We start from the raw sequence: 57,671 nt of genomic DNA on the forward strand, positions 1-57,671 counted from the left end.
TAATACTGATGTTAAAACCGTTTAAAGTGGGGGATTATATTGTAGAAGACAGCCATGGCAACGAAGGAACGGTAACAGAGATTTCGATTTTCTACACCAAGTTAAAGAGTGTTGACAATAAGATTATCGTAATTCCAAATGGAATCTTAGCCAACAGCAGCCTTACCAATGTAACCTACAGTGAGAAACGCAGGATTGACCTGGAAGTAGGGGTGTCCTATTCGGCGGATTTAAAGAAGACGAAGGCTGTGATAGAGCAGTTGCTTCTTTCCGAAGAACGCCGGCTTAAGGACGAGGCGGTGCAGGTCTTTGTATCGGAATTGGGAGACAGCAGTGTTACCATTGGTGCAAGAGTGTGGGTGCCGACTGATTTATACTGGGATATCCGCTGGGCACTGACTGAGGAGATGAAAAATGCCCTGGATGAAAATGGAATCGAAATTCCGTTCCCGCAGCTTGATGTCAACGTAAAGAATCCGGTATAAAATCGGGCAAAAAGTGAAAAAGTTTGACAAATATTGGAAAATATGCTACTGTTAGCCATGTAGTCGTGCACAATTTTGTGCAACTTTTTAGATTTATTGTGTATTAGGAGGAAAAAGAAATGCAGGGAACTGTAAAATGGTTTAACGCAAAGAAGGGTTATGGATTTATCTCAGATGCAGAAGGAAATGATGTATTCGTTCATTTCTCCGCATTAAATATGGATGGATTCAAAGAGCTTAAAGATGGAGAAGCAGTTGAATTTGAGGTAGTAGAAGGAGAAAAAGGACCTCAGGCAGCTAACGTAGTTCGCTTAGGTTAATTCGTATAGAGTTGAATATGAAATAAGCGCAGAGCAGGAAGATGGATATCCGTCTTCCTGTTTTTAGGTTTATCAGGTGTAAATGTAAAAAAAATGTGTTATACTGATAAAGACTGTGAGTCAGATTATGAGAACATGGAGGATAAAACATTTGAATTTAGCAGCGTTAACAGCATATGAATTAATCAAAGAAGAAAATCTGACAGACATCCATGCAAAGGGATATCTGCTTCGACATAAAAAGAGTGGAGCTAAAATCAGCCTTATTTCCAATGATGATGAAAATAAGGTCTTTTATATTGGATTCCGTACTCCGGTAGAGGACAGCACCGGCGTACCACATATCATTGAGCATACGGTATTGTGCGGTTCAGACAAGTTCCCGGTGAAAGACCCGTTTGTGGAACTGGTGAAGGGCTCTCTAAATACATTCTTAAATGCCATGACTTACCCGGACAAGACCGTTTATCCGGTGGCAAGCTGCAATGATAAAGATTTTACTAATCTGATGGATGTATACTTAGACGCTGTGTTTCATCCGAATATCTATAAGAAAGAAGAAATCTTCAGGCAGGAAGGCTGGCACTATGAATTAGAGGATAAAGATGCACCGGTTACCATCAACGGAGTGGTATACAATGAGATGAAGGGCGCATTTTCTTCTCCGGAAGGTGTCTTAGACCGTGTAGTATTAAATTCCCTGTTCCCAGATACCACATACAGCAATGAGTCCGGCGGTGACCCGGAAGTAATTCCGGAGCTTACTTATGAGCAGTACCTTGATTTCCACCGGAAATTCTATCATCCATGTAATTCTTATATTTACCTTTATGGAAATATGGATATGGACGAAAAACTGGAATTTCTCGATAAAGAATATTTAAGCCATTATGATAAAATCGAAGTAGATTCCGCAATTCAGCTGCAGGCTCCTTTTGAAAAGCCGGTAACCATCAGCAAGCCATATTCCATTGCATCTTCCGAAAGTTTAGAGGATAATGCATATCTTTCCTATAATGTGGCGATCGGAACGAATCTTGAGAGTGAACTGACTCTGGCATTTGATGTGTTGGATTATGCACTATTAAGTGCACCGGGAGCACCGTTGAAGCAGGCACTTATTGATGCAGGAATCGGAAAAGATATCATGGGCGGATTTGATAACAGCACCTTACAGCCAATTTTTTCTGTGGTGGCAAAGAATGCCAATAAAGAAGACGAAGAGAAGTTTGTAGGAATTATCGAAGATACTTTAAAGAAAATCGTCAAAGACGGTCTCAATAGAAAATCCCTGTTAGCAGGAATCAACAGTGAGGAATTCAAATTCCGTGAAGCAGATTACGGTAATTTCCCGAAGGGATTAATTTATGGATTATCCTGTATGGACAGCTGGCTTTATGATGATGACGAACCATTCTTATATCTTAAAATATTAGACGTATTTGCAGCATTAAAGGAAAAGATTGAAACAGGATATTTTGAAGAACTGATTCAGAAATATCTTTTGGATAACAGCCATAAATCCTATGTATCCATTGAACCGGAAAAAGGCTTAAATGCCAGTCTGGAAAAAGAATTAGAAGAGAAACTGGCAGCTTATAAGAGGGACTTATCAGAAGAAGAGATTGATAAGTTAGTAGAGGATACAAAGCATTTAAAACAGTATCAGGAAGAGCCGTCACCAAAGGAAGACCTGCTGAAGATTCCGATGTTAAAACGGCAGGACATGAAGCGTGAAGCACAGCCGCTGGTATATGAAAAGGTAAGCTGCAATGGCATCGAAACCATTCATACCAACATTTATTCCAATGGTATTCATTATCTGAATCTGATGTTTGATATCGGTGATATTACAGAAGAAGAACTGCCATACCTTGGGGTGTTAAAAGCTGTACTTGGTTATATGGATACGGAGCATTATAACTATGCAGACTTAGCAAATGAGATTGATCTTAAGACCGGCGGTATCTCATCCCAGATTAATATTTATGCGGATACCAAGAAAAAAGACAGTTTCCATGCAAAATACGAAGTACGTTCCAAGATTCTTTATCAGAATTTAGAAGAGGGGCTTAGACTTCTTTCTGAGATTCTGATGGGCACACAGATTACAGATGAAAAACGTCTCTATGAGATTTTAGCGCGTATCAAATCGAGACTGCAGATGTCCTTAAGCTCTGCCGGACATTCCGTATCTGCCATGCGGGCAATGTCTTATTTCTCACCAGTAGCCCGATTCAATGACCTGGTTGGCGGAATTGCACTGTACCGGACGATTGCAGAATTAGAAGAACACTTTGACGAGAAGAAGCAGTTCTTAATGGATAAATTAAGAAGCCTTACAGAGAAAATCTTTGTAAAGAACAGACTGTTGATTTCCCTGACGGCAGACGCAGAAGGATATCAGCTGTTAGAAGAAAAATTCCCGCAGTTCTTAACTGTTTTACCGGATGGAGCAAAAGAGGGAGAAGCAGTTACCTTCCATTGTGAGAAAAAGAATGAAGGTTTCTTAGATGCTTCCAAAGTACAGTATGTATCCAGAGCCGGAAATTATTTATCGAAAGGATATTCCTATACCGGAGCACTTCGTATCTTAAAAGTAATTTTAAGCTATGATTACCTTTGGATTAATGTCCGGGTAAAGGGTGGTGCATATGGCTGCATGAGCGGATTTATGCGGAATGGAGATGCATATTTCACTTCTTACCGTGACCCGAACCTTAAGAGCACCAATGAGATTTACGAAGGTATCCCGGCATATTTAAGAGCTTTTGATGCAGATGAACGTGATATGACAAAATATATCATCGGAACGGTAAGTGATATGGATACCCCGTTGAATCCGGCTGCCAAGGGCATGCGTTCCGTAAGTGCTTATCTTACCAATATTTCTTATGAGGAATTACAGCGTGAGAGAAATGAAGTTTTAGATGCACAGCCGGAAAATATCAAAAATCTCGCAGTGCTTATTGAAGCAGTACTCGCACAGGATGCCTTGTGTGTCATCGGTGCAGAGGAAAATGTAGAAGCAGAAAAAGATATGTTCTTAGAAGTAAAGAATCTTTATTAAAAGCTGTGGGTAATAGTCCCGCAGCATACATAAGAAGGAGTAAGTATGACGGAAAATTTTAAATCAGGCTTTGTAACACTGATTGGACGGCCGAATGTAGGAAAGTCCACCTTGATGAATCATCTGATTGGACAGAAGATTGCAATTACATCCAATAAACCGCAGACTACCAGAAACCGTATCCAGACTATTTATACGGATGAAAACAGAGGACAGATTATTTTTGTGGATACACCTGGTATCCATAAGGCAAAGAATAAGCTGGGCGAATTTATGGTAAATGTGGCAGAACACACATTGAATGAAGTGGATGTCATTTTATGGCTGGTGGAACCGAGTGATTTTATCGGCGCAGGAGAGCAGCATATTATCGAGAAATTAAAGACCGTAAAGACACCGGTTATTCTGGTTATCAATAAATTAGATACCTTGGATAACAAGGATAAGATGCTTGAGTACATTGATACTTATCGTAAAGTCTATGACTTTGCGGAAATCGTACCGGCATCTGCACTGCGTGGAGAAAATACGGATGTTATCATTGATTTGATTTTTAAATATCTGCCATATGGTCCGATGTTCTATGATGAGGATACCATTACCGACCAGCCGGAGCGTCAGATTGTAGCAGAGCTGATTCGTGAAAAAGCCTTACATGCTTTAAATGAAGAAATTCCTCATGGAATTGCCGTTTCTATTGACCAGATGAAGAAACGCAAAGGTAAGAAAATGTTTGATATTGATGCCACGATTATCTGTGAGCGGGATTCCCACAAGGGAATTATTATCGGCAAGCAGGGAGCCATGTTAAAGAAGATTGGTACCAATGCCAGATATGAAATTGAACACCTCTTAGATACCAAGGTTAATTTGAAACTTTGGGTAAAAGTGAAAAAAGACTGGCGTGACAGCGATTATATGATTAAGAACTTCGGATACCGGGAAGAGGAATTCTAAATATTGACAGTATTATCTTAAGTGCTTCTGGAAAACCTAATTTCATACAAGTATGAAGAAAGGGCAGGAAGGAAGCATATGGTAAGAGCAAGCTGGAATCATTTTACTTTGACCGGAAGTGTAGATGATTATCTTAAGTTTAAGGAACAGGAAAAAGAAGAACAGGATGGATTGGGCAGCCTGAAAGAGAAAGTAAGAGGTGAACAGGACCGTGGGCACAAACGTGATGGTTACGGGTATGGTGCTTACCGCAATGCCAATCAGTGAATATGACAAACGAATTACGATACTGACCCTGGAGAGGGGAAAGATTACGGCGTTTGCCAGAGGTGCAAGAAGACCGAACAGTACACTGCTGGCAGCCTGCAATCCCTTTTCTTTCGGACAGTTTGAAGTCTATGAGGGCCGTACCTCCTACAATGTGGTGCGGGCAGAAATTAAAAATTATTTTACCGAACTCACCACAGACTTGAATGATACATACTATGGATTTTATTTTCTTGAGATGGCAGAATATTATGCCCAGGAAAACAGTGATGACCGGGAAATGCTAAAGCTGCTTTACCAGTCCTTAAAAGCACTTGGAAAGAAGAATTTTGATAACCGGCTGGTCCGTGTGATTTATGAATTGAAAATGATGGTGCTAAATGGAGTATATCCGAATCTTTTTTCCTGCCAGAAATGTGGAAAAAAGGAACCGATGCAGTTTTTCAGTGTGCAGCGCGCCGGGCTTCTTTGTGATTCCTGCAGCGAAACCGAGCATGGCAGACGGTTAGATGCATCTACCATTTATACGATGCAGTATATTATTACCACGGAATCAGCAAAGCTTTTTCATTTTGCAGTATCAGAAAAAGTGTTGTTTGAACTGATTCGGACGGTGAAGGAATTTCGGGAAAAATATGCACCCCATACATTTAAATCAGAGCAATTTTTAGAAGGGCTTTTCTGATTTATGGGAGAAGCCGGGCATTTTGCCTGAGGTAACGCTTGAAATACCAAACCGAAAATAGTATAATTGTTGAGATTATGAGATACAGGGATTTGGAGGTTCGTATGAAGAAGAAGATAAGTGCACTCCTTGTAATGCTGTTAGCCTGTGGAATATTTGGCGGCTGCGGTGCTACAAAAGATGCAGATACCACAACACTCTTTCCGGAGAAAAAGGGTGGAATCACAGAAGTTGCAGTAGGCGACTTTGACAAAGATAATTATGATGAGAATGAGCTGGAACAGTATGTAAAGGATTCCATCAAAGAATATGAAGACAATGATGGCGCCGGGACAGTAAAATTAAAAAATCTTTCCGTAAAAGACGGAGTCGCAAAGCTTGGTATGCATTACAGTGACAGCACAGCATATTCTGCATTTGTGGGAGATACCGTATTTACCGGAACGGTGGTACAGGCAATTGCTGCCGGATATGATTTTAATACAGATTTCGTAGCGGTAACAGATGGAGCTGCCGGAGATGCAGCGGACAGCAAAGATGTCATGAAAAATGATGACTATCATGTTATCGTATTAAGCAAAGGTGTAGACGTTACGGTAGATGGAACACTGCAGTATGTTTCTTCCGGAGTAACCGTCAAGGATAAGAACACTGCAACCGTGGATGAAATTCCTGCTGGTGAGACAGCAGAAGCAAGATATATTATTTATAAATAGAATGCGAGGAAGAATTTTATGGAAAAATCAATGGAAAAAATTGTAGCTTTAGCAAAGGCAAGAGGTTTTGTATATCCGGGTTCCGAGATTTACGGTGGACTGGCAAATACATGGGATTACGGTAACCTTGGTGTAGAATTAAAGAATAATGTGAAACGTGCCTGGTGGCAGAAATTCGTACAGGAAAATCCATACAACGTTGGTGTAGACTGTGCCATTCTTATGAACCCGCAGACATGGGTAGCTTCCGGACATTTAGGCGGATTTTCAGACCCTCTGATGGACTGTAAAGAGTGTCATGAACGTTTCCGTGCAGATAAGATTATTGAAGATTATGCAGAAGAGCATGGCATTACATTAGAGACTTCTGTAGATGGCTGGAGTCAGGAAGAAATGATGAACTTCATCAAAGATAACAGTGTTCCATGTCCATCCTGTGGAAAACATAACTTTACAGATATCCGTCAGTTCAACCTGATGTTCAAGACCTTCCAGGGTGTAACTGAAGATGCAAAGAATACGGTATACTTAAGACCGGAAACAGCACAGGGTATTTTTGTTAACTTCAAAAACGTGCAGAGAACATCCCGTAAGAAAGTGCCTTTCGGCATCGCACAGATTGGAAAATCTTTCCGTAACGAGATTACTCCTGGTAACTTTACTTTCCGTACCAGAGAGTTTGAACAGATGGAGCTGGAGTTCTTCTGTGAGCCGGGTACCGACCTTGAGTGGTTCCAGTACTGGAGAACCTTCTGCCATAACTGGCTGTTAAGCTTGGCATGAAAGATGAAGAATTACGTCTTCGTGACCATGATCCTGCAGAGCTTGCATTTTACAGTAAAGCAACTACCGACTTTGAATTCTTATTCCCGTTCGGATGGGGCGAACTGTGGGGAATTGCAGACCGTACCGACTATGACCTGACACAGCATCAGAATACATCCGGTCAGGATATGTCTTACTTTGATGATACCAAGAATGAAAAATACATTCCATACGTTATTGAGCCATCTCTTGGAGCAGACCGTGTGGTACTTGCATTCCTTTGTGCAGCATATGACGAAGAGAACATCGGAACAGAAGAGAAACCGGATATGAGAACCGTTCTTCATTTCCATCCGGCACTTGCACCGGTTAAGATTGGTGTGCTTCCACTTTCCAAGAAATTAAATGAGGGCGCAGAAAAAGTATTTACACAGCTTTCCAAAAAATACAACTGTGAATTTGATGACAGAGGAAATATCGGTAAGCGCTATCGTCGTCAGGATGAAATCGGAACTCCATTCTGTGTAACTTACGATTTTGAATCTGAAACAGACGGAGCAGTTACGGTACGTGACCGTGATACCATGGAGCAGGAGCGTATCAAAATCGAAGATTTGGATACATATTTTGCAGAAAAATTCACTTTCTAAATCAAACACTTTATTTTTTACATGACTGAATGGTCTGATTTCGAAAAAATGGTTGCGAAACTATAAAATTATGATAAAATGAATATGTGCGCTTGTGGACAAGTGGCACGCATAATGGGTGACATTGTGGATATCAATTGTTGTTGATAACAGACGATGTTCGCATATCAATAAACCAAAGTAAATTTATTAGGAGGAATTCAAAATGGCAAACAAATGGGTTTACATGTTCAGTGAAGGAAACATGTCCATGCGTAATCTCCTTGGTGGAAAAGGTGCTAACCTTGCCGAGATGACTGATATCGGTCTTCCAGTACCACAGGGATTCACAATCACAACAGAGGCTTGTACTCAGTATTATGAGGATGGCCGCAAGATTAACGACGAAATCATGGCACAGGCTATGGAAGGCGTTAAGAAAATGGAAGAGATTAACGGAAAGAAATTCGGAGACCTCAAGAATCCATTACTTGTTTCTGTTCGTTCCGGTGCCAGAGCATCTATGCCAGGTATGATGGACACCATCTTAAACCTTGGACTGAATGACGAAGTAGTTGCAGCAATGATCGCTGGAAACCCAGATCCTAAATTCGAGCGTTTCGTATATGACTCTTACAGACGTTTTATCCAGATGTTCTCTGACGTTGTTATGGAAGTTGGTAAGAAATATTTCGAGCAGCTCATCGATAAGATGAAAGCAGACAGAGGAGTTAAGTTCGACGTTGAACTTACAGCCGCTGACTTAAAAGAATTAGCAGAGCAGTTCAAAGCTGAGTACAAGAACCAGTTAGGAACCGATTTCCCATCTGATCCTGTAGAACAGTTAAAATTAGCTATCGAAGCTGTATTCCGTTCATGGGATAACCCACGTGCAAACGTATATCGTCGTGATAACGATATCCCATATTCATGGGGAACAGCTGTTAACGTAATGCCTATGGTATTCGGTAACTTAAATGATGAGTCTGGTACAGGTGTTGCATTCACCCGTGATCCTGCTACAGGCGAGAAGAAATTAATGGGTGAGTTCTTAATCAATGCTCAGGGTGAGGACGTAGTTGCTGGTGTTCGTACACCTATGCCAATCGCTCAGATGGAGCAGGAATTCCCAGAAGCATATGCTGAGTTCATCAAGGTTTGTGAGACTCTTGAGAATCACTACCATGACATGCAGGATATGGAGTTTACAGTAGAGAACAAGAAGTTATACATGCTTCAGTGCCGTAATGGTAAGAGAACTGCTCCAGCAGCTCTTAAGATTGCATGTGACCTTGTTGATGAAGGACATAAGACAGAAGAAGAAGCAGTAGCTATGATCGATCCTCGTAACTTAGATACACTTCTTCATCCACAGTTTGATGCAGCAGCATTAAAAGCAGCTACACCAATCGGAAAAGGTTTAGGAGCTTCTCCTGGAGCAGCTTGTGGTAAGATCGTATTTACAGCAGAAGATGCAGAAGCTTGGAACGCTCGCGGAGAGAAAGTTGTACTTGTTCGTCTTGAGACATCTCCGGAAGACATCACAGGTATGAAAGCTTCCCAGGGTATTTTAACTGTTCGTGGTGGTATGACATCTCACGCAGCTGTAGTTGCCCGTGGTATGGGTACATGCTGTGTATCCGGATGTGGCGATATCGCTATGGACGAAGAGAATAAGAAATTCACTCTTGCTGGAAAAGAATTCCATGAGGGAGATTTCATCTCTATCGATGGTACAACAGGTAACATCTACGATGGCGAAATCAAGACAGTTGACGCTACCATCGCTGGTGAGTTCGGCCGTGTTATGGCTTGGGCTGACAAATATAGAAAACTTAAAGTTCGTACTAATGCAGATACTCCTGCAGATGCTAAGAAAGCTCGTGAGCTTGGAGCAGAAGGTATCGGACTTTGCCGTACAGAGCATATGTTCTTCGAAGAAGACAGAATTGCAGCATTCCGTGAGATGATCTGTTCTGACACTGTAGAAGAAAGAGAAGCAGCTCTTGAGAAGATTCTTCCATATCAGCAGGGAGACTTCAAAGCTCTTTATGAAGCACTGGAAGGATGCCCGGTTACTATTCGTTTCCTGGATCCACCTCTTCATGAGTTCGTTCCTACAGAGGAAGCTGATATTAAGAAATTAGCAGATGCTCAGGGCAAAACTGTTGAGCAGATTAAGACAATCATCGATGGACTTCATGAGTTCAACCCAATGATGGGTCACAGAGGATGCCGTCTTGCTGTAACATATCCTGAAATTGCTAAGATGCAGACAAAAGCTGTTATCCGTGCAGCAATCGAAGTTCAGAAAGAGCATGCAGATTGGAATGTGAAACCTGAAATCATGATTCCATTAGTATGTGAAGTTGAAGAGCTTAAATACGTTAAGAAAGTAGTTGTTGAGACAGCAGACGCTGAGATCGCAGCTGCAGGCGTTAAATTAGAGTACGAAGTTGGTACTATGATCGAGATTCCTAGAGCTGCTCTTACAGCTGATGAAATCGCTAAAGAAGCTGACTTCTTCTGCTTCGGTACTAACGACTTAACTCAGATGACATTTGGATTCTCCCGTGACGATGCTGGTAAGTTCTTAGATGCTTACTATGACAAGAAGATCTTCGAGAACGATCCATTTGCTAAGTTAGACCAGACTGGTGTTGGTAAACTTATGGATATGGCACTGAAACTTGGTAAGCCAGTTAATCCGAACCTTCACGTTGGTATCTGTGGAGAGCACGGTGGAGATCCTTCATCTGTTGAATTCTGCCACAAGATTGGTCTTGACTATGTATCATGTTCACCATTCCGTGTACCAATCGCTAGATTAGCAGCAGCTCAGGCTGCTATTGCAAATAGGTAGGAGTTCTCTTTCCTTTGAATTGCCGCTTAGTTTCGAGCAGGCAGCAGCCTATCGAAAGGCTAACGGACAGTATGTAAGGAAAAATCAGTGGAGAGATACCACTGTAAGGGTATTCATAGACCTTGATTAACAGTTAAATACGATAAGCGTATCATTAGAAATAGTGGTACGCTTATTTTTTGTCCCTTTTTGCAGATTTGTCCTTTCCCCTACTTTCCAATATAATGAAGCTAAAGAAGTGGAGGTGTGCTTATGAGAGAGAAATTTAATCATCTGTATTTGGATAGCCACGAAAGAAAACTTTTGATACATAGCCTTGTAGAGTTAAAAAATCAGCTCATTCAGCAAGGCAGATATACGGATTGTGTTGACGAGCTTATTTTTAAGGTCATAAATGCACCGACCAAGAGAATGAAAATTGAATATGTCTAAGGCAAATTACAAAGCCGCTTATTCTTATTGATTTTAAGAGTAGGCGGCTTTTTTGCGTTCTCTGGTACTGTTTACATAGCCACCTTGACAAAGTGGCTAAATCTATGCGAAAGGAGGACGCATCTATGTCAAATTGCAAAGTGATTGCTCTGACTAACCAGAAAGGCGGTGTCGGAAAAACAACCACAGCGGTCAATCTGGGTGTAAGTCTGGTGCAGCAGGGTAAAAAAGTCCTGCTGATTGATGCCGATGCACAGGCAAATCTCACGATGGCTCTGGGTTATAACAGACCAGACGATATTCCCATAACGCTTTCTACTGTGATGCAGAACATCATAGACGATAAAACGCTTGATGTTTCACAGGGTATTATCCACCATAGCGAGGGCGTCGACCTGCTTCCGTCAAACATTGAGATGTCGGGCTTTGAAGTAAGGCTAATCAATGCAATGAGCCGTGAGCGTGTGCTGAAAACCTATGTCAATGAGGTTAAAAAGAATTACGACTATGTGCTTATTGATTGTATGCCGAGCTTAGGCATGATAACCATCAATGCTCTGGCGGCGGCTGACAGCGTGATTATCCCGACACAGCCCCACTATCTCTCGGCTAAAGGTCTGGAGCTTTTGCTTCGCTCCGTATCAATGGTCAAGCGGCAAATCAACCCAAAGCTGCGGATAGACGGTATCTTAATGACTATGGTAATGCCCCGTACCAACATTTCTAAGGAAATTACGGCAACGGTCAAAAGTGCATACGGTAAGAAAATCAAGGTATTTGATACCGAGATACCTCATTCTATCCGTGCGGTGGAAGCTACCGCAGAAGGCAAAAGTATTTTTGCTTACGACAAAAGCGGCAAGGTTGCCGCAGCCTATGAGCAGTTAGGAAAGGAGGTGGCAGAGATTGGCGAGAAGCAGAGAAACCAAAATCGAGCTGACCGCATACGATGACCTTTTTCAGACGGACGAAAGCCGTGAGGAAGCAAAGCTAAGCAAGATACGGGATATTCCCATATCGGAGATTGACGAGTTTCCAGACCACCCGTTCAAGGTTTTGATGGACGAAGATATGGAACAACTTGTTGAGAGTATCAAGCGAAACGGTGTAATGACCCCTGCGACAGTTCGCTTAAAAGAGGACGGACGGTATGAGCTTATCAGTGGTCACAGGCGAAAAAAGGCTTGTGAACTTGCAGGACTTGAAACGCTGAAATGCGAGGTCAAAGAGCTTACCCGTGATGAAGCCATTATTGTTATGGTGGAAAGTAATCTCCAACGCTCTGTTATTTTGCCGAGTGAGAAAGCGTTTGCGTATAAAATGCGGTTGGAAGCTATGAAACGACAGGCAGGCAGACCCCCAAAAGAAAATGCGTCGCCATTGGCGACTAATTTATCAAAAGGGCGTTCTGATGAGAAATTAGGAGAACTTGTTGGAGAAAGCAAAGACCAGATACGCCGCTATATCCGTCTAACGGAGCTTGTTCCCGAAATCCTGCAAATGGTAGATGAAAGGCAGATTGCTTTTCGTCCTGCGGTTGAGGTTTCTTATCTGACCGAGGAACAGCAATACACCCTGCTTGAAGCAATGGAGTACAACGATGCTACCCCGTCATTGGCACAGGCTATCAAAATGAAGAAGTATAACCAAGATGGCAAGCTCACTTCCGAGGTTATCCAGTCCATTATGGAGGAAGAAAAGCCCAATCAGAAGGAAAAACCTGCTTTCCGTGACGAGAGGATAACCAAGCTCATTCCAAAGACTGTTCCCAGAGGGCAGGAAACGAATTTTGTTGTCAAGGCGTTGGAGTTTTATAACCGACACTTGCAGCGGAACAAGGCTCACGAGAGATAGCCACACACCGAGGGCGAGGTCTGCCCATTTGAGTGGATAGCCATTATTTTGGCTTCCCCCTCTCCACACCTCACCCCCTAACTACTGCCAGTAACTATCCGAGAAAAGAAATACTTTAGGCTGTCCATAACGGGCAGCTTTTTTCGGTCAGTAAGGCAAAATATTCAATCCAAATTACAGGAGGTAACTATGAAAATCCCTAAATTGTTCAAAAAGGCTGCGGCTTTTGTAATGGCTGCGGTCACGGCATTATCCATAATGCCTGCGACGGCGTTTGCTGCGGGTGACATCGGGACGATTTCCTTTTCCCACACCTATGACAGCAACGATAATGCGATGAGGTACAATTCCAGTGCGAATATCGGCGGCTATACCGCAGGCGGAACGGGAAATTATAAGTACCGTATGTTTGTAGACGGTGAGAATGCGTTTTGTATTCAGCCGGGAGTACCGCTGAAAACAGGAAATACCTTGAAAAAGGCTTCCTCCGATACTTGGAACGCCCTTTCAGCCAATCAGAAAAAGGCGGTTGGGCTTGCCCTGCTCTATGGGTATCAGGGCAACCGAAATAATCTGTCGGGAAGTGATGATGAAAAATGGCTTGCCACGCAGACACTCGTTTGGGAGTTTGTCACAGGCTGCCGTGAAGCCACAGGCTCATATAACCAGACAAGCACTACCGTTTACAGCCTGCACTTCGGTTCAAATTATGCCAACAGCGGAGCAAGGGCAGTGTATGACCAGATTGTTGCAATGCTGCGTGAGCATAACACCATTCCGAGCTTTATGTCGGGCGGTAAGAATGACATCACAAAGGAGCTTGCCTACAAGGACGGAAAGTACAGCATCACATTGACGGACAGCAACGGCGTCCTTTCCGATTACAGCTTTTCAAGCTCTGACAGCAATGTGAGTGTATCGAAGTCTGGAAATAAGCTGACAATCAGCTCCACCGTAGCTATCAGCGGTTCTGTCCGCATTACGGCAAAGAGGAACAATGTGCCGACTGTCAGCAACAGTGCAAAGCTCATTGCCTATGGCGACCCGAACTTGCAGGATTTGGTAACAGGTGTGGAGAATGCTGATACCGTGTCTGCATATATCAATATCGAAACGCCGACAGGCACGATTGCCCTCAAAAAGACTTCGGAGGACGGAGTTGTGGAGGGCATCTCTTTTACAATCAAAGGTGATAACTTCAATAAGACAGTTAAGACAGGAAAGGACGGCTCTGTCTCCGTGGAGGGATTATTCCCTGGCACTTATACCGTCACAGAACAGTCCATTGACCGTTATGAGCCGCAGAAAACCCAGACCGTGACCCTTATTGGAGGAAAAACCTCTACTGTGACCTTCAGCAATACTTTGAAGCGTGGCAGTCTGGAAATCGTCAAGACTTCCGAGGACAATCTGGTGGAGGGAATGAAATTCCACCTTTACGGCACATCTTTAAGCGGCTTGCCTGTTGACGAGTATGCCGTGACTGATAAAAACGGTCTGGCTAAGTTTGAAAATGTCCTTATCAGCGGCGATACCCCGTATGTGGTTGAGGAAGTGGATACCGCAGTCCGCTATGTCGTTCCTGCTTCCCAGACAGCTCCGATTGAATGGAACAAGGTCACAAAACGCAGCTTCGACAATGTATTGAAGAAATTCCAAGTGACTGTGACAAAGACCGATGCAGAAACAGGTTCTCCGCAGGGCGACGCTTCCCTTGCAGGTGCGGTTTACGCCATCTATAAGGGTGAGGAACTGATTGACACCTACACGACTGATGAAAACGGTCAGTTTACGACCAAGTATTATATCTGTGACAATGATTGGACTGTCCGTGAAATCAGCCCGTCCGAGGGGTATCTTCTGGATACCGCAATCCACAAGGTAGGTGCAGAACCAGAGCTATACACGGTAGAGCTGAACAGTACCGCAAACGATGTGAATGAACAGGTCATCAAAGGCAATATCGCACTCATCAAGCATACGGATAACGGGGAAACCCAGATTGAAACACCCGAAGAAGGTGCGGTATTTGAAGTGTTCCTCAAATCCGCAGGCAGCTATGAAAATGCAAAGGAAACCGAGCGTGATGTGCTGACATGTGACGAGAACGGTTTTGCCCAGACAAAGGATATGCCGTATGGCATTTATACCGTCCGCCAGACCTCTGGTTGGGAGGGGCGTGAACTGATGAAAGACTTTGATGTGTTTATTAGCAAGGACGGTCAGACCTACCGCTACCTTATCAACAACGCTAACTTTGAGAGCTATATCAAAATCGTAAAGAAAGATGCAGAAACAGGCAATACAATCCCGTATGCAGGTGCAGGCTTCCAGATTTACGACCCGAATGGAAAGCTTGTGACTATGACTTTCACTTATCCCGAAGTGACGACCATTGACACCTTCTATACTACGGCAGACGGCGACCTTATCACACCGCAGACATTGGAATACGGCAAAGGCTATTCCCTTGTGGAAGTACAAGCCCCGTATGGGTATGTCTTAAATTCCGAGCCTGTTTATTTTGATGTGGTGCAGGAAAATTCCGAGGAAGAAAGCGGCATTACCGTTATTGAGGTAGTACGCTCCAATATGGCACAGAAAGGTACAATTACCGTAGAAAAGTCTGGCGAGGTATTCAGCTCCGTGGCAGGCGATAAGGGATTGTATCAGCCGATTTTCTCTGTCAGCGGTCTTGAGGGTGCAGTCTATGAGATTACCGCAGCCGAGGATATTGTCACTCTGGACGGAACGGTCAGAGCCAAAAAGGGCGAGGTTGTGGATACCGTTACGACAGGAAAGGACGGTACAGCAAAATCCAAAGAACTGTATCTCGGAAAATATGCGGTTAAGGAAATTACAGCTCCGTATGGATGGTGCTGAATGAGGAAGTCCATTCTGTTGAGCTTGTGTATGCAGGACAGAATGTTGATGTAACGGAAACGGCTACTTCTTTCTATAATGAAAGACAGCATGTTGAAATCGACCTCATCAAGAGCCTTGCCATTGATGAAGCCTACGGCATTGGCAAGAATGGAGAAATCTTTGATGTGACCTTTGGCTTGTATGCGGCGGAGGAACTCACAGCCGCAGATGGAAAGACCATTCCTGCGGACGGTCTGATTGAGGTCATTTCCCTTGATGAAAGCGGTCACGGGAAAGCTATCAGCGACCTGCCGATGGGCAGCTATTATGTGCAGGAAATCTCGACCAACTCCGCATATATTGTCAGCGATGCAAAATACCCTGTTATTTTTGAATACGCAGGACAGGATACCGAAACTGTCCGCATTACAGCCAACGAGGGCGAAGCTATCACAAATGACATTATTTACGGCTCTGTAAGCGGTAAGAAATCTGATGAGGATGGAAAAGCTCTGGGCGGTGCAGTTATCGGTATCTTTAAGACAGGAACTACCGAGTTTACAAAGGAAAATGCGATTGCAGCTACCACATTATCAAATTGGAGGAAATCGAAAATCTTATAAAAGAAAGGAATAATGCTTATGAAAAATTGGATACAAAATGAAATAAATGAATTGCAGAAGATACTCAATGATATAAAGCATTTTGAAGAGAAAGCACCAAGTGGTACGCTGAGAATTCATAATAAAAATGGAAAAACGTATTATTACAGGCAGATGAAAGATGAAGAAGGGAAGATGATACAACAATATCTTCCACTAAGAGAAATGAATTTTATTCGTATTCTGGCACAGAAGAGCTATTGCAAAAAGCTTAAGACCAAAGCAGAGAGAAATTTAAAAATACTTCAGCAGGTGGAGGCTGATTATGATATAGGATGGATGAGAGAGATTTATGAGGAGCAGGAATACCAGAGGAAGAAGTTGATCACACCATATCTAAAACCGGAAGAAGTTGTTTTGAAGGAATGGGAAGAGGAAAAATATGAGCAGAATATAGAATATCCGGAGAATTTACGATATGAGACGGAGCATGGGGAACTGGTGCGTTCCAAGTCAGAAGTGCTTATAGCTAATATGCTGCATCAGAAAAAAGACATTCTGCTATATAAGTATGAACGCCCATTAAAGTTAAAAAAGAAAGGAAAAGAGATAGAAATATATCCGGATTTTACAATTTTAAATAAGGAAACCGGGCGGATTCTTTATTGGGAACATGCTGGAATGATGGATAATATATCTTATGTAGGAAATTTTATCCGAAAGCAGAATTTATATATAGAAAATTATCTTATGCCGGGGCGGGATGTTATTTTTACTTATGAATCTTCGGAAAGTCCATTTGATATTTCAGGTGTAAAGAAGATGATACATATGATGATTGATGAAACAGAATAATATGCTGTCAGATTGGATATATGATGTGAATATATTCCTTGCATCTTTGTCTTATTTGTATTATAATTAATAACACAAATGAGACAAAGAAAATTTTAGAAAGAAAATTTAGAAAGGAAGTTTAGAAAGGAAGTTTTCAGATGGTCATATCGATTGATGAGACAGCGGAAGTGCCGATTTACCAGCAGATTCGTAATCAGATTGTACTGGGAATTTCGGATGGCAGGTTAAAGCCAGGTGAGCAGCTTCCAACGGTCCGGGCTTTGGCAGGAGAGATAGGAATCAATTCTATGACAGTAAATAAGGCATATGCATTATTAAAGCAGGAAGGATATATTTATACCGACCGGCGGAATGGCGCTCATGTGCGGAATGAATTTACTGAGACAAAGGAACTGCAGGAGAAATCCAAAATAATATTACAACAGGTGATTTCCGAGGCAAAGATATGTGGCATAACGCAGGAAGAATTTTTAGCATTATGCAGGAATATGTATAAGGGGTGATGAAGATGTTTCTTAATATTATATTTTTTGCAACATTGTATCCGGTATTATTTATTGTATATGTGGTAATGGCGCTGCAAAGCGGACAGAAGAATGGAAGTATTTTTGGTGTAAATATGAAACCGGAATGGTTCGAAGAGGATGAAGTAAAGGCAATTCAGAAGCGGTTTAAAAGAGAAATGAGATGGTATGGGCTGCTGCTTGCGGTAATTCCTTTTAGCAGTCTTTTGACACCGTATTTTTCCATCCAGATGACGATCTGGCTGGTATGGATGTTTGGAGCAATTATATTACTGATGCTGCCATTGGTCTTTGCCAATAGCCGGCTGAAAGAATGGAAGCGGCAAAAGGGATACTATGAGACACAGTCAACAGAGCGATATGTGGAATTAAAGAATGCGGGAGCCATTCGGTGCATACATTTTTTCCAATTCTTTCTTCCGCTTGCCATAGGCATTATAGGTGCAGCTTTAGCACTGCCGGTTTATAAAATGGTTGGAATATCCTGTCTGATTGGAGCTGCCTGTGGATTCATTTATTTTCTGGTCGCAGTTATTATGGACAGACAGCCGATACAGGTCATCAGTTCAGATAGTGACATTAATATCAATTATAGCAGGGCAAAGAAAAATATCTGGAAAAATTTCTGGCTTTGCTGTATCTGGATGAATACCATATTGATATTATTTCTTCTGGCAATTTCATTCGTAGATAAGAAGGTAGAAAGCATAATGCTTATTGCCATGATAGTGTATGCAGTTCTCCTGCTGGTGATATGCATTCCGGTATTTATCAGACTGGGAAAAGTGGAAAAGGCTTATGCAGGCAAACATGATTTAAGCAACGGAACAGAAGATGATAGAAACTGGATAGGCGGTGTTCTTTATTATAATCCTAATGATCCGCATACGATGGTAGATAAAAAAGTCGGCATTGGAACAACTGTAAATATGGCGTCAAAAGCTGGAAAAGCAACAATGCTATTTACAGCACTGGTATTTCTTACTATTCCAATTTTATGTGCCTGGGTGATTGCAGAAGAGTTTACACCGATTCATCTGGAAATAGAAAATGGCAATCTTTGTGCAGAGCATATCCGCACCGATTATGAGCTTCCGCTGGATACCATAGAAGAGGTGGAAATGGTGACAGAACTTCCGCGCAGGTCTAAGATAAATGGAACAGGAATGGATAATCTTGAGAAAGGAACATTTAAGATTTATGAGCAGGGAGAATGTCAGGAGTTTTTAAATCCGCAGAATAAGAAATTTCTGCATTTTTCGGCAAATGGAAAACAATATTATATGAGCGGAGTGGATGATGTACAGACAGAAGAAATTTATAAGGAAATTCTGAGCAGATAGAAAGAGATTGAAAATAGAAAATTGAAAAAATAGGAAAGATTGAAAACGGCCGGCAGAAACACATAAGAAAGGAATGTGTTTTTCCTGCCGGCGGTCTGTATTCAAAAGTGAAATTAGTTTTTCTTTCGTATATGAATTTCCGGAATCGCAACATTATCAAAGCTGACACTGGAAGTCTGTTCATCGGAAGATTCAGATGGAAAGGCAGCAGTGGTATTTTCTGCTGTATCCGGAGTGGAAGATGTCTTGTGCACCTCTGGAATGGCAACATTATCATAAGTCAGATCATAATTTTTCTTTTCACGTTCTTTTCTTGCATTCTTGATTTTATTTTTAAAATGAAACATAAGGTGCTCCTTTATTTACAAAATATTAATAAAAAATGTAATTACAAGGCTGTTGATGAAATCGGCAAAGAGACTTCCCACCAGTGGAATCAGAAGGTATGCTTTGACGGATGGAACATAGCGGTCGCAGAGAGCCTGCATATTTGCCATGGCATTTGGTGTGGCACCCATACCGAATCCGCAGGTACCTGCAACAAGGACTGCTGCATCATAATCCCGCCCCATAATATTGAACTCAATAAAGTAAGTAAATACAGCAATCAGAATGACCTGTGAGCTTAATAAAATGATAAGCGGAAGTGCCAGAGAAGCCAGTTCCCATAATTTTAAAGTAATCATAGCCATACCAAGAAATAATGACAGGGAAATACCACCCAGGTCATTAATTTCTCCCATATGGATCGTGGCATTGCCATGGGAGTATTCCACAATATTACGAATCAGTGCGGCTGCTAACATGGCACCAATATAAATTGGAAAAGTCAGTCCTGTTTTTGTCAGAAAATAGGAGAAAATAGTACCAAGTCCAATGGCAAGGATAAGCTGGAAAACAGCGGAAGCATACATGTTGGTATGGCGTTCGTGTTTTTTCTCATCTTCCACTAAGAGGCTGTCATCTTCGGAAGCAACAGTAGAGAGAAGATTTTTCTTTTCTACCAGGCGTTTTCCTAAAGGACCGCCAATCAGGCTTCCTGTAATCAGACCGAAGGTAGCAGCAGCGGTACAGATGGTAGTGGCACCATGGATATTGAAATCCTCCAGTACCGGTCCAAAAGCACCTGCTGTACCATGTCCGCCCACCATTGGAATGGAACCGGTACACATACCGATTAATGGATTTAATCCTAATAGTTTGGATAATCCAACGGCAAGAAAGTTCTGGGTAATAATAAGGGTAATGACCAGTCCTAAAAATACTGCCATGGATTTCCCACCACTTTTTAAGACTTTTAAGTTAGCCTGAAATCCTACGGAAGTAAAGAAGAATACCATACATACTTCCCGCAGGGTATCATCAAAGGAAAATTCTGCAACTCCGGTGCTGTAACAGATACAGGTGAAAATCGCAAAGAGCAGACCGCCGATAACGGGTGCCGGAATACAGAATTTTTCCAGAAAATGTATTCTTTTTCGTAAAAAACTTCCCAGCATGAGTACCAGCACAGCAACAGCTAAGGTCTGGTACATATCTAAATGTATATTCATAGTGTTCCTTTCTAGTTTGGTGTATTGCTTTCGGAAGAAAGCGTAATGCCCTGCTTCTCATAATAGGCAACAGCACCCGGATGGAATGGAATCGGTATGCCATCAGTAGCATAAGTTTCATCTAATTGCAGGCTTAAAGAAGTTGCATACTGTAAATCCTTCGCATGGGAAAAAAGCCATTTCGTTAAGTGTTCTACTGTATCGGTAGAGAGCCTGTCGGAAGCAAGGAGAACCGCTTTGACACCAAGGGTATGGATATCTTCCGTCTGTCCGGTGTAAGTATTGGCAGGAATGGTATATTCACTATAGGATGGATAAGCAGACAGCAATTTATTCCTGCATTTCTCATCAATATCCAAAAGACGGATATCACATTCTTTGGCTAATTCTTTGATTACAGTTGTCTGGATACCGGCAGTACAGAAAAATGCATCGATTTTTCCATTGATAAGCTGGTCAGCAGCATCGGTATAATCGAGGTTTACTGTTTTCACCAGTTCAGTGGTAAGTCCGCTCATGGTCAGAATCTGGTTAGCGTTCTGTTCAGTACCGGAATCCTCCGCACCGATGCTGACGGTTTTGCCCTGTAAATCATCCAGCGTCTGAATATTGGAGTCTGCACGGATGACAATCTGACAGGCTTCCGTATATAGCCCGGCAATAGCGGAATATCCCTGACAAGGATCTCCCTCAAAAATTCCACTGCCTTCATAGGCGGAGGCAATCAGGTCAGACTGGGCTAATCCAAGTTCGATATATCCACCGGAGAGCAGCCTTAGATTGGCAGCAGAGCCTGCGGTTGTCTTAACTTCAAACTGATAGGTATCATCCTCCGAGGAGGCAAGTCCGGTAAAGGTATTGGCAAAGGTATAGTAGATTCCACCTATGTCAGCGGCACCAAAGCGGATGGTTTTCTGATAACCACTGCATCCACTCACAAAAAGCAGTGCAAGACATAGAAGAAGACGGAATGGTTTCTTCATATATAAAATCCTTTCTTTTTAAAATTTAATCCTAAAGAAATATTTTACAATAATTTTTTCAGAAAAGGAAGAGCGAAAATAGTGGCAAAGTGGTGAGAAAAAATATCGTTAATTCTATATTTTTTTAGAAAAAAAGAGATTATAATGTGATGGAAGGAAATGAAGGAGGAAGGATTTATGCAGAAAATAACAGTAAAAGTAGATGGTATGCAGTGTGGAATGTGTGAGGCACATGTAAATGATGCAGTGCGGGCAGCGTTTCCGGTAAAGAAAGTAACTTCATCCCACAGTAAAAAAGAGACCGTAATTATTACCGATACTGATATTCCGGAGGAAAAATCAAGGAAGTGATTAAAAACAGTGGATATGATGCGTTAGAAGTAACAAAAGAACCATATGAGAAGAAGGGATTATTTTCAGCATTCCGCAAATAAACAGAATATCTTAAGAAAAATAATATATATATTATCGGCATAGTATGTTAAAATGAGAAATCGGAAATAATAGGAAAAGAGGACAACAAAATGTTATTGGATTTTGTAGAAATGCTGAAGGTTATTTTTCTTGGAATTGTAGAAGGAATTACAGAATGGCTTCCAATCAGCAGCACAGGACATATGCTTTTAGTGGATGAATTTATCAGGCTTGATATGACAGATTCATTCAAAGAGATGTTTTTCGTGGTGATACAGTTGGGAGCTATTCTTGCGGTAGTGCTTTTGTTCTGGAAGAAAATGTTCCCGTTTCAGTTTAAAGACAAGACACAGCCGGTCATCCAGAAAGATATTTTTTCTTTATGGTTTAAGGTTGTAGCTGCCTGCATACCGGGAGCTGTGGTAACGCTTTTGTTTGATGATTATGTGGATGCACATTTTCATACACCGCTTGTGATTGCTGCTGCATTGATTTTCTATGGTTTTGCGTTTATTCTGATTGAAAACTGGAATAAAAAGCGGAAAGTAAGGGTGGAAAGCATAAATGATATTACTTATCAGACAGCATTTCTTATCGGATTGTTTCAGGTACTTGCAATTATTCCGGGAACCTCCCGTTCCGGTGCAACCATTATCGGAGCACTTTTAATCGGAGTATCCCGTGTGGCTGCAGCAGAGTTTACATTTTTCCTGGCTGTGCCGGTTATGTTTGGCTGGAGCCTGATCAAACTTATTAAGTTCGGCTTTGCGTTTTCTGCTCAGGAACTTTGTGTCTTAGGCTTAGGCTGCGTGGTAGCATTTGCGGTATCTGTAGTAGTCATTCGTTTTCTGATGGGCTATATCAAAAAACACGATTTTAAAGTATTTGGCTGGTACCGGATTATTCTTGGAGCCATTGTTTTAGGCTATTTTGCACTATAGGAACCGCTTAAGAAAATGAGAGATTCTTCCGATATAAAGAATGGAACAGATTGTTTTAAGCAAAAGGATTTGCTTATAGATATTTTCAAGGAGGAATTTTTATGAACACAAACGCAGTAAATCAGGTGGCAGAAAACGTTTCTGGTTATACGGAATCGGAAAAGAGCAGCAAAGTCTCCGGAAAAACCATTGGAGAGCCAAAGCTTTCGGATAAGGCGAAAGAGTATTATGAGAAGCTGAAAAAGAAATTTAGCACGATGGATTTCATTCTGGTATCCAAGGATATGAAAGAGACAGCAAAAGCCAATGCAGGACAGTATGCCAATGCCAACAAAATGGTGGTTCTGATTGATGAAGAGAAGATTGAGCGGATGGCAGAAGATGAGTCTTACCGGAAACAGTACGAGGGAATCATAGCCAATGCATCCAGTCAGCTTGCAACCATGCAGAGTCGGTTTGCTAATGGACAGAGTGGTGTGAAGGCATATGGCATTCAGGTAAATGATGGCGGCAATGCATCATTTTTTGCAGTTGTAGATAAGTCTTTGTCTCTTCAGAAGAAACGTATCGAAAAGAAACAGGAAGAAAACCGTGCAGAACGTAAAAAAGCTCAGAAGGAAGCTTTTGAGAAACGAATGAATAAGGAGGATGAAGATACATCTTCCGTTAAGAAATCGGACAGGACTGACAGCACGGATAAAACTGGTAAGAGTGAAGATCTGGTAACGGTTACTGCCGGTTCGTTGGAAGAACTGGAAAAGAAAATCCAGGATATGTTATATGACAGCATGAGCGATTATGTATTTACACCACAGGAAAAACAGGTTGGCTGGAATGTAGATTTTCGTGGATAATAAATAAAAGGCAGGATACAATATGGAAAAGAGCCCCTATCTATTGCACTCCGGGCAGCCCTGACTTTCTTAATCCACTGGGAAATCAAAGTGGAGAAAAAGGACTGCCTGGAGTAGAGGCCCGATTCGTATGCTGACGTTCCGGAAGGGAATGGATAAACTGGCGTGGTGTCGTTCCATAGCGTTTTTTAAATTCCCGGTAGAAGTAGGAAAGGCTGCTGAAACCGGCAGTCATGGCGGCATCTGTAATGGAAAGCTCCTGCTGTTCTAAGAGGTCGGCAGCCTTTTGCAGGCGCAGGCTCTTGATATAATCTAAGCATGACATTCCGACATATTTCTTAAAAAAGCGCATGAAATGGTATTCGCTGAAATAGCAGGAGGATGCCAGGCTTTCAATAGAAATATTTTCGGTATAATGTAATCCGATATATTCTAAGACACCCTTAATCTTCTGGGTATGTTCGCTTTGAAGCTGTGGCTGCTCAGAACTTTTGCTACAGTACGGAAGTAGAAGGGTAAGAAGCTTTAACAGCAGGGATTTTAACATCAGTTCATATCCCGGCTGGGCAGCGGAATAACAGTTGCTGATTTCATAGAACAATGCGAGGGCATCCGGGTAGACCGGGTGCTCTTTTACTATATGAAAAGGGGGAATCAGCTGCTGCTTGGCAAGGGGCATCAGATATCGCATGGCACAGATATCTGCAGAGGATGCACCAAGGAAATCAAGGTGAAAGACATATGTTTCCGAATGCATATGCCCGGCAGGTAATATGGCAATGGAATGCAGAGCCAGTGGAGGAATGAAAACGAAATCTCCAGGCATAGCCTGAAAGCTTTCAAGGTCAACCTGATACGTACAGACACCGCTGGTAATCAGGGTAAATTCAGCCTCTTCATGCCAGTGTGGCGTAACAATGGGATACCGTTCCTGCAACGTAGTAAGATATTTCTTTAATGGAAAAATTCGTTCGCCATGAACGGCCTTTTCTTTTTGTTCCAGAGGGAGTTGTTTTTTATCTTTCATGGGAATCTCCTTTTAATGTTGCTTATTTAAACAGCATTTATCCTGATTTTTTATACAAACAAAATGAAAGAAATGGAATTTTGGATGCAGACGATGGAAGGTAGGTCTGATGCAAAACAGTGCATTTCTAAAATACATTTTTTCTTTCTATGATAAAAACAGTCTTTCCAATGTTTGACAAGATATCTGTACCGTTCGCCGAAGTATGGATGCATGATAAGGATTGTTAGGCGCACTTAGAATTTCATACAGCAATAGCCAACGCTGGCACAGGGACGTGCCGGCGAGGCGCATATGAACATGGATGTGAATTTGCGCCGGTTGGCAGATAAAATAATATTAATACTGAAATTCTTAGTGCGCCTTACTATCTTTATGCAGCATCCACACTCGACGGACGGTGCAGATATCCTCGTCAAAGCAAGCGGAAAGACAGTTTATAATCAAGAAAAAATGTATCTAAGAAATGCTGCTATTTTGTATCCTATAACCTACCTTCCACCGTCTGCATCTGAAATCCATAATCTTATCGTTTATTTTGTTTTATATAAAAGAGCAGGATTGTGCAATAAAAACGCAAATATCACGGAAGAAACTTCCTAAAACTTCGTATATAATAACAGTATCATACAAAGAACGAAGTGTAAATACAGGAATAATGGAAATATGGAGGATGAGAACATGAAGAAAAAATGGTGGCATGACAAGGTGGCATATCAGATTTATCCAAAGAGCTTTCAGGACAGCAACGGAGATGGAATCGGTGATTTGAGAGGAATCATATCCAGATTGGATTATTTAAAGGAACTGGGTATCGATATCGTATGGCTTTCACCGATTTATAAATCCCCATTTGTAGACCAGGGATATGATATTTCAGATTATTATAATATTGCTGAAGAATTCGGAACCATGGAAGAGTTTGATGAGTTGCTTGCGGAAGCAAAGAAACGTGATATGTATATCGTAATGGATCTGGTGGTAAATCATTGCTCCGACCAGCATGAGTGGTTCCGGAAAGCACTGGCAGACCCGGATGGAGAGTATGCAGATTATTTCTATTTTGTGAAAGGAAAAGATGGCAAGGCTCCAAGTAATTACCGTTCCTATTTTGGCGGAAGTACCTGGGAGAAGGTGCCAAACAGTGATAAATACTATCTTCATATGTTCGCCAAAGAGCAGCCGGATTTAAACTGGGAGAATCCGGTAGTACGTCAGAAAATCTATGAAATGGTGAACTGGTGGTTAGACAAAGGCGTGGCAGGATTCCGTATAGATGCAATTATCAATATCAAGAAAGATATTAACTTCCCGTCCTTTGAGCCGGATGGACCGGATGGACTTGCAACCTGTATCAAGATGGTGGAAGCAGTAAATGGAGTAGGAGATTTCTTAGAGGAATTAAAGCATGAGACCTTTGAGAAGCACGATGCCTTTACAGTAGGAGAAGTCTTTAATATGAAGGAAGATGAACTCTTGGAATTTATCGGAGAGGATGGACATTTCTCTACGATGTTTGATTTCAGCGCCCATGTGCTTACTTTTGGTGAGCATGGCTGGTACGACCAGAAACCATTACGTTTTGAGGAATGGCGGAAAGTAATTTTCGATTCCCAGCAGGAATTACAGGGAAAATGCTTTAAGGCAAACATTATTGAAAATCATGATGAACCAAGAGGAGCAACTCATTATCTGCCGGAGCATGCCAGAAATGATGCAGGAAAGAAGATGCTTGGAACCGTATCCGTTCTTTTGCGTGGAATTCCATTTATCTATCAGGGACAGGAAATCGGGATGACCAACTGCAAACGAAATGATATTTCAGAATATGATGACATCAGCACCATCGACCAGTATCAGGAGGCGTTGCGTGCAGGACTCAGTGAAGAAGAAGCACTGAAATGCTGTTATGAGAACAGCCGCGATAATGCCAGAACACCAATGCAGTGGTCCGATGGAAAAAATGGCGGATTTACAGATGGAACTCCATGGCTTGCCATGAATCCGAATTACATGGAAATCAATGTAGCAGCCCAGGAACATAAGGCAGATTCTGTATTGGCTTATTATAGGAAATTAATTGCACTGCGTAAGGCAAAAGAATACAAAGATACTTTCACTTATGGTATTTTTAAACCAAAATATGAAAATGCAGATGACATATTTGCTTTTGAACGGGTAAATGAAGAAAGCGGTCAGAAGCTTTTGATTCTTGCAAACTTTGGAACAGAAGAGCATACCATCACATTAGAGCAAAGAATTGCCAAGGTATTGTTAACCAATGAAGGCCGCCAGGAAGCAATCAATGCTGAGGCAGCCTTAAATGGAACAATTACATTAGACAGCTGTGAAACCGTTGTCTTAGAATTAGAAAAGTAAGATTTGTGGAAGCAATTTAATCTGGAAATTTATTCCATAATCTTGCCATCAACAGAGATGGTAACAACCTGCCATGGAATCATTTTCCCGCTTTGCTTTAAGGCATTCTGGACAGCCATTACAATGCCGCCACAGCACGGAACCTCCATGCGCACAATACTGATATCTCTGATATTGTTATTGCGGATAATTTCAGTAAGCTTTTCACTGTAATCCACATCATCCAGTTTGGGACATCCAATCAGGGTGATGTGGTTTTTTATGAATTTTTCATGGAAATTGCCATAGGCAAAAGCTGTACAGTCTGCAGCAATCAGCAGTCTTGCATTGTCAAAATACGGAGCATTTGTAGGTGCTAATTTAATCTGAACCGGCCACTGGGTAAGCTGGCTTTCCGGTGCGTTTCCTGCTGTGACTGCGTTGGATGCAGTATCGGATGTGGTATTAGAGCCTGCAGAAGTATTTTCCGTGTTTTTACGCTGCATGGAGCGCATCCGGCTGCCCGGACATCCGCTGAAAACCGGAGCTGCGTGATTGGCTGAAACTGCAGGTTTTACCGAAGCCGCTTCACGGTTCTTTAAGTGCTCTTTTACAGCGGCTTCGTCATAAGCTGCGGCTTCCCTCTGTACAAAGGTAATAGCACCGGTAGGACATGCCGGAAGACAGTCACCTAACCCATCGCAGTAATCCTCTCTTAAAAGCTGGGCTTTTCCATCGACCATGCCGATGGCACCTTCGTGGCAGGCGGATGCACATAAACCGCATCCATTACATTTTTCTTTATCAATATGAATTATTTTACGAATCATTTTAGATTCCTCCTCGTTGATTTTGTATAGTCAGTATACTATAATAGCAATAAATAATCGGTTGGAAAAACAACGGAGGTTATAAAATGAAAAAATTTCCTGTAGAAATGAAAAATTCACCTTTTTTTGAAGGAATTGAGGAAACAGAAGAGGAGAAAGTCTTAAAGGGATTAGATGCCCATGAGATGACTTATGATAAAGAAAATTATATTCTGCACTGCGGAGAGCAGGTAAAAGAAATGGGGCTGCTGGTTTCTGGCGGACTTTTGATTGTGCAGGAGGATTTCTGGGGAAACCGGAATCTGGTTGCAAAAATAGAACCGGGGGATGTTTTTGCAGAGACTTTTGCCTGTATGCAGAGGCGGAATATTAATGTAAGTGTGATTGCAGAAGAGGCAGCAAATGTGCTGTGGCTGAACGTTCGGAATATATTGGATGCAGATGGAGAAACGGAAGGCTGGAAGCTGGTTCTGCTTCGGAATTTATTAGAGAATATGGCAGAAAAGAATCTTCGCTTTAATGAAAAATTAACCCATATGGGAAAACGCAATACCAGAGAAAAGTTATTGTCCTATCTGTCAGCAGAGGCACAGAAGCATGGAACATCAGAGTTTGATATTCCATTTTCCAGACAGCAGTTAGCAGATTATCTTTCTGTGGAACGGAGTGCGATGTCAACGGAGCTTGGAAAATTAAGAGATGAGGGACGGCTTTCTTTCCGGAAGAATCATTTTTGCCTGAACAGAGATGCATATTTATAATAGAAGAAAATGCACTTTTGAGAAATTGTACTGAATTCAAAACTTGATTTTTATTTAAAAGAGGGTACAATAATATGCAGTTAAAATAATACATAGAAAAAGAGGAGAGAAAGATATGTTTGGTTTTGGTCAACTGATTGATATTTTAAAGAAAAGCCCAAAGAAAATTGTGTTTACAGAGGGAAATGACCCAAGAATTTTAGAGGCAGCATCCCGCCTGCTGGCAAGTAATTTCTTAAGCCCGATTCTGGTTGGAAATGAGGCTGAGATTCAGAAAGCAGCAGAGGAGAGCGGATTTAATATTCGCGGAGCCAAAATTATCGATCCATTACATTTTGAAAAATTTGATGAAATGGTTACCATGTTCTGTGATTTAAGAAAGAGCAAAGGCGTAACACCGGAGCAGGCAAAAGGAATTCTTTCACAGGCTAATTATTTCGGAACCATGTTAGTAAAAATGGGATATGCTGATGCACTGTTAGGTGGAGCAACCTATTCTACAGCAGATACTGTTCGTCCAGCGTTACAGTTAATTAAGACAAAACCGGGTAACAGCATTGTATCATCCTGCTTTATTCTGGTACGTCCTTCTGCAACCGGCGAGAATGAAGTACTGGCAATGGCTGACTGTGCAATCAACATTCATCCGACAGAAGATGAACTGGTTGAAATTGCCGGAGAAGCAGCAGAGTGTGCAAAGATATTCGGTGTAGATCCAAAGGTGGCATTCTTAAGCTATTCTACATTAGGCTCCGGAAAGGGCGAGGATGTAGATAAGATGCGTAATGCTGCAAACAAGACAAGAGAAAAATATCCGGAGCTTCCAATCGAGGGAGAGCTTCAGTTTGATGCAGCCGTATCTCCAAGAGTTGCACGTACCAAATGTCCGGAATCCAAAGTGGCAGGACATGCAAATACATTTATTTTCCCGGATATCAATGCAGGAAATATTGGATATAAGATTGCGCAGCGTCTTGGTAACTTTGATGCATATGGTCCGATTCTTCTTGGATTAAATGCACCAATCAATGACTTATCCCGTGGATGTAATGCATCAGAAGTATATTCCATGGCAATTATTACAGCTGCATTAGCGTAAGCTGTTAGAATGAAAAGGTGACGGTATGCATAACGAATTAACACAAAGTGATATCAAGAAGATGGAAGAAGAAATTGAATATCGGAAATTAGTGGTACGAAAGAATGCAATCCGTGCTGTACAGGAAGCAAGAGAACAGGGTGACTTAAGTGAAAACTTCGAGTATTATGCTGCCAAGAAAGATAAGAATAAAAACGAAAGCAGAATTCGTTATTTAGAGCGCATGATTCGTACTGCAGTCGTGGTATCAGATGACTCTAAGGAAGACGAGGCAGGTATCAATAATACGGTGACGGTTTATGTTGAAGAAGATGATATGGAAGAATCCTTCAAATTGGTGACTACCATGCGTGGAAATTCGCTGAAAGGATTAATCAGTATCGAATCTCCTATGGGGAAAGCAGTGCTTGGCCATAAGGTAGGAGACCGTGTCAGTGTGAAGGTAAATGACGATTACAGTTATGATGTTATAATCCGTAAAATTGAAAATACCGGAGAAGAGAACGAGAAAATCCGAAGCTTCTAAAAGATAATAAGAATAAGAATAAGAATAAGAATAAGAACCGGAAAACGGTTTAAAAAGGCGAGAAGAGGTCTGTAAAAGGTGATGCTTTTGCAGGCTTCTTTTTTTACGTTACAGGAAATTGCTTTCCTGTAACGTAAAAAACGCTCCGCGAGGATGTACCAAGGTGTATCCTGTTTTGTATATTTTGCACAAATTGTGAAATGGATTTTTGTGAATGAAAATGACGGAATATGATTGACTATGACTGTTTTTGAACGTATAATAAAACCATAGAAAGCAGAAAATAGAAAAAAGGAATGGGAGGGATGATATGCTGACAGAGGAAAGATATGGAAAAATCCTTTCCCTGCTGGAAGAACAGGGCAGTGTTAAAGTGACTGAGCTGATGCAGCTTTTAGATGCTTCCGAGTCAACGGTACGAAGAGATTTGAATGCTTTAGACGAAAATGGAAAGCTTTTGAAGGTTCATGGCGGTGCAATTTTAAGAGGAACAGTTTTTCATACACAGGATGATGATGTGCCACTTCGAAGAAACATGCATCGTGATGAGAAGGCAGTCATAGCGAAGTATGCAGCATCGTTAATTACAGCAGATGATTTTATTTATCTTGATGCGGGAACCACAACAGACTGTATGATTGATTTTATGGATGTGAAGCCATCCTGTGTGGTAACCAACGCAGTAGCCCATGCAAAACGGCTCTCTGAACTGGGGTGTGAGGTTTATATCATTGGCGGAGAGTTCAAGGCATCCACAGAAGCTGTGGTAGGTGCTGAGGCAGTGGAGTCCTTAGATAAATATAATTTTACAAAAGGCTTCTTCGGAACCAATGGAATTAATGTAGAAAAAGGATATACCACACCGGATGTCAAAGAGGCCATGGTAAAGAAGAAAGCAATGGCAAATTGCAGACAGTGTTATATTCTGGGAGATAAGAGCAAATTTGCACAGATATCCAGTGTGACATTTGCACCATTTGCTTCAGCAGATGTGATTACAACAGGTCTTACGTTAGAATCTTATCGGAAGTATAAAAATATAAAGGAGGTGGAAGAATGATTTATACCGTAACGTTTAATCCGTCATTGGATTATGTGGTGGATGTAAAAAACTTCAAAACCGGTCAGGTAAATCGGACGGAACAGGAGAAAATGTTCCCGGGAGGAAAGGGAATCAACGTATCCATCGTACTGAATCATCTGGGATTAAAGAGTACCGCCTGGGGCTTTTTAGCTGGCTTTACCGGAGAAGAAATCAGTAAGCGTCTGGATGAAGAGGGTGTAAATACCGATTTCATTCAGGTAGAGGAAGGAATATCAAGAATTAATGTGAAGCTTCGGTCCACTGAAGAAACAGAAATCAATGGCCAGGGACCGATGATTCGCAGCACAGATATCGAGAAACTTTATGCTAAATTAGATGCTTTAAAAGCCGGTGATGTGCTGGTATTGGCAGGAAGTATACCGGATGTTATGCCGCAGTCCATATATATGGATATCATGAAATACCTGGAAGGAAAGGATGTCATGATTGCTGTAGATGCAACCAGAGAACTTCTGGCAAATGTACTTCCGCTTCATCCATTCCTGATTAAACCGAATAATCATGAATTAGGACAGTTATTTGGTGTGACAATCAGCAGCAAAGAGGATGTAAAGAAATACGCAGCGAAGCTGCAGGAGCAGGGTGCAAGAAATGTACTTGTTTCCATGGCAGGTGACGGGGCTGTGCTTTTGACAGAAGAGGGAAAAGCTTTTGAGAGCGAAGCTCCGAAGGGTAAAGTAAAGAATTCCGTAGGAGCAGGAGACTCCATGGTGGCAGGTTTCCTGGCAGGATATTTAAAGAATAAGGATTATGCGCAGGCGTTTAAGATGGGAGTCTGTACCGGAAGCGCCAGTGCATTTTCAGAAGAACTTGCAACGAAAGAAGAAGTAGAACAATTATTAAAGAATCATGCATTTCCATTTTAAGAAAAAGGAGGAAGGTATATGAGAATCAGAGATTTGCTGGCACCGGAAAGCATTCAGTTGAATGGTTCAGCAACCGGAAAGGAAGATGTATTAAACCAGATGGTTTCCCTGATGGTAAAGAGTGGAAAAATTACAGATGAAGAGACTTACCGGAAAGGAGTCTTTGCAAGAGAGGAAGAGAGTACCACAGGAATTGGAGAGGGCATTGCAATTCCTCATTGCAAATCAGCAGCCGTAAAGAAACCGGGATTAAGTGCAATGGTATTAAAGGATGGGGTAGATTTTGATGCCTTAGATGGAGAGAAAGTTCATTTAATATTCTTAATTGCAGCACCGGATACAGAAGATAATGTACATCTTGATGTATTAAGCCGTCTGTCTGTTCTTCTGATGGATGAGAATTTCACCAACGGATTAAAACAGGCAGCTTCGGTAGAGGAATTCTTAAAAGTCATTGATGAAGCAGAGTCTGAGAAGGAAGAAAAGGAAGAACAGAAGGAAGCAGAAATAAAGGAACCGGAAGAAAATCAGAAAAAGATTCTTGCAGTAACCGGATGTCCGACTGGAATTGCCCATACATACATGGCAGCAGAAAGTCTGGAAAAGAAGGCAGCAGAATTAGGTTGCTTTATTAAGGTGGAAACAAGAGGCTCCGGCGGAGCAAAAAATGTGCTTACTGCAAAAGAAATTGAAGAGGCAGACTGTATTATTGTAGCAGCCGATACCAAAGTCCCGATGGATCGTTTTGCCGGAAAACCGGTTATCATCTGTCAGGTTTCCGATGGAATCAGTAAAGCAGATAAATTAATACAGCGCGCTATGGCAAAGGATGCACCAATTTATAAAGGCAGCGGCGAAGCATCAGAAAGTGAAAGCATGGGCGGAGAAAGTTTTGGACACAAAGTTTACAAGCATCTGATGAACGGTGTTTCCCATATGCTTCCGTTTGTTGTCGGTGGTGGTATTATGATTGCCATTGCATTCTTAATCGACAGCTTTGGTGTAGACCTTGCATCACTTCCTACGGATGAGCGTGCTAATTTTGGTACAATTCTTCCGGCAGCAGCATTCTTTAAGTCCATTGGAGGACTGGCATTTGGCTTTATGCTTCCTGTACTGGCTGGCTATATTGCCATGAGTATTGCAGACCGTCCGGGACTGGTAGTAGGTTTCGTTGGAGGAGCAATTGCAGCAAATGGAAAATCAGGTTTCCTTGGAGCCTTAGTAGCCGGATTTGCCGCAGGTCTTATCATCCAGTTATTAAAGAAAATCTTTGACAAACTGCCAAAAGGCCTGGATGGATTGAAACCGGTTCTACTGTATCCGCTGCTTGGTGTATTGTTAATAGGTGCATTGATGACCTTTATCATCGAACCACCGGTCGGAGCTTTGAATATTGCAATTAATACAGGACTGGCACATATGAATGGTGTAAGCTCGGTATTACTGGGAGCATTGGTAGCTGGAATGATGGCTGTGGATATGGGTGGTCCTTTAAATAAGGCAGCATATGTATTTGGAACTGCATCCATTGCCGCTGGAAACTATAATATTATGGCAGCCGTTATGATTGGAGGTATGGTACCACCAATTGCCATTGCACTTGGAACCTTATTTTTCAAAAATAAATTTACAGCAGAAGAAAGAAAAGCCGGACCGACAAACTTTATTATGGGATTATCCTTTATTACAGAAGGTGCAATACCGTTTGCAGCAGCGGATCCGCTGCGCGTGATTCCAGCCTGTGTGGTAGGTTCTGCAATTGCAGGAGCAATGTCTATGGCATTTAACTGTACACTGATGGCGCCACATGGTGGAATCTTCGTATTCTTAGTAATGGGTAATGCAATCTGGTATCTTTTATCATTGATTGTAGGTTCAGCAGTATCTTGTCTGCTTTTGGGATTGTTAAAAAAGAAGATTGTATGATATAATAAATGATGTACTCACGAATAGTGAGCATAAGCGAGTCAAAATACTTGCAAATTAAAACTATGGTATAAAAAACGGGAAAAAATATAACTTTTTAGGAGGAAGAATATGAAGGAATTTACTTACACAATCACAGATGAGCAGGGAATCCATGCAAGACCGGCAGGATTACTGGTAAAGGAAGCTGCAGGATTTGCAAGTGCAATTACCATTGAAAAGGATGGTAAGAAAGTAGATGCAAAGAGAATCCTTGGCGTTATGGGGCTGGGTGCTAAGAAAGGTGCAGAAATCACACTTCGTGCTGAAGGTGAAGATGAAGATGCAGCAATTGAAAAATTAAGTGCATTCTTACAGGAGAATCTGTAAAGCCAGGAAGAATATTTAAGCTGAAGTGCATTTCGGAAAAGGTGTTCACAGCGATGAAAAGGGACCTGTCACTTATGATAAGTGGCAGGTCCTTTTATGATGATTTGTATTATTTTAAAATTCCTTAGTTATTTGAGATAAATGTTAATTCATCAGAGGAATAGAATGTCTCATAAGAATCATAATCACGTACTTCAAATTTAATAGAAGCATTGGTTACATCATCAATAGATGTAATATCATCATTTGCTTCAATTGACATAAAGGTACCGGTTCCAGGAAGAAGATATCCATATCCGTAATCATCCTGCATAAAGTCATTGATTGAGAAATCATCGGATTCAGCAACACAGGTTTTATCTGTAGTGTTCTCAATATAGAATACAAATACAAGTGTATCATCCCAACCGGTTGTTGTGCCGACATAATATGCATTGATGCCATTAGAGGAATCTAATGCAACTGCACCCGGAACAGAGGAAATAGAGAATGGGGTATAGGAATCGGAAAGATTGATATCCTGTACAACACCATCATCAATCAAAGTATCATAAGTATCAGAATCATAGAAGCTTACCTGAAGTTTAATATTATCGATGCTGTCAAAACCGGTTAAAGTGAAATCATCAGAAGAAATGCTAAGTTCTTCGTTGCTTTTTTTGCCGGCAGCGACGTCACCTGAAATATAACCATACATGGTTACACCATTGATTGCACAATAATCAACATTGATTCCAAGGTCGTTAGAAGTATTGTTTTCAACAGTAACTTTAATTTCCGGAATTACAGAATCATCATAGTAGCTGTATACAATACTGGTAGCTGTAATGGTAACATCATTAGCTGAGTATAATACAACATTATCTAAAGGAACTTCTTTGTCATCGCCATAGCTGTAATCACTGTAATCACTGTCATCATAGTCATCACTATCATCTGAATCGGAATCAAAATCAAAGTCATCAAGATCAGATGTGATACCACTGTTGTCAAAAAGTTCTTTTCCAGCATTGCTTAAGGTTTTAGAAACATTGATAACTGCATATACAATAACACCGATAGAAAAGATGGTTGCCAGAATGGAAATGATTAATCCGGCAATTGCTGCACCACGAAGGTCACGGTTCTTACCCATTCCAAGAATGGAAAGAATGATAGCAGCGATACCAAGAATGATTCCGATAATTGGAACAAACCATCCGAAAGGTAAAGCTGCGATACCAAGAATCAGACCAAGGACACCAAAAACACAGGATTTTTTCGGCGCATTACCATTGGTATTGTAGGAAGGTGCTGCATTGTAGCTGTTTCCATTATAGGTGTTTCCATTGTTAAATGCCTGCTGTCCGTAATCTGGCTGATTGTAAGCCGACTGATTATAAGCGTTCTGATTAAAGCTGTTTGGATTATAATCGGTCTGGTTGAATGCCTGCTGCTGATTTGCATTTGGTGCATCATAGGTCTGAGGACCATTTTCCGGCTGGTTGTACGTCTGCTGCTCAGGAGCCGGCTGACCATAGTTCATCTGAGCATTGTTGTCTGGGCTGGGAGTTCCGGCAGGTTCATTTCCGGAAAACCATTTGGGTTGTCGTTTACATTTTCTCCATTTAAATTATACATAACTTTCTCCTTTTCATATATTATGTGAATGGTTACACTCTACTAAGGTATCATATTAAAGTCAGCTTGACAATGTTTTTCTTTTTTTTGCGTTTTTTACAGAAAAAATCAAAAATTTATAAAAATACATTGACATCATCACTTTACAGTGATAAACTATGCTCAATTAATGAACTGAATAAATAAAATCAGTGAGCAAAAGTAGTACGGTAAATGATTTCTTTACAGAGAGCCGGCGTTGGTGGAAGCCGGTAAGATAGTTTATTCGGAATGGATTTGTCAGATGCAAAGTGAACAATAGTAGCGGATGCCGTTTTCCCACGTTACAGGGACGAGGATATCGAAGGAGACTTCTGTATCCAAGAGGTTATGTTTGAATTAGTGGCGGATATTTTCTGATTGAAAATATCCGCTTTTTAGTTACTTACAGGTAAAAAGCAGACATAGCGAAGATGGGTGGCACCACGCGATAAGCGTCCCTGACTGGAAAAGAACATTTTCCGGTCAGGGACTTTTTCTTTGCACGAGCAGTATTTATAAAGCCGGTTTATAGGAGGATGATTATGGTAAGAAACAGAAAAGTATTCAAAAAAACAGTGAGCATTGTCAATGAAAAATCAACAGACATGTACGAAAGTCTGGTAGGAGATAAAAAAGGCTTCCTGTTAGAAAGTTACGATAAGAATTATGACCGCTATACTTTCTTTGGCATGGAGCCGGAAGAAATTGTAACATCAAGAGGAAATGCACTGGTGATTACAAAAGCAGATGGCACAGAGGAAGTAAGAGAAGGAAATCCGCTGGAGCGTCTGAAAGAATATTACAGTGAATTTCATATCGAAAAAGAAGATGAAGAGCTGTCCTTCTCCGGTGGACTGGTTGGAAATCTTGGATATGATTTCGTAAGATATTCTGAAGTGCTTCCGGACAATAACCCGGATGAAATCGGAATCGAAACCATACAGATGATGTTGATGACTTCTTTCCTTATGGTAGACCATGTAGCAGAAACACTGACTGCTGTAGTATTAGAAGAGCCTTCGGAAGAAGGAAGAGAGCAGGCAATGGAAAAGGCAGGACAGATGATAAAGAAAGCCATGGAGAAGAAGGAATGCAAACGGAACTTCTACCACGATGGAAAAATTATTAAGAAGTCAGACAGTATCGAAGAATATGGCGAAAAGGTAGAGAAAATCAAACATTATATCAGAGAAGGTCATGTGTTCCAGACCGTATTGTCACAGCGCTGGACGATTGAAACCAGACAGACCGGTTTTGAATTATATAAGGAATTAAGAGAATTAAATCCTTCTCCATATCTTTATTATTTTAATTACGGAACCTTTGAAGTAATCGGAAGTTCACCGGAAATGATTGTAAAGAAGCAGGGAAATAAAGTGTTCACCTGTCCGATTGCAGGAACCCGGAAGAGAGGAAAAGATGGAGCAGAAGACAAACGGCTACGGGATGAACTACTTTCCGATGAAAAAGAGCGGGCAGAACATGTTATGTTAGTAGACCTTGCAAGAAATGATATGGGAAGAATCAGTGAATTTGGAACCGTAAAGGTAACACAGTTTATGGAAGTACAGAATTATTCCCATGTAATGCATATTGTTTCCCAGGTAGAGGGACGCAAGAAAGGAGAATCCCATCCATTAGATTTGGTGGCATCCTTCCTTCCGGCAGGACCTTAAGCGGAGCACCAAAGATTCGAGCCATGGAAATCATTGATGAATTAGAAAGTGTACGAAGAGGCTTATATGGTGGAGCAACCGGATATATTGATTTCGGTGGAGACATGGATTTCTGTATTACAATCCGGACCATGGTAAAGAAAGGAAATGAGGTATACCTTCAGGCAGGAGCCGGAATCGTAGCAGATTCCGTACCGGAAAATGAATATTATGAATGCTGCAATAAAGTAATGGCATTGGCAAAGACTTTGGTTGAGGAGGAGAACTTATGATACTGCTGATTGATAACTACGATTCATTTACCTATAACCTGTATCAGTATATAGGAACTTTTACGAAGGACATTATCGTAAAACGGAATGACAAGATTACAATAGAAGAAATCCGCACCATAAACCCGGAACGCATCATTCTTTCTCCGGGACCAAAAGCACCGAAGGATGCCGGCATCTGTATGGATGTGGTGAAGGAATTTTGTAAGACAATTCCAATCCTTGGCATCTGCTTAGGACATCAGTGTATCGGGGAAGCCTTTGGCGGCGTAGTGAGCTATGCAAAGGAATTATATCATGGAAAACAGTCCCTGATTGCCCATGACGGCACAGGAATCTTTCAGGGAATTGAAAGTCCGATTCAGGTGGCAAGATATCATTCCCTGGCTGTTCAGAAAGATAGTCTTCCGGAGTGCCTTGTGGTAACGGCGGAGACAGAGGATGGAGAAATCATGGCAATGCGCCATAAAGATTATCCGGTAGCTGGATTACAGTTCCATCCGGAATCCATTTATACACAGCATGGAAAGCGTATGATAGAGAATTTCTTGAATGGGAGGATATAGAACATGATATTAGATGAAATTGTTGCAGATAAAAGAGAGCAGCTATTTCGTGATAAGCAGAAAACAGATCTGACCGTGATGCGGACTTTGGCAGAAGAGAAGTTAAGGGAAGAAGCAGCAAAGAAAGAAAATGTAAGAAGCTTTTATCAGAATCTTGCCAAAGATGGACTTTCCATTATCGGAGAATTTAAAAATGCATCCCCAAGCCTTGGAAAGATAGAAAGCAGGATTACATTGGAAGAGCGGATGGAAGATTATACCGCTTCTGTGGATGCGGTATCCTGCCTGACAGAAGAGAAGCATTTCCTTGGAAATACTGATTATTTCCGGAAAGTAAGAAATCTGACTCCGCTTCCAATGTTACGGAAAGATTTCATGATTGAAGAATATCAGTTTTATGAAGCAAAAGCCATTGATGCAGATGCGGTATTACTGATAGCAGCAATCTTAGATGACAAGGAAATGTATGACTTTTATCAGCTTGCAAAGGAATTAAAGTTAGATGTACTGGTGGAAACCATGATGAATGGGAAATGGAACGGGCATTGAAGCTGGATGCAGACATCATTGGAATCAACAACCGTAATCTTAAAGATTTTACCATTTCGCTGGAACGAACCAAAACACTTTCTAAGATGGTGCCAAAGGATAAACTCTTAATCGCAGAAAGCGGAATTGTAAGAGATGATGATGTGGCATATCTTGCAGATTGCGGTGTCAGCGGATTCTTAATCGGAAGAGCATTTATGGAACATGAAAATCCCAAGGCACTGGCAGCCCACTGGAAACAGGTTTATAAGGAAGCCGCAAAGTAAGGAGAAATGGCATGACAAAGATTAAGATTTGTGGCATCACAAGAGAATCTGAGACAGAAGTGCTGAACCGGATGCAGGTAGATTATGCAGGCTTTGTATTCTTTGAAAAAAGCAAACGAAACGTTTCGATAGAGCAGGCAAAAGAAATTAAGAAACATTTGAAGCCTTCTATTAAAACTGTGGCAGTTACTGTAAATCCGGCACTGGATTTGATAGATGAAATCATAGAAGCAGGTTTTGATATTCTGCAGATTCATAAGATGCAGGAATTCCATGAAAATCTTAAAATTCCGGTCTGGGTAGCATATCAGGTGCGAAACAGGGAAGAAGCGGAAGAAATAAATGTTCCGGATGGTATTTCCGGCATTTTATTAGACGCACCGGAATATGGCAGTGGAAAGACTTTTTCCTGGCAGGATTTTCCGATGAAAAAAAGAAGGGAATGGCAGGAAAGAAGGATACCATTTATTTTAGCCGGCGGCTTAAGCAGTGAAAATGTAGAAGAAGGTATCCGGTTATTTGAACCTGATGTAGTAGATGTCAGTTCTTCGGTAGAAGGAGAACATGGAAAAGATTATAAAAAAGTAGAAGCATTTGTAAGAAAGGTGAGAGAACATGAATAAGAAGAGTTATTATGGAGCATTTGGTGGACAGTATGTAGCAGAATCATTGATGAATACTTTAAAAGAGTTGGATGATGCTTTTGAAAAGTATACAAAGGATGAAGAATTTTTAAAGGAAGTGGACTATTATCTGAAACAATATGTAGGAAGAGAGACACCACTTTATTTTGCCAGCCGTCTGAGTGAGGCATATGGAACAAAGATTTATTTAAAAAGAGAGGATTTAAACCATACCGGAGCCCATAAGATTAACAACGTAATCGGTCAGATTCTTCTGGCAAAGAGAATGGGAAAAACCAAGGTAATCGCAGAAACCGGAGCCGGTCAGCATGGTGTGGCAACCGCAACAGGAGCAGCTCTTTTTAATATGGAATGTACTGTATATATGGGAGCGGAGGATATGAAACGTCAGTCGCTGAATGTAATGCGTATGGAAATGCTGGGAGCTAAAGTAGTGCCGGTTACATCCGGAAGTAATACCTTAAAGGATGCTACCAATGAGGCAATTCGTACCTGGGCAAAAACTGCAGAAGATACCTTTTATGTAATCGGTTCCGCTGTTGGACCCTATCCTTATCCGAAGATGGTAAAATATTTCCAGAGCGTCATCAGCAAAGAAGCAAAGAAACAGATTTTAGAGCAGGAAGGAAGACTGCCGGATGTGGTTATGGCATGTGTTGGCGGAGGTTCTAATTCTATCGGAATGTTTGCAGATTTTATTGAAGAAAAGGACGTAAAACTGATCGGTGTGGAAGCTGCCGGAAAGGGAATTGAGACAGGAGAGCATGCCAGTGCCATGGCATTGGGCGAGCCTGGCGTATTACATGGTATGCGTTCTTATTTATTACAGGATGAGGATGGAAATGTACAGCTTGCCCATTCCATTTCCGCAGGACTGGATTATCCGGGTGTTGGACCGGAGCATGCCTATCTTAAGGACAGCGGCAGAGCAGAATATGTTGCAATCAAGGATGATGAAACCATGGATGCATTAATGGAGCTTTGTAAATTAGAGGGTATCATACCGGCAATCGAAAGTGCCCATGCAGTGGCATATGCAAAGAAGCAGGCGAAGAAAATGAAGCCGGATGATATTATGGTGGTTTGCCTTTCCGGAAGAGGCGACAAGGATGTAAATACAATTGCAGATTATCTTGCAGGAAAGGGTTATTTAAACTAGGAGGTGCAGCATGAACAGAATCGAAGAAAAATTAGCACAGTTAAAAGAACAGAACAAAAAAGCATTTATTACATATATGACAGCAGGAATGCCGGACTTTGATAAAATGCAGGAGATTATCCGCACACAGGAGCAGGCGGGGACAGACATCATCGAGCTTGGAATTCCATTTTCAGACCCGGTAGCAGATGGCACGGTCATTCAGGATGCTTCCTATCATGCCATCTTAAAAGGTGTGAATTTAAAGAAAGTATTAGAAGCCATGAAAAAGCTTCGCAGTGCAAAAATTGAGATTCCAATTGTATTTATGATGTATTACAATACCATACTTCACTATGGTGTGGAAGCCTTTGTGGATGCATGTATTGAAAGCGGAGTAGACGGACTGATTATTCCGGATCTGCCATTAGAGGAACAGGATGAGATAAAGGAATTTTTACAGAAGGAAAATGCACCGATTCTTATCCAACTGGTATCTCCGGTTTCGAAAGACAGAATCCCTGAGATTTTAAAGGATGCAAGAGGATTTGTTTACTGCGTATCTTCCATGGGTGTAACCGGACAGGAAGCAACCTTCCATAAGAGTGTAATTGATTATCTTGGCAGTGTAAAAGAAGTATCAAAGATTCCTGTTATGATGGGCTTTGGTATCCGTACTGCAGAGGATGTTGCACCGATGAAGGATATTATCGATGGAGCGATTGTAGGCTCACATTTCATCAGACTGATGGAAGAAAATGATTATGATTTACAGAAAATTGGAACTTATTGTGGCACATTTAAAAAAGAACTGAATCAGTAAAGGGGAAATTTGCGATGAAAGAATATATTGAACTGGTTGCAGAAGGAAAAGATTTAACAGAAGAACAGGCAAAAGCAGCAATGGAAATCTTATTAAGCGGGGAAGCATCCCAGGCACAGATTGGTGCTTTTTTAATGGGACTTCGTATGAAAGGAGAGACCTTAGATGAATTAACCGGGTTTGCAGGAGTACTCCGGGATAAGGCAGATACTATTTTACCGAAGGTTTCTAATTATGTGGATCTGGTTGGAACCGGTGGAGACTGTACTTATACTTTTAATGTGTCTACCACTTCTGCATTTGTCGTTGCAGCAGCCGGACTCCCGGTAGCAAAGCATGGCAATCGTTCCATTTCTTCAAAGAGCGGAGCCGGTGATGTATTAGAGGCACTGGGCGTAAATATTATGGCAGAGCCTGCAAAAGTAGAAGCCTGCGTGGAGAAAGCCGGAATCGGATTTATGTTTGCACAGCTCTTTAACAAATCCATGAAATATGTAGGTCAGGCAAGAAAGGAAATGGGTGTGCGTACTGTGTTCAATATTTTAGGACCTCTTGCCAATCCTTCCAGAGCAAAAAATATGGTGGTAGGTGTTTATGATGCAGCCCTGACAGAAAAAATTGCCCTTGCCATGAGCAGGCTTGGCGTTGAACGTGCCTTTGTAGTAAGCGGCAAAGACAATATGGATGAAATCACAACCACAACCGAGACCGTAATATCTGAAATCAAGGACGGGAAAGTAAATACATTTACCATAACACCGGAGCAGTTTGGTTTAAAACGTGCTTCCTTAGAAGAACTGCGTGGTGGCGATGGAACAGAAAACGCCGTTATCACAAAGAAAATTCTCTCCGGAGAAGAAAAAGGCGCAAAACGCGACATCGTATTACTGAATGCCGGTGCAACCCTGTATGTTGGTGGAGCAGCATCCACCATTGAAGATGGAATTGCCCTTGCAAAAGAAGCAATCGACAGTGGAAAAGCAGCAGGGAAGTTATCAGAGCTGGTGAAGGTATCAAACGAAGCGTAAAAACAGAAATATATCTGCACCGTAAAAATGAAATGTTAACCTTTTGCAAAATACAGGTTGACAATATAAACCAGAATACCCTATAATACCCTATGGATAAAATCTATAGGGTATTTTTAGGCGATTGTGAAAAGAAATACCAATATTACCAATAAAATATTCAGATATTCAAAGGACTATATTTTATCCGGCACCAGATGTCAGCAATTCTTAGCGGCATGTTTTCCTTGAATGCAGACTGTCTTTCCGTTGCTTTGACTTAGATAGCGGCACTGTCCGTTGAATACGGATGCAGCCGAACGTCTGCAAGGGGCACTAAGAATTTCGGAACATATATGGATTCGTCTGGCAACCGGCGCATATTCACATCCATGTTCAGATGCGCCTCGCTGGCACATCCCTGTGCCAGCGTTGCCGGGTGACAGACGAAATTCCAAGTGTCCCTAACAGTCATTCTAATGCATCCGTACCTTCAACGGACAGCGCCGCTATCTTGTCAAACATTGGAAAGACTGTTTTCATAGCAAAAAGGAAAACATGCTGTTTAGAATTGCAGCATCTGGTGGCTTAAAAGATAGTCTTTTGAATAGCTGAAATTTTAGTGAATGATAGGGTATTTCCTTTCATAATCGCCTGAAAAAAACACAATGATAGGAGCATTATTATGGAAAAAAGAAAAATAACAACACAGCAGATGGCACTGGTTGCTATCATGACAGCACTTACCTGTATCCTGGCACCATTTTCATTGCCGATTGGTCCGGTGCCGATTTCACTTACCAATCTGGTTATCTATTTCTCACTGTACCTGCTGGGATGGAAGCTTGGAACTTTAAGCTACGTCATTTACCTCCTGATTGGACTGGTTGGTGTACCGGTATTTTCGGGATTTTCCGCAGGACCGGCGAAACTTTTTGGCCCAACCGGTGGATATTTAATCGGATTTATCCCAATGGCAATCATTGCCGGTATTGTAATTGATAAATATACTGAGAAATGGCTCTTATGTCTGCTGGCAATGATTGTTGGAACGATTGTCTGCTATGCGTTAGGAACAGCATGGCTTGCTTATGAAGCAAAGATGGACATGATGGCAGCATTATGGGCTGGTGTAATTCCTTTTATTCCTGGTGACCTGGTAAAAATGGCACTGGCAATTTTAATTGCACCAAAAATCAGAGCTCAGGTATGCAGGGCAAGATAATTTTTCATAGTTTTTAGAGCAGTTTTTTCCAGACGGCTGACCTGAGCCTGGGAAATATGAATCTCATCAGCAATCTCCATCTGGGTTTTGCCTTCAAAGAACCGTAGCTTAACGATATGATTTTCTCTGTCGTTGAGCCGGTTCATTGCATCGGAGAGGGCAAGCCCTTCCACCCAGTTATCTTCTTTATTCTTTTTATCACTAATCTGATCCATCACATAGAGTGTATCACCACCATCCGTATAGACCGGGTCATAAAGACTGACCGGACTTTGAATGGCATCTAGGGCATAGACGATTTCTTCTTTGGTAAGTCCGGCTTCTTTTGCAATTTCCTGTAAAGTAGGCTCCTGCATGGAATTTTTCATCAGGATTTCTTTGGCATGAATGGCTTTATAGGCAGTATCCCGCAGGGAACGGCTGACACGGATGCTGTTGTTATCCCGCAGATAGCGGCGGATTTCGCCAATAATCATAGGGACGGCATAGGTGGAAAATTTTACCCCCAGTGTATCATCAAAATTGTCAATGGACTTAATCAGTCCGATACATCCAATCTGAAAGAGGTCATCAATATTTTCCTGATTTCCGGAAAAACGTTTAATCACACTTAAGACCAGACGAAGATTCCCTTTGATATATGTTTCTCTTGCAGTCATATCCCCCTGTTTGATTCTGGCAAATAGAGCAGCCTTTTCTTCCTCCTTTAGGATTGGAAGCTTTGCGGTATTTACGCCGCAGATTTCAACTTTGTAGACGGACATGATGCGTACCTCCGGGTTAAAATGTTTTTGCAGCCATTGGCTGATACAGAAAGGATGTCCTTATTTACATAAAAATATGCCGGAAACAATAAAAATTTAATAATTTTTCATCTTGAAAAACGAATGGGTGAAAGCTATGATATACATAAAGAGAAAAAATGGAAGTGGAATAATATGCAGGATGCAATAGATAAGAGAAATGAAAGAGATCGAATTGCTCATAGTATTGTGAAACGCTGGAATGTTCATTACATGTCAGAAGAAGAGATTTTAGCAGCACGCAGGAAACAGCAGGATGAACAGCGGGCACAGGAGATTCTTGATCGTCTTGCAAGAGTGGCTGCAGAGGAAGAAGAAAAAAAGCAGCGTGAGATTGATGCGGCAGTAAGGCGGCAGATTGAGGAAGAAAGAGCACGTTTACAGAAAAAAGAAGTAGCTGAAATGATTTCAGATGATAAGTTATCTGCTATTTTAGGAGAAAAGAGTCCTGAACGAAAAGAAACACCGCAGGCAGCGGAAGTGTCACAGGAGGTGGAAACACCGCAGGCAGCGGAGAAACAGACAGACAGTGGAGAACAAGTGTCTGAGGTTATAGAAGCGACCGTTGAAACAGAACAGGAATAAGTCAGGTTCTAAGGGACAAAATTTCATTCATATATTGTAATAAGAAGTGAAACTGGAGCAGTAAGTATGGATGATGCATTGTTGTTACAGAAGTACCATGGATTAGGGAATGATTATCTTGTGCTTGACCCGAATAAGAATAAGATACATTTATTGGAACGTCATATTGTAAAGCTGTGCAGAAGAAATATTGGTGCAGGAGCTGATGGCATTTTATATGGACCGATATGGCAGGATGAGAAGCTTTATGTAAAGATATTTAACCCGGATGGAAGTGAAGCAGAGCGCAGCGGAAATGGTGTTCGGATTTTTGCAAAATATTTATTAGATGCCGGATATATCAGACACAGACCGTTTAGCCTTTATACCAAGGCAGGCGAAGTAAGGATTGATTTTTTAAATGAAGACGGAAGTCTTATGAAAGTAAATATGGGAATACCACAATTTACCGGAGGGGTACTTGCTTATGTAGGTACGCCTCCGGAAATTATAAACAGGCCTCTGGTTTTTCATGACCATCCTTACCGGGCAACCTGTGTTTCCATGGGAAATCCGAACTGCGTGATTCATTTAGATGAAATCAGTAAAGAAAAGGCAATGGAATTAGGACCTTATGTGGAAAATGCATCTTATTTTCCAAACCGGATTAATATGCAGCTTTGTAAAGTAATGGATAGAGGTCATATCCGGGTGGAAATCTATGAGCGGGGAGCCGGATATACCTTAGCTTCCGGAACCGGAGCCTGTGCAGCAGCGGCAGCATCCCATAAGCTGGGACTGGTGGATGACAGAATTGAAGTCACGATGCCGGGTGGGCAGTTACTGATAGAAATCGGAGAGGATGGCAGCGTGTTCCTTACCGGAGAGGTGCAGAAAATCGGAACAATTCTGATGGCAGAACACTTTCTGGCGTAGTTGACAACTGCTTGCCTTTGAGTATAAAATGGAAAAATAGAATGCTCAGAAAGGAACATGAGAAAGAATGAGAAAGATACTGGATTTAATAACAGATGAGATGGTGAAAGCATTTGAAGCAGCCGGACTTGATGCAAAATATGCAAAAGTAACTGTTTCAAACAGACCGGACTTATGTGAATATCAGTGCAACGGCGCTATGGCTGCTGCAAAAGAATATAAGAAAGCACCGATTATGATTGCGGAGGAAGTAGTAGCACAGCTTAAGGATAACGCAATGTTTGAATCCGTAGAAGCTGTAAAACCTGGCTTCCTTAACTTAAAGCTGAATAATGAATTTGTGGCTTCCTATATCAGTAAGATGCAGGAGGATACAGAGCGTTTAGGCTGTGATAAGGTGGAAAATCCAAAGACCATCATGATTGACTATGGCGGACCAAACGTTGCAAAACCACTTCATGTAGGACATTTACGTTCTGCTATTATCGGTGAAAGCATCAAACGTATTGGTAAATTCATGGGACACAATATGATTGGTGATGTGCATCTGGGTGACTGGGGTCTTCAGATGGGACTGATTATTACTGAGCTAAAGCTCCGTAAACCGGAACTTTGCTATTTTGATGAAGATTATGAGGGAGAATATCCGGTTGAGCCTCCATTTACCATTTCCGAGCTGGAAGAAATTTATCCGACAGCCAGCGGAAAATCCAAAGAGGATGCAGCTTATAAAGAAGCTGCCATGCAGGCAACTTATGAACTGCAGCATGGAAGAAGAGGCTATCAGGCATTACTTTCCCATATTTTAAATGTATCTGTAACGGATTTAAAGAAGAATTATGCTAATTTAAATGTATCTTTTGAATTATGGAAGGGTGAGTCTGACGCACAGCCATATATCCCGGACATGGTACAGAAGATGAAGGATGACGGTTATGCATATATCAGTGATGGTGCACTGGTAGTAGATGTCAAAGAAGAGACTGATACGAAAGAGATCCCGCCATGTATGATTTTAAAATCCGATGGGGCTTCTCTTTATAACACAACAGACCTTGCGACGATTGTATGGCGTATGAAAGACTATCATCCGGATAAAATTATCTATGTAGTGGATAAACGTCAGGAGCTGTATTTTACACAGGTGTTCCGTTGTGCCAGAAAGACACATCTTGTGGATGATGATACAGAGCTTCAGTTTTTAGGTTTTGGTACCATGAATGGAAAAGACGGAAAACCATTTAAGACCAGAGAGGGTGGTGTCATGCGGTTAGAGACACTGCTTTCCAGCATCAATGATGAGATGTACCGCAAGATTACAGAGAATCGTACGGTAGAAGAAGCGGAAGCAAAGGCAACCGCAAAAGTAGTTGCACTTTCAGCAGTAAAATACGGAGACCTTTCCAATCAGGCTTCCAAGGATTATATTTTTGATATCGACCGTTTTACTTCATTTGAAGGAAACACAGGCCCATATATTCTTTATACGATTGTCCGAATCAAATCCATTCTGAACAAATATAAAGAAGCAGGAAAAGAAGCAGGAACAGCAGCAATTCTTCCGGCACATTCCGAAAGCGAGAAGGCATTGATGTTAGAGCTGACCCGTTTCAATGCCATGATGGAAAATGCCTACGAAGAGACAGCACCACATAAGGTATGTTCTTATATCTATGACCTGGCAAATGCATTGAATCATTTTTATCATGAGACAAAGATTATGGCAGAAGAAGACGAGGCAGTGCAGGCTTCCTATGTTCGTTTATTAACACTGACCAGGCGGACATTAGAGGTTTGTATCGATGTATTAGGTTTCTCTGCACCAGACAGAATGTAAAGGAAAATATATGATTGACAATAGAATGGGTGCCATCTTTGATTTAGATGGCACTCTTTTAGACTCCATGGGAGTATGGCGGAAAATTGATGAGGATTTTCTTGGCAAAAGAGGATTTATTGTGCCGGATGATTATCTGGTAGCAATTACTTCAAAGAACTTTGATGTGGCAGCAGAATATACCAAAGAGCGTTTTAATCTGCCGGAGTCCGAAGAAGAGATTATCAAAGAATGGTTTGATATGGCGATTGAATCTTATACCAATGAAGTAAAGTTGAAAGCCGGTGTTATAGATTACCTGAAGCAATTAAAGGCAGAAGGAGTTAAGATCGCAGCAGCAACTTCTTCCGATGAGAGGCTGTTTCGTCCCTGTCTTACCCATTGCGGCATCATGAAATATTTTGATGCATTTACAGTGACGCAGGAAGTGAGACGGGGAAAGGGATTCCCGGATGTGTACCAGCTTGCAGCAGAAAAGCTTTCTTTGAAACCAAAGCAGTGTGTGGTATATGAAGATATTTTAAAAGGTGTGGAAGGTGCAAAGATGGATGATTTCTATGTGGTAGGTGTGGAAGATATCCATTCCTCCTATGAGAAAAATGAAATCATGCAGCTATCTGACCGCTATATCCTAAGCTTTGAAGAATTATTAGATTAATTCCGTCACACAAAAAACACAGTTTGACCGCATTTTTATCACAAAAACATCGTCTTTTTAACACAACTTTCTCATAGACTTTCTGAGGTAAGATGTTATAAGGAGGAAGAGACGTGATAGAGATTAGTCATTTGACGAAAAAATACGGGACGCATGTAGCGGTAGATGATTTGAATCTTACTATTGAGCCGGGAAGAATTTATGGCTTCTTAGGACCGAATGGCGCAGGCAAATCAACTACAATGAACATGATTACCGGATATCTGGGGGTAACAGAGGGAACCATTAAAATCAATGGATTTGATATTTTGGCACAGCCGGAGGAAGCAAAGAAATGTATTGGCTATTTGCCAGAGCTGCCACCTTTATACATGGATATGACGGTAGAAGAATATCTTTTGTTTGCAGCAGAACTTAAGAAGATTCCAAAGGAGAACCGGAAACCATATGTAGAAGATGCCATGGCAACCACAAAGATTACTGATATGAAAGGCAGACTGATTAAAAATCTGTCCAAAGGATACCGGCAGAGAGTCGGACTGGCACAGGCAATTTTAGGTTATCCGGAAGTTATTATCTTAGATGAGCCTACAGTAGGCTTAGACCCGAAACAGATTATTGAAATCCGTGATTTGATTCAGAGTCTTGGCAAGAAGCATACTGTAATTTTAAGTTCCCATATCCTTTCGGAAGTCCGGGCAGTATGTGATTACATATTTATTATTTCCCATGGAAAATTAGTTGCATCGGAAGAAACAGAAGAACTGGTAGAGCGGATGTCCGGTGGACAGGTAATCGAGCTTAAATTAAAAGCTGAAGAAGAAAAAGTAAAAGAAGTTTTTGCAGATGCAGAACATATTACTGCAGTAGAGACGAAAGAACTGCCGGAGGATGGAGTTACTGAGGTGACTGTAACGGCAGAAAAAAATAAAGATGTCAGAGAAGAGATTTTTCATATTTGCGCAGAAAGTGATATGCCGATTTTGGAAATGATAAATGGTGGTAAATCACTGGAAGATATCTTTCTTGAACTTACTTCAAAGGAGGAAGAATAATGCGTGCAATATGGAAAAGAGAATTAAAATCTTATTTTCAGACGGTGACAGGATGGCTTTTTATTGCAGCAACACTGGCACTGTTTGGCCTTTATTTTTATGTATACAATATGTATTATGGTTCGACAGATATCAGCAGTACTTTATCAGCAGTAACGTTTCTGTTTCTGGTTACTGTGCCGATTCTTACGATGCGTACCCTGGCAGAGGAGCGGAAGAATAAGACAGACCAGCTGATTTTAACTTCGCCGGTATCAGTAGAAAAAGTGGTTCTGGCAAAATATCTCGCCACCGGAACCGTATTTACCATCAGTGTAGCGGTTATGTGTCTGGCACCGTTAATTATGTCAGCATATGGAAACGTTGCTTTTGCAAAGAGCTATGTGGGAGTACTGGGTTTCTGGTTATATGGTATGACTTGTATTGCCATTGGAACCTTTGTATCTTCACTGACAGAAAGTATTGTAATTTCTGCAGTATTAACCTTTGTATTTCTCTTTGTGGGATATCTGATGACCGGAATTACCAATCTGATTTCACAGAATGGAAATATGATTACAAAGATTTTAGGCTGTTATGATTTGACAAAACACATGGATATGCTGATGCAGGGAATTCTTGATGTATCCGGCATTGTATATTATATTTCCATGATTATCCTGTTTTTGTTCCTGACGGTACAGTCCATACAGAAGCGTCGCTGGAGTATGAGCAGTAAGAAATTAAAGCTTGGCGTATTCAGTTCTGCCATGGTTGTGATCGGAATCGTTGTTACAGTTGCAGTAAACCTTGTAGTAAATGCATTGCCATCTTCCATTACGTCTATTGATTTGACAGCACAGAAGATGTATTCCATTTCTGATGATACAAAAGAGATTCTTCATAATCTGGATGAGGATGTCACAATTTATGTTCTGGAAGCGGAAGGAAATATGGATGATACTCTTGCAACGACATTAAAGCGTTATGAAGGCGAATCTTCCCATATTTCGGTAGAATATAAAGACCCCTCCGTTTATCCGAATTTTTACCGGGATTATACGGATGATACATCTATCACCAGAAAGAGTCTGATTGTAGAAAGCAGTAAACGTTCCAAAGTAATTAATTACAGCAATATTTATGAGACCAGTATAGATTACAGTACTTATAGCAGCCAGACTACAGGTTATGATGGAGAGGGACAGCTTACCAGTGCCATTTCCTATGTCACATCGGATGAAATGCCGGTTATATACGAACTGCAGGGACATGGTGAGACAGCATTGAACGGTGATTTTAAAGATGCTGTTGAGAAAGCAAATGTCACTTTAAACAGCCTCAACCTGATGCAGGCAGACAGCATTCCGGAAGATGCACAGGCACTTATTATCAATGGACCGACCTCTGATTTTTCATCCGATGATGCGTCAAAAGTAATTGATTATATCAATAAAGGTGGAAAACTTTTTGTAACGCTATCTTATACAGATGCTGATATGAGTAATTTTTATTCGGTTTTAAATGAGTTTGGCATTACTGCAGTAGATGGAATGGTGATGGAGAGCAATACCGGTTCTTATTATCAGGCACCATATTATCTTTTACCAAATGTAGAAAGCAGTGCACTGACCTCCGGTGTGGATGGCTATGTATTTACACCGTATGCAGTAGGTCTTACCTATAATACCGATACCGAAAATGTAACCTATACACCTTTACTTACCACTTCGGATGCAGCGTACAGTAAGACAGATACTACAAGTTCCTTAGAGCAGACGGAGGATGATATTACAGGACCGTTTACGGTAGGATTAAAGGCGGAAAAAACCATGGATGATACAATCGCAGATATTCTTGTATATTCTTCCATGAGTATGTTTACGGATGATGCAGACAGTATGGTATCCGGAAATAATTTATCCGTATTTTCAAAATCCATTGCAAGCTATATTCCGGAAGACAGCAGTTCAGCAGTTGTGATTCCGGTCAAAGAATATGACAGCAGTACTCTGACCGTACCGGCTTCGGTTGTCATTGCATCAGCTGTAATCGGCATTGCAGTAATTCCGTTATTGCTTCTTGCAATCGGTATCGTAATCTGGATGAGAAGGAGAAAGAAGTAATGAAGAAACAGAAAAAACAGTTGATTGCTTTATGCATCCTGCTTTTTATCTGTATTGTTGCATGGGTTGGCCTGACGAAGTGGAATAAGAGCCAGGAACAGAAAAAACAGGAAGAGGAAGAAGCATCCAAAGTTATGGTGACAGATGTTAACACAGAAGATGTAAATGCATTTTCTTATCAGTATAATAATGAGACACTGTCTTTTGTAAAAGAAGATGACACCTGGTATTATGAGGCAGATAAAAGCATTGCATTAGACCAGGATGCCGTGGAACCATTGGTTATCACCGCAGCACAGCTTACAGCAGACCAGGAAATCAGGGATTATGAGGACTTATCAGAGTATGGGCTTGAAACGCCGTCAAATACCATTACCCTGACGACAGGGGATGGAACAACAACACTTCTGATCGGAAATAAAAATGACATGCTGAGCCAGTATTATGTAAAGACGGATCAGTCTGATAGTATTTATCTGGCAGGAAGTGCAGTATATACCACTTATCAGAAAGGAATCGCGGATCTTACAGTAACGGAGAGTACTGAGGAATCGGCGACTGAACAGCCGGAAGAGACAGAAGAAGCTGATACTCTACAAGACGGGGATACGGAAAGCACAACCGAAATTGCGGAATAAAAGGATTGACAAGTAAAATATCCGTTGGTAAAATATATGAGAAAGTGTGGAAGAGAAATAGTAATCATTGGAAGCCTTCAGAGAGAAAACGGCAGGTGAGAGTTTTTGACGGAAGATGATGAACCAGTCTTGGAGCTGCATATCCAAGCAGAAGTGAAGGTATGTCGGGTTCTCCCGTTACAGAGAGAAGGCATAAGAAGATGTGCCGGAGTGCAGGAGCAGTCCTGAATTTAGGTGGTACCACGGATGAAACATTCGCCCTAAGCTAAATCATAGCTTAGGGCTTTTATATTGCTTTAAGCAGATGAGTTGCAAGAATAGAAAAAGGAGATAAGAAAATGAAACTGGAAAAATTAGTTGGTGACCGGTTTAAAGAGAGACCGGCAGATTGTGTGATTGACAGTCATGCACTTATGGTAAAAGGTGGATACATCAAATATGTGGCAAATGGTATCTATTCTTCATTCCTGCCATTAAAGAGAATTACACGTAAGATTGAGCAGATTCTTCGTGAAGAGATGGACAAGGTAGACGGACAGGAAGTTCAGTTCCCGGTTGTTATGCCTGCATCTATCTGGGAAGAATCCGGAAGATATGAAAGCATCGGAGACGAGCTGCTTCGTTTCACAGACAGAAACGGTGCCAGGATGGTACTTGGTATGACCCATGAAGAAGCAGCCGTACAGCTGGTTCGTGAGTATGCACAGAGCTATACCAAATATCCTTTTATGATTTATCAGATTCAGACCAAATTCCGTGATGAAGCAAGACCTCGTGCCGGATTAATCCGTGTGAGAGAATTTACCATGAAGGATGCATATTCCTTCCATACCAGCCAGGAAGATTTGGAACAGTATTATCAGAGAGTACACAAGGCATATGAGCGTATTTTTGAAAGAGCCGGTATTCCGGAAGTGGTATCCGTTGCATCTGATTCCGGTATGATGGGTGGAAGTCTTTCCCATGAGTTCATGCTTCTTACTCCGATTGGAGAAGATTCCATTGTACTTTGTGATGATTGTGGATACAAAGCAAATATGGAAGCTGCAGAAAATATTTCTGACATTCCAAGAGCCGCAGAATCAGCAGAACTGGAAAAGGTTCATACACCAAATATCCATACCATTGAAGATATCTGTGAATTCTTTGGCGATAAGACAAACAACTCCTGTAAAGCAGTTGTTTATCAGAAAAATTCAGATGACAGCTATGTGGTTGTATTTATCCGTGGCGATCTGGAAATCAATGAGACCAAGCTTGTTAATTATCTTGGTGATCAGATTCATGCTGCTGTTATTACAGAAGAATGCGGATTAAATGCAGGCTATATCGGACCGGTTGGCTTACATATCAATGCACCTCATGTGGTTTTATATGATAAGTCTCTGGAAGGAAGAAATAACTTATCCTGCGGAGCAAATGAAGAGGAATACCACTTCAAAGGACTTGATATGGAGCGTGATGTAAAAGACGCAGAATATCATGATTTTGCTAAGGTATACGAAGGCGGAATCTGCCCGAAATGTGGTAAGAAGACCGTCCGTATTTCTAAAGGTATTGAAGTGGGAAATATCTTCCAGCTTGGAACCAAATATACCAAGTCCATGAAGATGACTTATGTAGATAAAGATGGTGAGAGACAGACTCCAATCATGGGCTGCTATGGAATCGGTGTCGGAAGACTTGCTGCTGCTGTATGTGAAGCCCATCATGATGAGTATGGTCCAATCTGGCCAAAAGAAATTGCTCCATGGCAGGTCCACCTTTGTGCAGTAAGACCGGATAATGAAGAAGTAAAGGCTTTTGCTGATGATTTATATGAGAAAATGCAGAATGCCGGTATTGAAGTTATCTATGATGACCGTACCGTAAGTGCCGGTGTTATGTTTGCCGATGCAGACCTTCTTGGAATTCCACTTCGTGTTATCGTAAGTCCTAGAAATATGAAGCAGGGAATCGTAGAAGTGACATCCCGTGATAAGACCTTAAAGGAACAGGTTCCGGTAGAAAACGTATTTGAAGAGATTCAGAAATACTTATAAGAAGAGATTAAAAATAGCATATTGTGAATGATATGAGAAGAACTCCTGCCGGTTGGAAAACAATCAGCAGAAGTTCTTTTTGTGCGAATAGCGAGAAAAATCGCATGCCTGCATGCAGATTTGGCAAGCACCGCGATAACTCGAGAAACTCGCAAAGCGTGTTTCTCGTAGTTAGTGCGTCTGTTTATTAATATAGCTTGTCTTAAATTTTGAATACATAATCTTCTGGCTGCGGTACAGTCCGTAATAGCCGGAGAGCATATAACTGAATGCAATCGCAAGAAGCAGGAACGGCATTGCAGCAAAGCCGAACATTTCAAAGCTGATCAGCAAAGAAGTAATCGGGCTGTTGGTGACACCACAGAAAATGGCGGCCATACCGATGGCGGCACATAAGGTTGGGGAGAAACCGGTTAACGTTCCAAAGAGACAGCCGAAGCTTGCACCGATAAAGAAAGTAGGAACAATTTCGCCACCTTTGAAGCCGGCACCAAGAGTCAGGGCAGTAAAAATAATTTTTAAAAGAAAAGCTTCCGGTGCCACTGTGCCGTCAAAGCATTTGGAAATAATATTAACGCCGGTTCCGTTGTAATCCTGATTACCTGCCAGAAGGGTGAGGAGAATAATGATGCAGCCGCCTGCCGCAGCACGAAGGTAAGGATTTTTGATAAATTTACGGTAAATGGTTTCACTGTAATGTAAGGAAATACAGAACAGGATACTGACCAATGCACATAAAACGGCAAGAATCGTTACGGTAACTGCAGAAGAAATTCCGAATTCCGGAATGTCTGAAATAGCAAAGGACGGCGGCGCAATCTGAAAGTGTAATGCCAGACCATGTGCTACTAAAGCAGAGATAACGCATGGCACTAATGCAGAATAGTGCATGATGCCGACACTGACTACTTCCAGCGGAAAAATAGCGGCAGCCATCGGTGTTCCGAATAAGGCGGAAAAAGCAGCACTCATGCCGCACATAATCATAATATGTTTATCTTTTTCATCAAAACGGAAAAGTCTTCCGAGAGAATTTCCGATGCTTCCGCCAAGCTGAAGTGCTGCACCTTCCCGGCCGGCAGAACCACCAAAGAGGTGTGTGATTAAGGTGGAGATAAAAATAAGCGGAGCCATACGCAGTGGAATTTCATCCCCAGAGTGGATGGCGGAAAGCACCAGGTTGGTTCCAGTATCCTTTTCATCATGGAGAAGATGATAGAGCAGTACAATCACGATTCCACCCAGCGGAAGAAAGAAGATGAGCCATGGATAAGCAGTTCTTGTATCGGTGACCCATGTCATGCCAAAGTAAAAGGCAATTCCAACCATACCGATGAGAAGACCGGACAGAATAGAAAAAATAATCCATTTTATGGCGGTACGCAGACGGCGCAGATTGTGTTTGATTTTATGTATCACAAGTTCTTTGGTAACTGGTTCGTTCATGATGTAGTAACTCCTTTTTTATATAAAGTAAATATTATAAGCAGAAATTGTTTGTATTTTCTGAAAAATATATATTCTATAAGAAATAGTAGCATTCTGGAAATAAATTTACAAGATGAATGAAGAGATAAATGAAGAGAATTTTATTTGCAAAAAATAACCGGGGTGACTATAATAAGTGAAGGCTTTCTATAAAATCTGGAAATTACAGGCAATGGAGGAAGAAAGATGGAATCAGAAATCAGGATACGTCGGCAGATGATAGAGATTGGAAAAAGAATTTATCAGAGCGGAATGGTAGCTGCCAATGATGGTAATCTTTCTGTGCGTATATCAGAGAATGAAATTTTGTGTACGCCAACCGGAATATCCAAAGGATATATGACGGAAGAATGTTTATGTAAGATAAATCTGCAGGGAGAAGTCTTATCCTGTCAGGATGGGTTCCGCCCGTCTTCTGAAATGAAGATGCATTTGAAAGTATATGAAAAACGTCCGGATGTAAGAGCAGTTGTACATGCACATCCGCCATATGCCACAACCTTTGCAATTGGCGGTCAGGCATTAAATCGTGCAATCATATCAGAATCCATTGTAAGTCTTGGCTGTGTGCCGGTAGCAGAATATGGCCTGCCGTCTACGCAGGAAATACCAGATGCCATTGCACCATATCTTGACTATTTTGATGCGTTGCTCTTAGCGCATCATGGGGCACTGACTTATGGAAAGGACCTGACGGAAGCTTATTACCGGATGGAGTCGGTAGAATTATATGCAAGACTTCTTTACCAGAGTAAAATGATGGAAATGGACCGGGAGCTGGATGCAGATACGGTACACAAATTGTGTCTGATGCGGGAAAAGGCAGGAATGAAGAATCCGGAAACAGTCTGTGGCAGTAAGAAATTATTATTTGAAAGCTGCCGTGAG

The 57,671-nt window shown here is 41.4% G+C and carries 50 protein-coding genes, 4 pseudogenes and 2 other annotated features (2 of these 56 cut by a window edge); of the genes and pseudogenes, 45 read left to right on the forward strand and 9 right to left on the reverse strand.

Annotated elements, in window-relative coordinates; translation table 11 throughout:
• The 16 genes and pseudogenes from DW059_RS01325 to DW059_RS01400 form a co-directional block, all read left to right on the forward strand.
• Positions 1-485, forward strand: partial view of a mechanosensitive ion channel family protein gene (locus DW059_RS01325; RefSeq protein WP_117697049.1) — the 3' portion only. It extends 427 nt beyond the left edge of the window; only the last 485 of its 912 coding nucleotides appear in the window; its start codon lies off the left edge, out of view; the stop codon is at positions 483-485.
• Between the two features lie 119 nt (positions 486-604).
• Positions 605-805: a cold shock domain-containing protein gene (locus DW059_RS01330; RefSeq protein WP_022243044.1), complete on the forward strand. Its 201-nt coding sequence runs from the start codon at positions 605-607 to the stop codon at positions 803-805.
• 151 nt (positions 806-956) lie between these two features.
• Positions 957-3,875 carry an insulinase family protein gene (locus DW059_RS01335; RefSeq protein WP_330408205.1) on the forward strand — a complete coding sequence of 973 codons (2,919 nt, stop codon included), beginning with the start codon at positions 957-959 and terminating at the stop codon, positions 3,873-3,875.
• 45 nt (positions 3,876-3,920) lie between these two features.
• Positions 3,921-4,832 carry a GTPase Era gene (gene era, locus DW059_RS01340; RefSeq protein ID WP_117697054.1) on the forward strand — a complete coding sequence of 304 codons (912 nt, stop codon included), beginning with the start codon at positions 3,921-3,923 and terminating at the stop codon, positions 4,830-4,832.
• 78 nt (positions 4,833-4,910) lie between these two features.
• On the forward strand, positions 4,911-5,099 hold the full coding sequence (locus tag DW059_RS01345) for a YqzL family protein (protein ID WP_117697057.1): 189 nt from the start codon (positions 4,911-4,913) through the stop codon (positions 5,097-5,099).
• A complete protein-coding gene (recO, locus tag DW059_RS01350; protein ID WP_117697060.1) occupies positions 5,044-5,784 on the forward strand; it encodes a DNA repair protein RecO in 741 nt (246 codons plus the stop codon). The genes DW059_RS01345 and recO overlap by 56 nt, the downstream gene beginning before the upstream one ends.
• A gap of 104 nt (positions 5,785-5,888) precedes the next feature.
• Positions 5,889-6,500, forward strand: coding sequence for a hypothetical protein (locus DW059_RS01355; RefSeq protein WP_117697063.1), 612 nt, complete (start codon positions 5,889-5,891; stop codon positions 6,498-6,500).
• A gap of 18 nt (positions 6,501-6,518) precedes the next feature.
• Positions 6,519-7,915 (forward strand): annotated as a pseudogene (locus DW059_RS17485) (glycine--tRNA ligase).
• A 205-nt stretch (positions 7,916-8,120) separates the two neighbouring features.
• The gene (ppdK, locus tag DW059_RS01365; protein ID WP_117697066.1) at positions 8,121-10,757 is read left to right on the forward strand and encodes a pyruvate, phosphate dikinase; all 2,637 of its coding nucleotides are present in this window, start codon (positions 8,121-8,123) and stop codon (positions 10,755-10,757) included.
• Positions 10,758-11,009: 252 nt separating this feature from the next.
• Positions 11,010-11,189, forward strand: a complete 180-nt coding sequence (locus DW059_RS01370; protein ID WP_025577639.1) for a hypothetical protein — start codon at positions 11,010-11,012, stop codon at positions 11,187-11,189.
• 125 nt (positions 11,190-11,314) lie between these two features.
• Complete coding sequence (locus DW059_RS01375; protein ID WP_025577641.1) at positions 11,315-12,142, forward strand: ParA family protein; 828 nt, start codon at positions 11,315-11,317, stop codon at positions 12,140-12,142.
• Entirely contained in the window at positions 12,096-13,043 is a 948-nt protein-coding gene (locus DW059_RS01380; protein ID WP_117697069.1) for a ParB/RepB/Spo0J family partition protein, read from the forward strand. The genes DW059_RS01375 and DW059_RS01380 overlap by 47 nt, the downstream gene beginning before the upstream one ends.
• Positions 13,044-13,232: 189 nt before the next feature.
• Positions 13,233-16,498, forward strand: a pseudogene (locus DW059_RS01385) (SpaA isopeptide-forming pilin-related protein); the annotation flags it as partial.
• A gap of 51 nt (positions 16,499-16,549) precedes the next feature.
• Positions 16,550-17,365 (forward strand): hypothetical protein, encoded by an 816-nt coding sequence (locus tag DW059_RS01390; protein ID WP_117840962.1) that lies wholly within the window; start codon positions 16,550-16,552, stop codon positions 17,363-17,365.
• Positions 17,366-17,505: 140 nt separating this feature from the next.
• On the forward strand, positions 17,506-17,871 hold the full coding sequence (locus DW059_RS01395) for a GntR family transcriptional regulator (protein WP_117697075.1): 366 nt from the start codon (positions 17,506-17,508) through the stop codon (positions 17,869-17,871).
• A 5-nt stretch (positions 17,872-17,876) separates the two neighbouring features.
• A complete protein-coding gene (locus DW059_RS01400) occupies positions 17,877-19,235 on the forward strand; it encodes a DUF5808 domain-containing protein (RefSeq protein ID WP_158551928.1) in 1,359 nt (452 codons plus the stop codon).
• 113 nt (positions 19,236-19,348) lie between these two features.
• On the opposite strand, the gene DW059_RS01405 is transcribed toward DW059_RS01400, so the two are convergent.
• Genes DW059_RS01405 through DW059_RS01415 form a run of 3 tightly spaced genes read right to left on the reverse strand, consistent with a single transcriptional unit; the run spans position 19,349 to position 21,771 of the window.
• Positions 19,349-19,582 carry a hypothetical protein gene (locus tag DW059_RS01405; RefSeq protein WP_117697081.1) on the reverse strand — a complete coding sequence of 78 codons (234 nt, stop codon included), beginning with the start codon at positions 19,580-19,582 and terminating at the stop codon, positions 19,349-19,351.
• Positions 19,583-19,597: 15 nt separating this feature from the next.
• Positions 19,598-20,788 (reverse strand): sodium/glutamate symporter, encoded by a 1,191-nt coding sequence (gltS, locus tag DW059_RS01410; protein ID WP_117697084.1) that lies wholly within the window; start codon positions 20,786-20,788, stop codon positions 19,598-19,600.
• 11 nt (positions 20,789-20,799) lie between these two features.
• Complete coding sequence (locus DW059_RS01415; RefSeq protein ID WP_117697087.1) at positions 20,800-21,771, reverse strand: TAXI family TRAP transporter solute-binding subunit; 972 nt, start codon at positions 21,769-21,771, stop codon at positions 20,800-20,802.
• Positions 21,772-21,948: 177 nt separating this feature from the next.
• Here DW059_RS01415 and DW059_RS01420 point away from each other — a divergent pair, with 177 nt between their 5' ends.
• From DW059_RS01420 to DW059_RS01430, 3 genes are all read left to right on the forward strand, one after another.
• Entirely contained in the window at positions 21,949-22,122 is a 174-nt protein-coding gene (locus DW059_RS01420; RefSeq protein ID WP_330408210.1) for a heavy-metal-associated domain-containing protein, read from the forward strand.
• A 173-nt stretch (positions 22,123-22,295) separates the two neighbouring features.
• Positions 22,296-23,126 carry an undecaprenyl-diphosphate phosphatase gene (locus tag DW059_RS01425; protein ID WP_117697090.1) on the forward strand — a complete coding sequence of 277 codons (831 nt, stop codon included), beginning with the start codon at positions 22,296-22,298 and terminating at the stop codon, positions 23,124-23,126.
• Between the two features lie 101 nt (positions 23,127-23,227).
• Positions 23,228-23,980 (forward strand): DUF6033 family protein, encoded by a 753-nt coding sequence (locus DW059_RS01430; RefSeq protein WP_117697092.1) that lies wholly within the window; start codon positions 23,228-23,230, stop codon positions 23,978-23,980.
• Positions 23,981-24,065: 85 nt separating this feature from the next.
• On the opposite strand, the gene DW059_RS01435 is transcribed toward DW059_RS01430, so the two are convergent.
• Positions 24,066-25,007, reverse strand: a complete 942-nt coding sequence (locus DW059_RS01435) for an AraC family transcriptional regulator (protein ID WP_117697095.1) — start codon at positions 25,005-25,007, stop codon at positions 24,066-24,068.
• A gap of 300 nt (positions 25,008-25,307) precedes the next feature.
• On the opposite strand from DW059_RS01435, the gene DW059_RS01440 reads away from it, so the two are divergent.
• Positions 25,308-25,610, forward strand: coding sequence for a hypothetical protein (locus tag DW059_RS01440; protein WP_117697096.1), 303 nt, complete (start codon positions 25,308-25,310; stop codon positions 25,608-25,610).
• Between the two features lie 78 nt (positions 25,611-25,688).
• Positions 25,689-27,386, forward strand: coding sequence for an alpha-glucosidase (locus DW059_RS01445; protein ID WP_117697099.1), 1,698 nt, complete (start codon positions 25,689-25,691; stop codon positions 27,384-27,386).
• Positions 27,387-27,415: 29 nt separating this feature from the next.
• Here DW059_RS01445 and DW059_RS01450 read toward each other — a convergent pair whose 3' ends face one another.
• Entirely contained in the window at positions 27,416-28,195 is a 780-nt protein-coding gene (locus tag DW059_RS01450) for an ATP-binding protein (RefSeq protein ID WP_117697101.1), read from the reverse strand.
• A gap of 86 nt (positions 28,196-28,281) precedes the next feature.
• Here DW059_RS01450 and DW059_RS01455 point away from each other — a divergent pair, with 86 nt between their 5' ends.
• The 7 genes from DW059_RS01455 to DW059_RS01485 all read left to right on the forward strand — a co-directional run bounded on the left by DW059_RS01455 (position 28,282) and on the right by DW059_RS01485 (position 34,850).
• Positions 28,282-28,956 (forward strand): Crp/Fnr family transcriptional regulator, encoded by a 675-nt coding sequence (locus DW059_RS01455; protein WP_117697103.1) that lies wholly within the window; start codon positions 28,282-28,284, stop codon positions 28,954-28,956.
• A 115-nt stretch (positions 28,957-29,071) separates the two neighbouring features.
• Entirely contained in the window at positions 29,072-30,055 is a 984-nt protein-coding gene (gene pta, locus DW059_RS01460) for a phosphate acetyltransferase (RefSeq protein ID WP_117697104.1), read from the forward strand.
• A gap of 25 nt (positions 30,056-30,080) precedes the next feature.
• Positions 30,081-30,581 (forward strand): GreA/GreB family elongation factor, encoded by a 501-nt coding sequence (locus DW059_RS01465; RefSeq protein ID WP_117697105.1) that lies wholly within the window; start codon positions 30,081-30,083, stop codon positions 30,579-30,581.
• A 310-nt stretch (positions 30,582-30,891) separates the two neighbouring features.
• Positions 30,892-31,641, forward strand: a complete 750-nt coding sequence (locus DW059_RS01470) for a DeoR/GlpR family DNA-binding transcription regulator (RefSeq protein WP_117697107.1) — start codon at positions 30,892-30,894, stop codon at positions 31,639-31,641.
• Positions 31,638-32,552, forward strand: coding sequence for a 1-phosphofructokinase (gene pfkB / locus DW059_RS01475; RefSeq protein WP_117697109.1), 915 nt, complete (start codon positions 31,638-31,640; stop codon positions 32,550-32,552). Before DW059_RS01470 ends, pfkB begins: the two co-directional genes overlap by 4 nt.
• Before the next feature lie 18 nt (positions 32,553-32,570).
• Positions 32,571-34,481 (forward strand): PTS fructose transporter subunit IIABC, encoded by a 1,911-nt coding sequence (locus DW059_RS01480; RefSeq protein WP_117697110.1) that lies wholly within the window; start codon positions 32,571-32,573, stop codon positions 34,479-34,481.
• Between the two features lie 111 nt (positions 34,482-34,592).
• Positions 34,593-34,850 (forward strand): HPr family phosphocarrier protein, encoded by a 258-nt coding sequence (locus tag DW059_RS01485; protein WP_117697112.1) that lies wholly within the window; start codon positions 34,593-34,595, stop codon positions 34,848-34,850.
• Positions 34,851-34,974: 124 nt separating this feature from the next.
• On the opposite strand, the gene DW059_RS01490 is transcribed toward DW059_RS01485, so the two are convergent.
• A complete protein-coding gene (locus tag DW059_RS01490) occupies positions 34,975-36,375 on the reverse strand; it encodes a hypothetical protein (RefSeq protein ID WP_117697113.1) in 1,401 nt (466 codons plus the stop codon).
• Positions 36,376-36,652: 277 nt separating this feature from the next.
• Positions 36,653-36,954: a binding site (T-box leader), on the forward strand.
• Between the two features lie 142 nt (positions 36,955-37,096).
• Here DW059_RS01490 and trpE point away from each other — a divergent pair.
• The 7 genes and pseudogenes from trpE (at position 37,097) to trpD (ending at position 43,453) form a co-directional block, all read left to right on the forward strand.
• Positions 37,097-38,439 (forward strand): annotated as a pseudogene (gene trpE, locus DW059_RS01495) (anthranilate synthase component I).
• Positions 38,436-39,005: an anthranilate synthase component II gene (locus DW059_RS01500; protein WP_117697115.1), complete on the forward strand. Its 570-nt coding sequence runs from the start codon at positions 38,436-38,438 to the stop codon at positions 39,003-39,005. The pseudogene trpE and the gene DW059_RS01500 overlap by 4 nt, the downstream one beginning before the upstream one ends.
• 3 nt (positions 39,006-39,008) lie before the next feature.
• A pseudogene (gene trpC / locus DW059_RS01505) lies at positions 39,009-39,820 on the forward strand (indole-3-glycerol phosphate synthase TrpC).
• 11 nt (positions 39,821-39,831) lie between these two features.
• Entirely contained in the window at positions 39,832-40,443 is a 612-nt protein-coding gene (locus DW059_RS01510; RefSeq protein WP_117697117.1) for a phosphoribosylanthranilate isomerase, read from the forward strand.
• A complete protein-coding gene (gene trpB / locus DW059_RS01515) occupies positions 40,436-41,623 on the forward strand; it encodes a tryptophan synthase subunit beta (protein ID WP_117697119.1) in 1,188 nt (395 codons plus the stop codon). Before DW059_RS01510 ends, trpB begins: the two co-directional genes overlap by 8 nt.
• A 10-nt stretch (positions 41,624-41,633) precedes the next feature.
• Positions 41,634-42,425 carry a tryptophan synthase subunit alpha gene (trpA, locus tag DW059_RS01520; protein WP_117697121.1) on the forward strand — a complete coding sequence of 264 codons (792 nt, stop codon included), beginning with the start codon at positions 41,634-41,636 and terminating at the stop codon, positions 42,423-42,425.
• 14 nt (positions 42,426-42,439) lie between these two features.
• Positions 42,440-43,453 (forward strand): anthranilate phosphoribosyltransferase, encoded by a 1,014-nt coding sequence (gene trpD, locus DW059_RS01525; protein WP_117697123.1) that lies wholly within the window; start codon positions 42,440-42,442, stop codon positions 43,451-43,453.
• Positions 43,454-43,712: 259 nt separating this feature from the next.
• Here the strand turns inward: trpD and DW059_RS15800 are convergent, their stop codons facing one another.
• Positions 43,713-43,907: a hypothetical protein gene (locus DW059_RS15800; protein WP_147326016.1), complete on the reverse strand. Its 195-nt coding sequence runs from the start codon at positions 43,905-43,907 to the stop codon at positions 43,713-43,715.
• Between the two features lie 210 nt (positions 43,908-44,117).
• Between DW059_RS15800 and DW059_RS01530 the strand changes: the two genes are divergently transcribed.
• Positions 44,118-44,657 (forward strand): biotin transporter BioY, encoded by a 540-nt coding sequence (locus DW059_RS01530; protein WP_117697125.1) that lies wholly within the window; start codon positions 44,118-44,120, stop codon positions 44,655-44,657.
• On the opposite strand, the gene sigG is transcribed toward DW059_RS01530, so the two are convergent.
• A complete protein-coding gene (gene sigG, locus DW059_RS01535) occupies positions 44,636-45,421 on the reverse strand; it encodes an RNA polymerase sporulation sigma factor SigG (protein ID WP_022242606.1) in 786 nt (261 codons plus the stop codon). The two genes, DW059_RS01530 and sigG, sit on opposite strands and share 22 nt — an antisense overlap.
• 174 nt (positions 45,422-45,595) lie before the next feature.
• Between sigG and DW059_RS01540 the strand changes: the two genes are divergently transcribed.
• The 8 genes from DW059_RS01540 (at position 45,596) to DW059_RS01575 (ending at position 55,295) form a co-directional block, all read left to right on the forward strand.
• Positions 45,596-46,045 (forward strand): hypothetical protein, encoded by a 450-nt coding sequence (locus DW059_RS01540; RefSeq protein WP_117697127.1) that lies wholly within the window; start codon positions 45,596-45,598, stop codon positions 46,043-46,045.
• A gap of 66 nt (positions 46,046-46,111) precedes the next feature.
• Entirely contained in the window at positions 46,112-46,960 is an 849-nt protein-coding gene (dapF, locus tag DW059_RS01545) for a diaminopimelate epimerase (RefSeq protein ID WP_117697129.1), read from the forward strand.
• Between the two features lie 67 nt (positions 46,961-47,027).
• Entirely contained in the window at positions 47,028-48,797 is a 1,770-nt protein-coding gene (argS, locus tag DW059_RS01550) for an arginine--tRNA ligase (RefSeq protein ID WP_117697131.1), read from the forward strand.
• Between the two features lie 10 nt (positions 48,798-48,807).
• A complete protein-coding gene (locus tag DW059_RS01555) occupies positions 48,808-49,455 on the forward strand; it encodes an HAD family hydrolase (protein WP_117697133.1) in 648 nt (215 codons plus the stop codon).
• Positions 49,456-49,568: 113 nt separating this feature from the next.
• Positions 49,569-50,510: an ABC transporter ATP-binding protein gene (locus tag DW059_RS01560; protein WP_117697135.1), complete on the forward strand. Its 942-nt coding sequence runs from the start codon at positions 49,569-49,571 to the stop codon at positions 50,508-50,510.
• Positions 50,510-52,615 carry a Gldg family protein gene (locus DW059_RS01565; RefSeq protein ID WP_117697137.1) on the forward strand — a complete coding sequence of 702 codons (2,106 nt, stop codon included), beginning with the start codon at positions 50,510-50,512 and terminating at the stop codon, positions 52,613-52,615. The genes DW059_RS01560 and DW059_RS01565 overlap by 1 nt, the downstream gene beginning before the upstream one ends.
• Entirely contained in the window at positions 52,615-53,253 is a 639-nt protein-coding gene (locus DW059_RS01570; protein WP_117697139.1) for a DUF4340 domain-containing protein, read from the forward strand. The genes DW059_RS01565 and DW059_RS01570 overlap by 1 nt, the downstream gene beginning before the upstream one ends.
• Positions 53,254-53,291: 38 nt before the next feature.
• Positions 53,292-53,519 (forward strand) — a binding site (T-box leader).
• A 72-nt stretch (positions 53,520-53,591) separates the two neighbouring features.
• On the forward strand, positions 53,592-55,295 hold the full coding sequence (locus DW059_RS01575; RefSeq protein WP_117697141.1) for a proline--tRNA ligase: 1,704 nt from the start codon (positions 53,592-53,594) through the stop codon (positions 55,293-55,295).
• A gap of 171 nt (positions 55,296-55,466) precedes the next feature.
• Here the strand turns inward: DW059_RS01575 and DW059_RS01580 are convergent, their stop codons facing one another.
• Positions 55,467-56,741 (reverse strand): chloride channel protein, encoded by a 1,275-nt coding sequence (locus DW059_RS01580; protein ID WP_117697143.1) that lies wholly within the window; start codon positions 56,739-56,741, stop codon positions 55,467-55,469.
• 228 nt (positions 56,742-56,969) lie between these two features.
• Between DW059_RS01580 and DW059_RS01585 the strand changes: the two genes are divergently transcribed.
• On the forward strand, positions 56,970-57,671 hold the 5' portion of the coding sequence (locus DW059_RS01585) for a class II aldolase/adducin family protein (RefSeq protein WP_117697145.1). The gene runs 36 nt beyond the window's last position; the window shows 702 of its 738 coding nt (coding positions 1-702); it begins with the start codon at positions 56,970-56,972; the stop codon falls past the right edge of the window.

This window comes from Roseburia sp. AF42-8 (assembly GCF_003435965.1).
Taxonomy (GTDB): domain Bacteria; phylum Bacillota; class Clostridia; order Lachnospirales; family Lachnospiraceae; genus Roseburia_C; species Roseburia_C amylophila.

Coding starts and splice junctions, on each gene's coding strand:
- DW059_RS01575 (WP_117697141.1), top strand. CDS start 53,592: ATGAAACTGGAAAAATTAGTTGGTGACCGGTTTAAAGAGAGACCGGCA.
- DW059_RS01440 (WP_117697096.1), top strand. CDS start 25,308: ATGGATGTGAATTTGCGCCGGTTGGCAGATAAAATAATATTAATACTG.
- DW059_RS01455 (WP_117697103.1), top strand. CDS start 28,282: ATGAAAAAATTTCCTGTAGAAATGAAAAATTCACCTTTTTTTGAAGGA.
- DW059_RS01330 (WP_022243044.1), top strand. CDS start 605: ATGCAGGGAACTGTAAAATGGTTTAACGCAAAGAAGGGTTATGGATTT.
- trpA (WP_117697121.1), top strand. CDS start 41,634: ATGAACAGAATCGAAGAAAAATTAGCACAGTTAAAAGAACAGAACAAA.
- DW059_RS01395 (WP_117697075.1), top strand. CDS start 17,506: ATGGTCATATCGATTGATGAGACAGCGGAAGTGCCGATTTACCAGCAG.
- pfkB (WP_117697109.1), top strand. CDS start 31,638: ATGATTTATACCGTAACGTTTAATCCGTCATTGGATTATGTGGTGGAT.
- DW059_RS01565 (WP_117697137.1), top strand. CDS start 50,510: ATGCGTGCAATATGGAAAAGAGAATTAAAATCTTATTTTCAGACGGTG.
- trpD (WP_117697123.1), top strand. CDS start 42,440: ATGAAAGAATATATTGAACTGGTTGCAGAAGGAAAAGATTTAACAGAA.
- DW059_RS01510 (WP_117697117.1), top strand. CDS start 39,832: ATGACAAAGATTAAGATTTGTGGCATCACAAGAGAATCTGAGACAGAA.
- DW059_RS01405 (WP_117697081.1), bottom strand. CDS start 19,582: ATGTTTCATTTTAAAAATAAAATCAAGAATGCAAGAAAAGAACGTGAA.
- DW059_RS01420 (WP_330408210.1), top strand. CDS start 21,949: ATGCAGAAAATAACAGTAAAAGTAGATGGTATGCAGTGTGGAATGTGT.
- DW059_RS01480 (WP_117697110.1), top strand. CDS start 32,571: ATGAGAATCAGAGATTTGCTGGCACCGGAAAGCATTCAGTTGAATGGT.
- DW059_RS01570 (WP_117697139.1), top strand. CDS start 52,615: ATGAAGAAACAGAAAAAACAGTTGATTGCTTTATGCATCCTGCTTTTT.
- argS (WP_117697131.1), top strand. CDS start 47,028: ATGAGAAAGATACTGGATTTAATAACAGATGAGATGGTGAAAGCATTT.
- trpB (WP_117697119.1), top strand. CDS start 40,436: ATGAATAAGAAGAGTTATTATGGAGCATTTGGTGGACAGTATGTAGCA.
- DW059_RS01540 (WP_117697127.1), top strand. CDS start 45,596: ATGCAGGATGCAATAGATAAGAGAAATGAAAGAGATCGAATTGCTCAT.
- pta (WP_117697104.1), top strand. CDS start 29,072: ATGTTTGGTTTTGGTCAACTGATTGATATTTTAAAGAAAAGCCCAAAG.
- sigG (WP_022242606.1), bottom strand. CDS start 45,421: ATGTCCGTCTACAAAGTTGAAATCTGCGGCGTAAATACCGCAAAGCTT.
- DW059_RS01390 (WP_117840962.1), top strand. CDS start 16,550: ATGAAAAATTGGATACAAAATGAAATAAATGAATTGCAGAAGATACTC.
- gltS (WP_117697084.1), bottom strand. CDS start 20,788: ATGAATATACATTTAGATATGTACCAGACCTTAGCTGTTGCTGTGCTG.
- DW059_RS01485 (WP_117697112.1), top strand. CDS start 34,593: ATGAAGGAATTTACTTACACAATCACAGATGAGCAGGGAATCCATGCA.
- DW059_RS01435 (WP_117697095.1), bottom strand. CDS start 25,007: ATGAAAGATAAAAAACAACTCCCTCTGGAACAAAAAGAAAAGGCCGTT.
- DW059_RS15800 (WP_147326016.1), bottom strand. CDS start 43,907: ATGACTGTTAGGGACACTTGGAATTTCGTCTGTCACCCGGCAACGCTG.
- dapF (WP_117697129.1), top strand. CDS start 46,112: ATGGATGATGCATTGTTGTTACAGAAGTACCATGGATTAGGGAATGAT.
- DW059_RS01415 (WP_117697087.1), bottom strand. CDS start 21,771: ATGAAGAAACCATTCCGTCTTCTTCTATGTCTTGCACTGCTTTTTGTG.
- DW059_RS01465 (WP_117697105.1), top strand. CDS start 30,081: ATGCATAACGAATTAACACAAAGTGATATCAAGAAGATGGAAGAAGAA.
- DW059_RS01470 (WP_117697107.1), top strand. CDS start 30,892: ATGCTGACAGAGGAAAGATATGGAAAAATCCTTTCCCTGCTGGAAGAA.
- DW059_RS01490 (WP_117697113.1), bottom strand. CDS start 36,375: ATGAACTATGGTCAGCCGGCTCCTGAGCAGCAGACGTACAACCAGCCG.
- DW059_RS01445 (WP_117697099.1), top strand. CDS start 25,689: ATGAAGAAAAAATGGTGGCATGACAAGGTGGCATATCAGATTTATCCA.
- DW059_RS01450 (WP_117697101.1), bottom strand. CDS start 28,195: ATGATTCGTAAAATAATTCATATTGATAAAGAAAAATGTAATGGATGC.
- DW059_RS01430 (WP_117697092.1), top strand. CDS start 23,228: ATGAACACAAACGCAGTAAATCAGGTGGCAGAAAACGTTTCTGGTTAT.
- DW059_RS01500 (WP_117697115.1), top strand. CDS start 38,436: ATGATACTGCTGATTGATAACTACGATTCATTTACCTATAACCTGTAT.
- DW059_RS01375 (WP_025577641.1), top strand. CDS start 11,315: ATGTCAAATTGCAAAGTGATTGCTCTGACTAACCAGAAAGGCGGTGTC.
- DW059_RS01400 (WP_158551928.1), top strand. CDS start 17,877: ATGTTTCTTAATATTATATTTTTTGCAACATTGTATCCGGTATTATTT.
- DW059_RS01370 (WP_025577639.1), top strand. CDS start 11,010: ATGAGAGAGAAATTTAATCATCTGTATTTGGATAGCCACGAAAGAAAA.
- era (WP_117697054.1), top strand. CDS start 3,921: ATGACGGAAAATTTTAAATCAGGCTTTGTAACACTGATTGGACGGCCG.
- ppdK (WP_117697066.1), top strand. CDS start 8,121: ATGGCAAACAAATGGGTTTACATGTTCAGTGAAGGAAACATGTCCATG.
- DW059_RS01530 (WP_117697125.1), top strand. CDS start 44,118: ATGGAAAAAAGAAAAATAACAACACAGCAGATGGCACTGGTTGCTATC.
- DW059_RS01355 (WP_117697063.1), top strand. CDS start 5,889: ATGAAGAAGAAGATAAGTGCACTCCTTGTAATGCTGTTAGCCTGTGGA.
- DW059_RS01580 (WP_117697143.1), bottom strand. CDS start 56,741: ATGAACGAACCAGTTACCAAAGAACTTGTGATACATAAAATCAAACAC.
- DW059_RS01555 (WP_117697133.1), top strand. CDS start 48,808: ATGATTGACAATAGAATGGGTGCCATCTTTGATTTAGATGGCACTCTT.
- DW059_RS01345 (WP_117697057.1), top strand. CDS start 4,911: ATGGTAAGAGCAAGCTGGAATCATTTTACTTTGACCGGAAGTGTAGAT.
- DW059_RS01425 (WP_117697090.1), top strand. CDS start 22,296: ATGTTATTGGATTTTGTAGAAATGCTGAAGGTTATTTTTCTTGGAATT.